Below are 56,174 nucleotides of genomic sequence, written 5' to 3'. Positions count from 1 at the left end.
GGGACACGCGCCACAGGTGTCACGGTGCGCACGTGTGGACTCGGCAGGCGCGGGCAGCCGCACGGGGAGACGGTGGAGAGGAGAGCCACCGTCTCCCGTTCGTCGCCGTTGGAGGACCGAGATGACGCAGCCGTATCCCGACCCCGTACCGCCCGCGCCGACGCCCCCGCCGGTGCCGGGGCCGCCCACACCGGTGCCGTCCCCGCCTCCCGTGCCGCCGGGGCCCGTACCTCCGGGTCCGGCGCCGGATCCGATTCCGCAGCCGCCCAGCCCCAACCCGGACCCCGTACCCGAGCCGGAGCCGTCGCCCCAGCCCACGGGGTGATCGGGGGAGTCGCGGTCCCCGTGTGAGGGGCTCGCCCGGCGGGGTGGGGCGGGACGGGCGCGATCACTCACGCATCCCCCTGGAGGGCCGTGAGCGCGTCCACGTGGGCCAGCCCGCTCTCCGCCGCGACCGAGTCCAGCGACTGTGCGTCGCGGACGGTGGCCAGACGTAGCCGGCCCGCCGGCCCGGCGAAGCCGTACACGGCGGGCCGCGGAAGGCTGTTGTAGGCCCAGGGGGTCGAGAAGTAGTACGCCCCCGTGTCGTACAGGGCCACGAAGTCGCCCTCCCGCAGTTCGGGCAGTTCGCGGGCGTGGGCGACGACGTCGCCTGCGAAGCAGCACGGCCCGGCGACGTCCTGGACCATGGGCGGCCCGGTCCGTGGGCGGCCCTCGGCGTCGAACGCCCCGATCCGCAGGGGCCAGGCGTCAGGCATCAGGACCGTGCGGGTCGCCACCTGGGCGCCCGCGTGGGTGAGTGCGATTCGGCGGCCGCCCGCTTCCTTCGTGTACTCGACGCGTGCCCCGATGAAGCCGTTCTTGGCGAGCAGCGACCTGCCGAACTCGGTGACCAGGTCGTAACGACCGTCGAATATGCCGGGCACCGCCGCCCGGAGCGCCGCCACGTACTCGGTGAAGGCCGGGCGGGCCTCGTCGTCCGCGAAGTTGACGGGCAGTCCGCCTCCGATGTCGATGCCGGTCACCCTGCGTGTGCCCAGCCGACCGTTGATCTCCTCCGCGAGCCGGTACGTCTCCGCGATACCCGCCGCGATCAGCTGCAGGGAGCAGCCCTGCGAGCCGACGTGAGCGTGCAGCCGGGTCAGCCAGGGCCGCTCGGTGAAAGCGCGGACCACCTGCTCGCGGGCACCCGGGTCACGGAGCGCCACACCGAACTTCGACGTTGCGGTCGCCGTGCTCATCGCGCCGATGGCACCGCCCCCCACCTGCGGATTCACCCGCAACCCGAGGACGGACGCCGAGCCCGGCCAGTGGAGCTCCCCGATGCGCCGGAGCTCGGCGAAGCTGTCCGCGTTCACCGCGACACCGAGTGCGAGCGCCAGCCGAAGCTCGTCACGGGTCTTCGCGGGCGAGTCCAGGACGATCCGTGCGGGGGTGAAACCGGCCTCGACCGCGAGTCGCAGCTCACCCGGGCTGGCCACCTCGCAGCCCATGCCGAGGCGGGCCAGCAGCCTCAGCACCGGAACCAGGGAGGCCGCCTTCGCCGCGAAGGTGTGCAGGACCCTGACACCCGGTTCGACGGCGAAGGCACCCCGTAGCGCGTCGACGGAGTCGCGAACGCCGTCCGCGTCCAGGAAACCGGCCAGTGGCCGCCGCTCGCCGATGAGTTCCTCCGCCACCGCGAGCCGGAGCGCCTCGGCGAACCTCGCCGAGCGCGGTGAGCTGAACGGGCCGCCGGGTGCCCCGGAGACCGGCGGCCGGGTGCGGTGGATGTCGTTGATGGGAGCCTCGCAGGTCGGAGCCTTCAGGCGATGATCGGGACCACGGCCTCGGGCGTCAGCATCCGGAAGGTGAACGCCTGGTGGAAGTAGAGCTGGATGCTCGTCGCGTCGTGGTCCAGGTATCCGATGGACAGGTCCTGGGCGAGACACAGCTCGAAGTCCCCGCCGCGTGTGGACAGCAGTACTCCGCCCGTGACAGCGGGCGCCCACAGGATGGTGTCGTCCAGTTGCCTGGCCAGATGGGTCGCCACCGGGTAGCCGTGGTCGGAGGTCTCTGTCGCCTCGGTGAAGGCGTCGGCGCCGAGCAGCAGGCGGTAGGGACCGTCGACCCCGGCAAGCCGGAGACGGGTCAGAGCCTGGCCCACCGCCGCCGGATAGTCCCGGGCGTCGGCCGGAAGCGGCAGCGCCGGGTGGGAGGAACCGTCCCGCAGTCCGGTGATCCCAGCCGCCGCGTAGCCGTCGATGACCGCCATGTCCTCCGCGAAGGCGCAGGTGCGCGCCGCGTCCTTCACCGGCTGCCAGTCGCTGTCCTCGGAGCCGCGTTCCACGTCGTCCACGGCAGCCCTCGTCACGGTGAAGGGCACCCGCCACTCGATAACCGGTGTGGAGGTGCGCGCCCGGGCGATCACGTCAGGGGCGGGCGGATCGATGTCCCGTAGGTGGCCGTCTCCGATCGCCGACAGCCCGGGACCTTGCGGATCACTGACATCGACGACCCTGCGCCCCGCCACATGGCGGGTGAAGGTGCGCCTGGCCTCCTCCTCGATCTGCTCCCAGGCCGCGTCGGTCACAGGGGCGAGTTCGCGGTGCAGATTGTTCATCGCGGGGTGCTTTCTTGCAGGCTGCCGATACGCAGCGAACCGTCGTGGCCCCTCGCGGATCCCGCAGCGTTCGGCGGAGACCCATGGGTCAGGCCCTCAGGGGCCTCCGTGGACCGGGTGGGGCCGGGGGGTGGCGGGGGATCGTCGAGGAAGTCGGCGCTGGGGGCGTGGAAGAGCGTGCCGGTGACCGCCGTGGAGAAGTCGAGGATGCGGTCGTGCCTGCCGGGCGGGTCGCCGAGGAACATGTTGCGCAGCATCTGTTCCGTGACACCCGGATCAGCCGCATAGCCGATGAAGTACGTACCGGACTCGCCCTGTTCGAAGCTGCCGAAGGGCATGTTGGCCCGCAGGATGTCGCGTTCGGTGCCGTCCTCATCGGTGACGGTGTTCAGCGCGACGTGGGAGTCGGCGGGCTTGTCCTCGTCGGAGAGTTCGATGTCGGTGAACTTGGTGCGGCCTACGATCCGTTCCTGCTGCTCGGTGCTCAGCGCGTTCCAGCCGGCCATGTCGTGCAGGTACTTCTGCACGACGACATAGCTGCCCCCCTCGAAGCCGGGATCCTCGCCGCCGACGAGAGCCGCGGTTCGTGCCTCGTCGCCGACCGGATTCTCCGTGCCGTCGACGAAGCCGAGCAGATCGCGGTGGTCGAAGTAGCGGAAGCCCTGGACCTCGTCGACGATCCTCACCGCGTCGCCGAGCTTTCCGAGTACCTGCGAGGCCCACTCGTAGCAGATGTCCATCCGCTCGGCGCGGACGTGGAAGAGGAGATCGCCCGGTGTGGCCGGAGCGTGGTGGACGGGGCCGCGCAACTCCCGGAACGGGTGGAGGCGAGCGGGTCTCGGGCCGGCGAAGAGACGGTCCCAGGCATCCGAGCCGAAGGCTGTGACACACGCCAGGCCGGCGCCGGGGACCCGGAACCCGATCGAACGGGCGAAGGCGGCCAGCTCGGGCAGCACCTTCCGTACGGCCGTCTCGCCGCCCGCTTGGATGGTCGCGACCAGGACGACCGCGGCACCGGTCAGCGGTGCGACGACGGGCTGGACCACAACGGGATCCGGTACGGCCTCGGACATGGGCGCGCTCCGTGGATGGTGGACGTGGCTCCCTGCCACTTATCCACATCGCGGGTCCGGCCGCACCCGGAGCGGGCCGGGCGGGCGACGGGCCCTGCCTTCGCCCTTCGGCCGGGGTGGCGCCGCGCTGCACCCTTCCTGCCGTCGCACCACGGGCGCCCCTGCCCCCGTCGCACCACGGGCGCCCCCCGCCGTGCATCACGGGCGCCCGCACGTCCTGCGTGACTCGGGCGCCCTACGTGGCCCGGGGCCGGACCGGCCGGTGTCAGCGGCTCGGTCCGGCCCCGGGCCACGTCAGTGGTCCGCCGCTCGGCGAGGTCCGACCTGGTCGGAGTGGGTACGTCCTAGCTGAACGGGTCCAAGGTGATGTACGCCTGCTGCGGGTTGCCGTCGTGGACCAGCGACTCGTGCGCGCCCACGTCGTCGAAGGCGAAGCCGTAGGCCTTGCCGTCGGCCATCTGGGCGTGGATCTTGGCGGAGTAGTGGTTGGTGACCGAGTCCTTGTAGAAGTTCGCGTTGTTCGCGTCAGGCTGGTTGGGGTTGCTCAGCAGCGTCGACCGGTTGTAGCCGGCGCACAGGGTACGGGAGATGGGCCCGCGGACCAGGTCGTTGGGTGCGTCGAGCAGCTTGTAGCAGCCGAAGACGCTGTCGGAGTCGGGCTTCTGGAAGCTGGTGACGACCGCGCCCGAACTGTTGGTGAAGTTCATGGTGTTGCCCTGTACGCGGCCGAAGTACTTCGTGTTCGGCTGGTCCTTGAACGGCTGGACGGTCAGGGTCTGCGAGGAGTACTTGCTCCATACCCGGTTGATGTAGTCGTTCATGACGGAGGCGGGCAGGGCACCGGCCTCGATGCCGTGTCCTGGCGCGAGGGCCCGCAGGATCGTGCCGTCGGAACGGGTTCTGATCAGCCCGCCCCAGCCGCCGGACTGGGCGCGCAGGGAGTCGAAGAACGCCTTGTAGCCGCCGGGCTTGAGATGGCCGGTGGTCAGGGTGGTGCCGTTCGGCCGCTTCACGCCGACCGCGTACGGCGCGGAGAACATGTCGACCTGCGTGCTGTTGATCCACAGCCCGGCGTCGTTGAGCGTGTATTCGGTCCAGTTGAAGAGGATGTTCGCGTTCGGGTCGCTCGGGTTCTGCACCGCGGGCTGCACCAGGCCGCCGGTGGTGAGCTTGAAGACCAGCTTCTGCCCGTAGGAGAAGTAGACCCTGCCGGAGAACTTCGGCATCCGGATGGTCTTCGACTGCCCGTTGGCCGGGCCGGCGATGGACGCGTCGGGAGCGGGCGTCGGCGGATTGCCGCCCGCGGGCCACGGATGGAAGGCGCCGCTGGCGTCGGCCCAGCCCTGCCGCCCGGACGAGAGCTCGGTGCCGATCACGTAGACGTGTACCTGCTCGCCGCGCCCGGAGTTGTTGGTCAGCGTGAGCGGGATGGTGGCGGGAACGGCCGCCGCCTCGGTGGCGGCGGTGACCTGGGTGACGACGAGGCCGCTGCCGGCCAGCGCGAGCGCCGCGAGGAGGGCGGCGGGCCTGAGGCGGGTGCGGCGGGCGCGGCGTGCGGGTGCGGCGGAAGATGCGTTGGCTGACAAGCTCTTCTCCTCATCGGGAAGGCCGTGCGGTGGGGGTGGTCGTGCGAGTGCCCCCGGATATGGCTTTGAGAGCGCTCTCAGGCGACTTTCTGGACCGTACCGATAGGTCAGGGGCACGTCAATGCTTTGGTCTGGACCTTCGTCGATGCGGCAAGCCGGCATCAGAACACCGGGAACTGTGTGGGAGCGCCGCCGTCGGTGGTGTACTGGCCCGACCGCGGCAGAGGCGGTCGGGCGGCGGATCCCGTGACACGGGTTCCGAACGCCCGGACGCTGCGTCCCACGGTGTTCGCGGTCCACCACACGAAGGCGGACGGGGCAGCGGTCCCGTCCGCCCCCGTGATCTTGTCGTACCCCTCGCTGCCTGCGGCGATCTGGTGGAAGCCCAGGGCGTACGAGACGGTCTTGGGGGCGTACGGGGCCTGTTCGACCTGGTCGGCGAAGCCCGCTGCCCAAGCCCCGACCAGCTTGTGCGGGGTCGGCCCCGTCAGGTGGCGGTGGGTCTTGCGGAGGCCGGTGTGACCTGAGACCGAGCGGGAGGGCCGCCCGGGAGGCTGTCCGGCGCTCCTCGGCTGATCCCCAGCTGGAGGCGCCCGGCGCTGATGGGGTCGACGGCCGCTGCCTCCTCTGCCGTGTGGGGTGGATTCTCGTACCGCATGTCGATCATGCTGGTGCCGATCTCGATGCGCCGGGTGTGCGCGGCGATGGCGACCGGCAGAGGAGCGGGGGAGGCGAGCTGACGTGCCCAGTGGTGCACCCGCAGGCAGGCCCCGTCGGTTCCCGGATCCTCGGCGGCCTGCGCCGGATCCAGAGTCCGCAGGTGGGAGTCGGCCGCAGTACGGGTTGCGGAGTACGGGACGTCCTGCCAGTACCCGAACGTGAGCAGCGCGATCTGTTTTCGCATGTCTGTCATCTCGAGCTCACTTGGATTCGAGCCGGCCCAGGGCGTGACCGTCCGCGAGAACCTTCTGGGCCTGTTCCCAGTCGGTGCCGTCGATGCCGGTGATGTGGCGCAGGTAGGCGAGGGTCACGTGCTGTATGAGCGCGACCCGCTCGGGATTCTCGTCGGTGGTCTCCGCCACCCGGTAGCCGGAGATGCCGCCGAGGAGGTGCTCGCCGCCGTGGACGGTGAGCAGGCTCTTGTCGCCGCGGCTGAGGGTGTAGGGGTCGGCTGTCCACTCCGGCCCGCGAGTGGAGAGCCCCATCTCGTCCTTGTCGCCGACAACGACGAGACCGGGGGCGGTGATGTGCGAGAAGTCCTGATCACGCAGCCAGGGAAGGTTCTCGTGGGCCCACGGGGTCAGTTCGTCGCCGCCCCTGCCGGCGGTGGCCAGCCGGATGCTGGCCATGACCCGGGCATCGGACAGGTCCTCGGCGACGCCGGTCTCCGGGTCCGTGACCCGCAGACCCACCAGGATCCCGGCGGTCTGGCCGCCGAAGGAGTGCCCGGCCGCGACGATGCGGCTGTGGTCGACACGGCCCTCGAGTCCTGGCACGCACGCTTCCAGCGTGGCGAGCTCGTCGAGGATGCGCCGCATGTCCTGGACGCGGTAGCGCCACAGGTGGGGCCGACGGGGGTCGTCGGCGGGCAGGCCGAGCCGATGGGCGTCCAGGTGAGTGGCCTGGACGACCATGAAACCGTGGGAGGCCCAGTGGTCGACCAGCGGTGCGTAGCCGTCCAGGTCCGATCCGAAGCCGTGGGCGAACAGCACGATCGGCAGGTTGGTTCCGGTGACCGGTGCGGTCACGTGTACGTGCAGGTCCTCGCCGCGCTGCGGTGCGCGCAGCACGATCGGCTTGACCGATACGGTCGCGGTGGCCGCAGGCCCGATGAGTCCGGTCGTCTGGCTGGTGTTCATGGAGTGAGTCCTCTTCTGGTGGGGTGTGCGACGTGTGCCCGGCACGTCCACGACTGCGGTCGGCATGCGGTGGCTGTGGAGGCCGCCGGCGGTGACGGTGATGTTCTCGTTCATGGAGTGCTCCACTTCGTTCAAGCCATCCACATTTGGGCTGTATCGGGGGGAAGTGCCCCGTCGTTGTGCATATCGAATACGCTAGGACTTGACGTTGACGTCAGGGGCAAGGCGTCATGAGGCAGATCACATGGATGGGAGTCGAGGATGCGTATCGGGGAGCTCGCCGACCGTGTCGGCGTCACCGCCCGCGCCCTGCGGTACTACGAGGAGCAGGGCCTGCTCGCCGCCGAGCGCAGCGACAGCGGCCAGCGCCACTACGCGGAAGCCGCGGTCGACAGGGTCCGCCTGATCCGGGAGCTGTATGCCGCCGGGCTGTCGAGCAAGACCATCGCCGAGCTCACGCCCTCCGTCATCGACGGCCAGGCCACACCCGAACTCCTTGCGCGCCTCGCCGCGGAACGTGATCGCCTCGACCAGCACATCGCGGACCTCGCACAGGCCCGCAACCGGCTCGACTCGGTCATCGTCGGTGCCTCCTCCAACATGCGCACCGGTGCTTCCTGCAGGCAGGGACCGGTCGCTTAGTACTCCAGCTCCGGATCGTGATCTTCATGATCTTCATGTCTGGGATGTGGCTTGTCGCCGGTACCGGGTGGCTTGTGCTCGTGCCTGGTGGCGGCGTCGCCAGGCGGACCAGCTGAGCCGGTGGACCGGGTTGTGATCGGGCCGGACGGCGACGGTGACGAACGGGCGGCTGGATCTCGCTGCAGGTCAGTGGGATCAGGCCGTCGGATGTGGAGCGGTGTGCGTGCTCGTCGGCGCGCACGACGGCGAGGAACGAGTGGGCGAGCACGGCGGGGGTGACCCAGCGAGTCCAGGAGGGGTAGCGGCGGACCTGGTGCTCATCCGGTCCGGCCGGCCCCTTCTCGCTCCGGAGTCCCTTCCACCCGCCATCTGGAACCTGCGACCCTGACCAGGGTGACCAGAAGTGCCGGTGTGGTGGAGTGACAACGGCAGTAGGCGGGTTCGCCGGTGGTGCGGTTGCGGCGGATCAGCAGCCGGTGGTGGGCGCCCTTCCATGACCCGAACCGCTCGGGCAGATCCATGCAGGGGGTCCCGGTGCGGTATCGGAACGCGATCGCGTCGGTCACCTGCCGGTGATCATGCCACCGCACACGCCGCTTCGGTGTCCGATCCGGCAGCAACGACTCGATGCGTGCCCACCGGGCATCGGGCAACGACACACCCAGACCGACGGTCTCAGAGGCCGAGCATCCTGGACGCGGAGTCGCAGAAGACGCGGACTCGCGCTGTTGCTGAGTCGGCGCGCCAGTACAGAGCCCATTCCAGCGGTGGTGCGTCACGCAGGGGGACGTAGGCGACGTCAGGGCGTGCGTAGTAGCGCCGTACTTGGGCGCCGACGACGAAGCAGCCTTCGCCGGATCCGATGCGCGTGAGCATTTCGTTGAAGGTCGCGGAGGCGTGGGTGTGTTCGACGGGGCGCCCGGCCGGGGTCGTGGAGGGCGTGCAGTCCCGCTGGAGGCTGTCCGGGACGCTGTCGGGCAGCCGCAGCAGCTTCACCCGTGCGAGGTCTTCGAGGCTCGCCGACTCGTGCCGTGTGAGTGGGTGTCCCGACGGAACGGCGAGCATACGGGCTTCACGTACGAGGGTCGGGCCGCTGGCGAGGCCCGGTTCGGCTGCGGAGTGGTGGACCAGTGCCATGTCGACCTCATGGTCGCGCAGCCACGGGAACACCTCGCCGATCTGGGCCTCGCGGAGCTGGACCTGGCAACCCGGCTCGCGGCCCCGGAACAATTCCGCGGCCCCGGCCAGGAGCTGGCCGCCGGCGGCGCCGACGAATGCGACGCGCAGCGTGCCGGTGAGCCCGCGTCCGGTCTCGATCGCCCGACCGAACGCGGCAGCGATCGACTCCCACGCCGGCCGGACCTCCTGCTCCAGTTGCCTGCCCACGGCCGTCAGCTCCACGCGCCGGCTGGTGCGGTTGAACAACGGTACGCCCACGCGGCGTTCCAGCTTGGCGATGGTCTGGCTGACACGTGTGGTGGACAGATGGAGGCGCTCAGCCGTCCGGCCGAAGTGCAGTTCCTGAGCCAGGGTCAGGAAAGCATCCAGTTCGTGTCGCTCCATCATCGCGCCCCCCTCATCGTGAACCCAGACTTCACGATCGTTGCACAGGCCGACGTTGATCGGACGGGTACCTCCCGCGAAGCTCGAAGCAGCTCGCAAGACCCGTCCGACGATGATGCTTGGAGTCACCGATGTATGTAACCGAGGAACACGCGCTTGCGCATCCTGCCGCCGACACCGCCAAGGTCGTCGCGGAGCTGCGTGACCGCGCCGAGATCCTTGATGCACTGTTCCGATTCGGCCTGGGGCAGGACCTCAAGGATCCACAGTTGCTCGCTTCCGCGTTCACTGCCGCCGCTGAGCTGGACTTCTCGCCGGCGGCGGCCAGATGGGGCGGGCGGCCGCCGGTCATGGCGGGGCGAAGCACGATCGTCACCACCATCCTCGGCCTGTCCGGCCGGGTGGACACCACCCACCAGGTCACCAATGCGCGCATCGTCGTCGACGGGGACACCGCGCGCCTGACTGCCTTGGTGGAGGCCCAGCATCTGCTCGTCGCCGACCGGGGAGTCTTCGCCCTGCTGAAGAACCCCTATGCCGTCGACCTGGTGCGCGACGGCGACCGCTGGCTGATCAACCGGATACGCATCGAAAATTCCTGGTTCACCGGTGACCCCGCCACGATCTTCGCCGGCTGACGCCGCTCCCTGTCTGATGCGAACAAGGAAGAGCCCGATGACGCGAACCTCTGCCCGGCATTCGAACGCCACCGACTCACAGCAGGAGGGAAACGCCATGACCGACAGTGCGGGCAAACCGCTGATCCGTGAGGCGACCGCAGCTGACTGGCCCGCGATGTGGGCGTTCATGCAGCCCATCATCCGGGCTGGGGAGACGTTCTCATGGGATCGCGGAACGACGCGGGACCAGGCTCGGCTGATGTGGTTCCCCGAGCCGCCCGGCCGCACTTTCGTCGCCGAAAGCAGCGACGGCAAGGTCCTCGGAACCGCCAACAGCGTCCGCAACCACCGCGGAGGCGCCGCACACATCGCCAGCGCCAGCTTCATGGTCGACCCGGCACACGCCGGACAAGGTGTGGGCAGGGCACTCGGCGCACACGTCATCACGCAGGCCCGCCAGGACGGGTTCCGCGCGCTGCAATTCAACGCCGTCGTGGAAACCAACCTGCCGGCGGTGCACCTCTGGCGCTCGCTCGGACTCAACGTGGTGGGCACTCTTCCCGAGGGCTTCCGCCACCCGGTGCACGGATACGTAGGTCTCCACATCATGCACCGTGCTCTCTGAGCGCTGCCCGTACCCGGCCGTCCCACAGATCCGTCCTGGCTCCCGCCGAACACAGCCCGAACGCCCCCTACCCGCAAGGGATTGACATGAGCAACGCCAAGGCCGAGAGGCACCCCGTACTGACTCGTCACGCGGAGGCCGAGACCTGCTCCGACCCCAGCAGCGTCATGACGCTGCTCGCCGACTCGGACAGCTTCACGAGCTACAGATCGACGTTCGCCGAGGGAGCCGTGGGGGCACCCGCGCACTTCCACACCCGGGCGAGCGAGCTGTTCTTCGTGATCAGCGGCGCCCTCCAGGTGCTGGTGGGTGAGGAGATCACTGTCCTCGAGGCAGGAGACTTCCTGGCCGTACCGCCCCACACCACCCATGCCTTCGCCGCCGCACCCGACCGCGAGGCGGACGTACTGTTCGTCTTCACACCCGGCATGGGCCGATTCGACTACCTTCGCCTGCTCGGCAGAGTGATGCGCGGCGAGGCTGACGCGAAGGAGATCAGCGCATCCGCGGAGCGGTACGACAACCACTACGTCGACAGCCCTGTGTGGCAAGCCGCCCTCAAGCTCCTGGCGTAGCAGCCGCCGCCATCCGGCCCGTGCGCACCCAGCCGGACCTACGAGTCGAGGAGGCTCTGGAGACGGGGGTTCGCAACGGCTGACGGAAGGGCCGTGACCGGGGGCATGGCGTAGAATCCGACACTTGCCCGCTATCGGACTTCCTCAACACCCGGGTGGCCAGACGTGGGTGAATCGCACCCGCTCCTGACTTTCTTCATGGACGCTGCCGACAACTGCTTCCCGCCGGTCGACGGCCGGGTGACGGTGCTGCCGCCCCTTCCTGGGGGTCTCGAATGCTCGGTCGCCTTCACCGGTCACGCCGTCGTCGCCACCGCCATGACCAACCAGGCCGTATACGCCCAGGGCCCAGATGGTTTCGGCGAGTCGTTGTCTGCGGACTTCCTGCGCCACCTCGCCGGGCCCAGGGGGTGGATCGGCGTCACCGACGCCACACTCACGGCCCGCGGCACCGGCGGCCTCCCGCGCCTGGCGAAGCTGACCGACGCAGACGACCATCCACGTGTCCGCCACGCCCGGTGGCTGCGGACAAACGTTCAGGCCTACGGTGACGAACGTGGCCTCATCACCCTGGCCGACGGCCTCGCCGGGCGGCGTGAGCTGAGTATCGAACTCCACCGCGCCCAGGACAGCGGCCGAGGGCACGGGCGGTCACTCCTCTCCGATGCCCTTTCACTGGTCCCGGAAGGCGAACCCGTCTTCGCCGCCGTCTCCCCGGGCAACGCCCGCTCCCTGCGCGCCTTCCTCACCTGTGGATTCACGCCCATCGGCAGCGAGGTACTGCTGCGTCCCGAGCGGACGTAACCGGCCGCGGCTGCGGGAACCGTACGGCAACCCCGTTACAGTGCGGAGGCTGCGCGCGACCTCCTCAAAGCCAACAGGTCCACAGGAATTGACAATTGCTCATGTGAAGACACCATCGTCCGCTACACGCCCGCTGCCTGACTGCGCGTCACCGACGAACGCCCGGCGGGGCACTCTGAATGGACGCAGGGCGTCGTTGCTGCGTCGCTTCCCTGACGGAAGCAGATGCCGGAGATTGATCCGTAACTGGCGCGCGGGCTGTCCGTTGAGCACGGGACGCACCAGCGCGATCATGAAAGGCGGGCATGCCGATGGCCACATGGCACTACTTCCTCGGACTCCTCACCGAGGCACTCGGCGCAGAGAACGTCCAAGGCGGAACCGGGAAGAACGACACCAAGGCGGTGGCGACCTTCGAGCAGACCCTCAAGCTCAAGGACGGGACCACGAAGAAGCGCCGCCAGAAGCTGCACTTCGAGTACGACGGCGAGGACGCGGGCTGGATCGCGGTCACCTCCCTGATCGGCCCGGTCGCCGAGGTGGACACCGACGCCTTCCTCGCCTACCTCGGCGAGGACTGGCGGCAGCCTGCCGCAGTCGTCGTCGACGGACAACTGGCGCTGCGCCACCACATCAGTCTGCCCGCGGCCGAGAAGGACAAGAGCTCCGAGGACATCAACCAGGAGGTGCTCGCCAGGGCGTTCGTCTCCTCCGTTGCCGTCGGCAGCGTCGCCGACTTCCTGGAGAAGCACTACGCGGACGAGGACGCGAGGTAGATCCGGGAGATCCCGGAGTAGCAGGAGCGGACCCGGCCCCTGTCTGCCGCCCCCGTCGACCCCGGCGGCGGCCCGGACACATCGGAGACCGGCGCCGGGTCGCCGCTCAATCCACACCAAGTACAAGGAGGACCACGTGGAAAAGCTGACCGAGGCCGAGGCCAAGGCACTGTTCGACGAAATCGACACGGACCGGAGCGGCGAGATCCGTCTGCGCGAGCTGCGAGACTACGGCCTGGCCCACGAGGGCACCCTCGGCGCGGCCACGCTCGCCGACTTCGTCCGGCAGGCAGACACCGACGGTGACAGGCGTATCACCTTCACCGAGTTCAAGAAGTATTTTGCCTGACCTTTCGGATGGTCGCTGGTCAGGGTTTTGACCAGCGACCATCCAGAACGGGCAGCTTGCTGAACTGTCCGGCGCCGTGGTGTCAGGTGGTGGCCCGGTCGATGTCGATGCCGAGGGCGGCGTGCTGCTCGCGCTGTTCGCAGGTCAGCTTGCCACGGCGGCTGCGGGTGTTGCTGCCCCAGGTGCCCAGCCGGACCGGCCCGTGAGGTCTCTGTTCAACAAGGGCTCGGGGGCGGTCAGGCTTCTGGTGCGGGCCCGGTACTGCTTCAGCGCGAGGCCTCGCGCTCGAACGCCCCGGCCGTGGCCGCCGGCTTCTTCGGTGCGGCGGGTAACGTCAGTGGCGGCGTCGTTGCGGGCATGGTTCAGCCGTCGACCTCGGTGCGGTCGGCGCCCCAGAGGGTGTGGAAGGTGCCGGTCCGGTCGGTGCGGTGGTAGGTGTGGGCGCCGAAGTAGTCGCGTTGGCCCTGGGTGAGGGCGGCGGGGAGGCGTTCGGCGCGCAGGGAGTCGTAGTAGGCGAGGGTGGCGGCGAAGCCGGGGGTCGGGACGCCGTGGGTGACGGCGGTGGTGATGACGGTGCGCCAGTCGTCCTGCGACGCGGCGATCTCGTCGGCGAAGCCCTTGTCGGCGAGCAGGCTGACGAGGCCGGGCTGGGCGTCGTAGGCCTGGGTGATGCGGTCGAGGAACGCGGCGCGGATGATGCATCCGCCGCGCCAGATCGCGGCGATCTTGCCGAGGTCGATGTCCCAGTCGTACTGGGTGCTGCCGGCGGCGATCTGGTGGAAGCCCTGGGTGTAGGAGACGATCTTGGAGGCGTAGAGGGCCTGCTCGACCCGGTCGGCGAACGCGGCGGCCTCGTCCTTGGACAGCCTCCGCGCGGACGGCCCGGCAAGGTGACGGGACGCCTCCCGCAGGTCCGCGTGGCCGGAGACCGCCCGCGCGAACACCGCCTCCGCGATTCCCGACACCGGCACCCCGAGGTCCAGCGCGATCTGCACGGTCCACCGCCCCGTGCCCTTCTGCTCGGCCTGGTCCAGGACCACGTCGACGAACGGCTCACCCGTCGTCGCGTCCGTGTGGGCGAGGACCTCCGCGGTGATCCCGATCAGGTAGGAGTCGAGGCGTCCGGTGTTCCATGTCCGGAAGATCTCCGCGATCTCGGCGGGGGAGTACCCCCCGACGTCCCTGAGCAGTTGGTACGCCTCGCCGATGAGCTGCATGTCGGCGTACTCGATCCCGTTATGTACCATTTTGACGTAATGGCCCGCCCCGTCCGGGCCGACGTGGGTGACGCAGGGGGCCCCGTCGCCGGCCTTCGCGGAGATCTTCTCGAGCATCGGGCCGAGCGCGTCGTAGGACTCGGGTGAGCCGCCGGGCATGATGCTGGGGCCGTTGAGGGCGCCCTCCTCGCCGCCGGAGATGCCGGTACCGACGAAGTGGATGCCCTGCTCGCGCAACTCGCGCTCCCGGCGGCGCGAGTCGGCGAAGTGTGCGTTGCCCCCGTCGATGATCATGTCGCCGGCTTCCAGGAGCGGCGCGAATTCCGCGATCACCGCGTCCGTGGGCTCGCCGGCCTTCACCATGACGACCAGGCGGCGTGGCCTTTCCAGCGCCGCCACGAAGTCCTCGGCGCTCTCGGTCGCGATGAACTCACCCTCGTCGCCGAAGTTCTCGACGAGTTCGCGGGTGCGGGCGGCCGTGCGGTTGTGCAGGGCGACGGTGTAGCCGTTGCGTGCGAAGTTACGGGCCAGGTTGCGCCCCATCACGGCGAGTCCTGTGACACCGATCTGCGCTGTGCTGCTCATCGTGACCTGCCTGCTTCCGGTCTCGTGGTGTGCGGGAGCCCGGCGTACCGCGGTATCGCCGCGCTCGAACAGGCCACCGAGCCTACGGCGTACGGCTGGGCGCGGCACCGGTGGCCGTCGAGGTGTCGCGGATAGCCCCCGGATGGTGGTCAGCGGCCGCGCCGCGGTGAGGCGGCCGGGCCGTCCACCGCGCCCGGCCGCGTCCCGGGCGCGGTGGGTCCGGGATCCGCCGGCCCGTTCGCGGGGTCACCGCGTCGGCTCTTTCGCCGCCAAGGGGGCGGCCGTCGCGTGGGCGCCGCCCACCGGCTCGCCCGGCACGGTGTCCGTGAGGAAGCCGCCCGACTGGTGGTGCCAGAGCTTGGCGTACGCGCCGCCCGTCTGCAGCAGTTCGTGGTGGGTGCCCTGCTCCGCGATGCGTCCGTGATCGAGCACGATCAGGTGGTCCATCGCCGCGACCGTACTCAGCCGGTGTGCGACGACCAGCGCGGTCCTGCCCTCCATCAGCTGCCAGAGAGCCTGCTGCACCAGGGTCTCGCTCTCGGAGTCCAGTGCGCTGGTCGCCTCGTCCAGCAGCAGGATCGGCGCGTCACGGAGGATCGCACGGGCGAGGGCGACACGTTGGCGCTGACCTCCCGAGAGCTTGACGCCGCGTTCGCCGACCATGGTGTCGAAACCGGCCGGGAGCTGATCGGCGAACTCCGACACGTGGGCCGCGTCGGCGGCCGCGCGGATCTCCTCGTCGGTGGCCTCCGGGCGGGCGAAGCGGATGTTCTCCCTCAGCGTGCGGTGGAACATGGCCGGTTCCTGAGGCACGTAGGAGATCAGGCTCCGCAGGTCGGACTGGCGCAACCGGCTGATGTCCTGACCACCGATCAGGATGCGGCCGGACCGGACGTCGGCCATCCGCAGCAGCAGTCGGGTGAGGGTGGTCTTGCCGCCCCCGGACCGGCCGACGAGACCGATGCGGGAACCACTGGGCACGGTCAGATCGAGGTCCTCGAAGATCGGTTCGCCACCGTCGTGGGCGAAGGTGACCCCGTCGAAACGGACGTCCGCGCCCTTCGGGGCGAGGGGCTCGGGAGTCACGGGGTCGAGGACGGTGGGGGAGTCGAGGAGCAGCTCGGTGAACTGCGCGGCCTCGGTCATCGAGCTTTCGAGACGGCGGTAGATCTGGTTGAACTCGAACATGATGCGGGTCGAGCCGGTGTAGTAGGTGAACGCCACCACGATCGCCTCCACTCCGCCGGCTCCGGCGCCGATCCCGACCGCGAGGAGCAGCCCGAGTCCGTTGGTCAGCACGGAGAGCGGTGCGACGAGGGTGTCGATACGGAGGTTGCCGTAGTCCCAGGAGCGAAGCGTCAGCCTCCGTGACTCCGCCACCCTGGCCCGGTGCTCGGCGGCCTCCCGCTCCTCCGCGGCGAAGGCGCGCACCGTGTCCATGTTCATCAGCGAGTCCGAGACATGGCCCGACACCCGGGCGATGGCTTCCTCCCGCTTGCTGACCAGCCTCTGCCGGCGCCGGATGAGCGGCGTGGCACACACGGCGGTCAGCGTGATCATCGTCAGCAGACCCGCCACCAGGAGCGGGTCGTAGCTCCAGAGGATCACCGTCCCGAACAGCAGCGGTGCCAGACTGCCGACGATGTTGAAGGTGAGGGTGTCGACGAACTCCTCGAAGCGTGAGGCGAAACTCAGCACCCGCTTGGTGAGCGAACCGGCGAAGTTGTCCTGGAAGAACGCGGCGTCCTTGGCGAACAGCGCGTCCATGCCGGTGATGTAGAGCTGTTCGATGCCCCGGGCGTCGACGCGGTTGAGGCAGTGGATGCCGAGCCGCCACATGGTCTCCGCGAGGAGCAGCACCCCGGCGAAGACTCCGACGTACGGGAGGGCCGTGCGGACGCCGACGCCCCCCTGCTCGGAGATCCGGCCCACGAGCTTCGCGACGACCAGTGGTGCGACGTACGTGATGCCGATGTTGCCCAGCGCGGGGAGTGCGAGAGCGAACACGGAGAGTCCACGCTGGCGCGACAACTCTCCCAGGTAGTGGCGGAGCGCGAGGCGGACCGGGCCTCTGCCCGGCCGGGTCCGTTGAGACTGCTGTGATGCCATGCCGACCTCACGTCGTTTCGCGGGCAGTTGTGCCGGGCCTCGGCATGGTGGGAGGCCAGGCGATTCCGGGCAGCGCCACACCGGGCGGACGCGCTCGTCACGCGTCCGCTGCAAGAGGTCCGGGAGACAGAAGTCTTCCGTGGCGGGCGTCCGTCGTCCAAGTGTTTTCGGGGGCACAGGCCGCCCGGGGGCGCGATTCGGCCGCTCCACAGCCCTCCTGGGACCATGCGCGCGCCAGGCGCACGGGCATGGGCCTGCCGGGATACGGAGGACGTCGGGCGCCGCCCCCATCGCGTACGTGACCATGCGTGACCGTGCGTGTACAGGCGGGGGGCGGGCAGGGGAACGGAGGGGAGCCAGGACGGCTGAGGAATCCGTCCAGGCAGTCCAGGCAGTTCAGGCAGTCCACGCGGGAACGCGCAGGAACGCGCGGGACCACGAGGGCGGTGCTGGGCGCGACGACCGCCCCGGCAGCGGGTCCGGGAAGCACACGCCGCAGGCGGATGTGCATCCTTTCTTGGGCAGTCGCGCGAATCGTGCAAGGTGGACCGGACGGCAGCGCGGAGAGGGAACGGTGATCACGTGCTTCGGAGGGAGTGAGCACCACTACAGGGAGGTGCGCGGGCGCTTCCTACCCGAAGAGATCTCTCTCCTCGGGGATCACGTGCATCGCGGACTCCTCGGCCGACGGTGCCGCGCCGTCCACGCCCACGTCCTGGGCCGTGAGCGTGGACGGGACGTGTCCGTCGCCCTCCTGGGTGAGCCTGCCGATACGGTCCGTCCACCCCTCCGTGCCGTCCACATCCGCTTCGCCCTCGCCGTCCGAATCCTCCGCCGGGCGATCGCGCAGGGGGTCGTCGTCCTCCGGGATCTCCCTGGTCAGACGGTGATCGAGGGACTCGCCCGCGTGCTGCTCGGAGGCTGTGGTGCCCTCGTCGTCGACACCCCACGGCCGGTCCGGCGGGGAGTAGCCCTCGTCCAGGACGTCATCGAGCCGGGAAGCGTCCAGGGTGTCCTCGAGATCCAGCAGGTCGGCGGGGTCGGAGGCCTCGGGCTCCTGCGGCTGATAGACGTCGTCCCCCTGTCCGCTGTCGGTCATGGCGTACCCCTTCCTGCGGGACCCCCTCCCTGCAATTCCACTCCGGTCCGGCGAGTGACGCAACGGAAGACGATTCCCGACGGAGTCGGCGCCGCCCGCAGCACGGACGAAAGCGATTGCCGGTGACTTCCCTTCGTAGCCACCCGGACACCTTGTGTGGGGGATCGGGCGGCCGGTACCTAGGCGGTGCTCAGGTCCGGGCAGGGTGCCGATGCCCCCGCCCGGACTGTGGCGCGTTCCGCGGGCGGGTTCCAGTCGCCGGCTGCGAGGGAGAGCCGGGCTCCCCCGACAGCCACCCGCGGCGCGAAGCCCGTATCCCTCCCCGGATCCTTCGGGATCTGTCACCGGTGCGTCGGACGGATGGGCTTGCCGTGCGACTGCGATCGCCATCGCCAGGTGCGTGGACCGGACGCGAACCGGTCAGGGATCTGCGGAAAAGGAGAGGTCCACCTCGCGAGGTGCTACCTATGATCGTCAAGGCGTGGGGCCATGAGGCGCCCCCGCGCCCACCCGGACCGGCTCACGCAAGCCGCTGACTCCTCATCGCGGTGTGCGACTCGGCAACCCCCTGGACAGGCGGCGGACTCGGCACGGGCGCGGACGTGACAGCCGGCCCGCCGGGGCCGGGGCGGAGGGCGTGAATGAGCGTGTTCACCACATCGGGCGGAACGGTAGCGGGGGAGCTGTCCTCCAGGGACCCCCGAGTGACCGTACTGCGAGGCATCCCCTACGCGGCACCGCCGTTCGGGACGAACAGGTTTCGGGCACCGCAGCCGGCGGAGCCCTGGGAGGGGGTCCGCAAGTGTGCGGCCTTCGGTCCGGTCGCTCCCCAGTCGGCGGAGCTGCCGGGTGCGCCCGCCTGGTCGCCGGGGGACGAGGACATCCTCAGCCTCAACATCTGGACGCCGGGGAGGAGAGGGGACGCCCTCCCCGTGCTCGTCTGGATCCACGGCGGCGCGTACGTCTTCGGTTCCTCCGCCCAGCCCGACTTCGACGGGACCGCCCTGGCGGGTCACGGCCTGGTGGTCGTCACGCTCAACTACCGCCTCGGATTCGAGGGGTTCGGCCATGTTCCGGCCATGGAGGGCGAGGAAGCATGTCCGGACAACAGGGGGCTGCTCGACCAGATCGCCGCCCTGCGATGGGTGCGGGACAACATCGCCGGCTTCGGGGGTGACCCCGATCGCGTCACGGTGTCGGGCCAGTCCTCGGGGGCGACATCGGTCGCCTGCCTGATGGTGATGGAGGGCGCGCGGGGGCTTTTCCGGCGCGCTGTCGCGCACAGCGCGGTGAACGCCTGCGCCTCCTTGGAGTCTGCGGCTCGTACCACGACTGAAGTGGCAGCCGAGGCGGACGTGCCGGCCACGCGTCGAGGACTCCTCTCGGCGTCCCCGAAGGTGCTGGTCGACGCCTCCGACCGGGTGGCCGAGACCTACCGCCGGGATCCGGGCTCCGGGCAACGCCACTACGACCCGGCGATCTACGGTCCCGTCGCCGGGGGAACCGGGCTGCCCCGGGACCCGTTGACGGCGTGCGGGACCGGTGTCGCTCGGGACATCGACCTGATGGTCTGTCATGCGGCGGACGAGTACTGGCTGCTGGACGCTGTGGGCAGCTGCGCGAGACTGACGACCGAACGGGAACTCGTCGTGTTCGCATCCGACCACCGGTTGCCGCCGTCCCTGCTTGACGACTACCGCGCGAGGATGCGCGACGCATCCGTCAACGAGATCTATCTGGCCGTGTACGGGGACATGTTGTTCGGCGAGTACAGCAGCAGACTTGCCGACGCCCACGCGGGCGCCGGCGGCCGGACGTACCTCTCCCGGTTCGTGCGGCGGCGAGGGGGCGGTGGGCAGCCCGTCAGGGCTTGGCACTGCGCGGACATCCCGTTCGCCTTCGGTGCCCTGGGCGACGAGAACGTGCACTTCCTCATCGGAGGCCCGCCGGGGGAGGCCGACCATGTCCTGGCAGGGCGAATGACGCGGGCCTGGGCCTCCTTCGCTGCCACCGGTGAGCCCGGCTGGTCGCCGGTCACGTCCCGCGGAGGCGAGACGGTGAGGATCTGGGACACCGAGGCCGGCGGTGACCGCCACCCGTGGGACGCCTTCCGCGCCCCTTGGCGGGCCGCGGGACTGCCACTTCTCACGCCCTGACCGAAGAGGGGCGCCGCAGAGGTTCGTGTCCGGCCGGACGCTTCTGCCTTCGAGGCGTCCGGCGCCGGCTCCGCGAAGAGGTGTCATTGGCATGGACCTGCCCATCGCGTTGCGCTACAGTCCGTAGCGGCTCATCTGAGAGCGCTCTCAGACGGCTCTCGGACGCTTCCTGTTCCACCCCCACGATGCTGGAACAACAGAAGGAGCACTCCCTTGAGACACAAGACCATGGTGCGGACCGGCCTGTCCGCACTGCTCGTCCTGGGCACCTGGGCTGCTTCCGGGGCGCTTCAGGCCTCCGCGGCGGACGCCCCCTCCGCCGCCGCGCCTCAGGCCTCCGCCGGAATTCTCACGGCGATGCAACGGGATCTCGGGCTGACGCCACGTCAGGCGGAGGCGCGGCTGACCGCCGAGAAGGCGGCCACGGCCCTGCAGGGCAAGGCGCGCGGTGCTGCCGGAGCCTCACTCGGCGGATCATGGTTCGACGCCGACAGCGGGCGGCTCGCGGTCGCCGTCACCGACGCCTCGAAGGCCGGTGCCGTCCGGGCGGCCGGCGCCGACGTCCATGTGGTCGACCACACCGAGCGGGAACTGGACGCCGCCAAACTGAGGCTGGACACCCTCTCCGCGCCCAGTGGGATCAGCAGTTGGCACGTCGATCCGCAGGCGAACACGGTCGTGGTGAACGTCGTGGCCTCCGAGCGGGGTGACAACGATGTCCGTACCTTCCTCGCCCAGGCTCGCAGGACCGGCGTCGTCACGGTGAAGGAGACCTCCGAAGCACCTCGGACCTTCGCCGCCGGAACGGTCGGCGGCGATCCGTACTACACCGGCAACGTCCGCTGCTCCATAGGCTTCTCGGTGCACGGCGGGTTCGTCACCGCCGGACACTGCGGGCAGGCCGGGGGAGCAGTCAGGGGCTGGGACGGTTCGGCCATCGGGTCCTTCCAGGGGTCGTCCTTCCCCGACAACGACTACGCCTGGGTAAGTGTGGGCAGCGGCTGGTGGACCGTCCCGGTCGTCCTCGGCTGGGGCACCGTCTCGGACCAGTTGGTCCGGGGCTCCAACGAGGCTCCGATCGGCGCATCGATCTGCCGCTCCGGCTCCACCACCCACTGGCACTGCGGCAACGTGCTAGCCAAGAACGAGACGGTGAACTACAGCCAGGGTGCCGTCCGTCAGATGACCAAGACCAGCGTGTGCGCCGAACCGGGCGATTCCGGTGGGTCGTTCATCAGCGGTGATCAGGCGCAGGGGGTGACCTCCGGCGGCTGGGGCAACTGCAGCAGCGGTGGTGAGACCTGGCACCAGCCCATCAACGAGATCCTCAACCGCTACGGGCTGACTCTCCACACGGCCTGATACCGGACCTGCGGGATCGCGCTGAACCCGCGGGGCGCATGCGGAGGTCCGCCGCGGCCGGGAGCGGGTGCCGGCCGCGGCGGACCTGCGAGCCGACGTCTCGCCCACGTGCCCCGAGCACCCTCCTCTGATCCGTCCGGGCGGGAAGGCTGCTCCCCGTCCGGACGGATGTGGCGGCGTCCGTCAGATCCCGTAGGGCGCCGCGTTCCGTGCGGTGCCGCGTCCCGTACGCGGCCGCTCGGCTGTGGCCGGCGGGCCGGCCGGGTCGGGCTCGGGATGATCATGGCCCCGTCCGGGCCCCCGGCCCGCAGCTCGGTGTCCTACGCGGAGGCTGGGCGGAATCGGTAGCGGCAGCGGCAGCGGCAGCACGGAGAGCGCGACGGATGCCTCGAGCGCGGCGGCGTACCGGTCGCCGAGCGCGGCGGCCGCTCACGGTGCGTATCGCGGACGGCGCTCACCTCAGTCTCCGGCGCCCCCGCCCCGTGGCCCCTGGGGTCGAACGGCGGCCCCGTCCAACGGCCCCTGGGGTCGAACGGCGCCCCGTCCAACGGTGCCCGGGGTCGAACGGCGCCCCGCCCAGCCGGGCCCCGCCCAGCGGAACCCGGGCTGAACGGTGCTTCGCCCGGACGGCGACGAGGGCCGAGTGAGGTTCTCGTTCCCTCCCGACGTGCTACGAAGATGATGCGCGCAGTCCGACCCGGCGAAGACCTGAGTGCATGGCGTCCAGGCCGTCCTTCGACAGTGAAGTCGGACCGGTTGTCATCGAATGTAGGACCGCGAGCCTGGGGCATCTGGCAGGCATGAGGCTTTGGTGGGTGTGGGTGGGAGTGCCGGTCGTCCTGGGAATGGCGGCGGGTGCCGGTACGACCCTGCTGATCGACAGGGATTGGGGCGGTGAGCTGATGGCTCGCTGCGTGATGTTCTCGGTCGTCTACGCGGCTATCAGGCCGGCGATGCTTCTGCGCCGTTCCGCGCGAGGGGAGGGACGGACACCGCCAGGGGGCGACGACGAGACCTCGCACGACCGGGGAAGGTAGCTTCCGGGTGGCGGCGGCGATCCATCTTCCGTGGCAGACGGTCCAGGTCCGCTGTCACCGGACACAGGCGGTCCGCCTGCGGCGGCGGCACATGGGCGGCGATGACGGTGTCACGCACGGTGGTGATGCCGAAGCGGCCGAGGTTGACGCGGTCGACCGAAGGGGCCGCGCCGGAGTCCTCGGTGTGGCCCGCGGATGCACTTCCCTGTCCAGGGAGGGTTGTTCACCCAGTCTTGACATGTCCAAAGCGGCGGCGCAACACTGACCCCACTCGGGAGAGCGCTCTCCCGCGTTCCGCACGACGCACCATCCAGCTCCACTCTCCCCCCACCGCGTACCCGATGTGCGCGGACGCAGAGCGGCATGGAGGTCCGCACATGGCCGAAAGAACGAGCAGAACCACCCTGGTGTCCGCCCTGGTCGTAGCCACCGCGCTTGCCCTCGTGGTCATGGGGTTCGCCGCGATCACCCGCGCCGGGGAGCCGGTCGCGGCACAGGCCCCGAGGGTCGCCGCGGGCGAGCCCGCCGCGGCTTCGCACGTCATGGACGCGCAGCAGGCGCAAGGGCACGCCATGGCCGCGGCGGCCCCCGTCCCCTCGGGTGACGATCCCGATGGTGACGGCTACATTCCGGCGAACCCGCCGGTCACCGGGGTGGTGCCTTCCGCCGAGATCCCGCCCCACCGGTACTTCCACGAGTTCCAGGCGAACTGCTCGGTCGACCACACCGGTTCGGTCGACCCGATCGTCTATCCCGGCCAGGCCGGCAAGTCCCACAACCACACGTTCATGGGCAACGACACCACGGACGAGAACAGCACCACCGCCTCCCTGGGCGCCGGCGGAACCGCGTGCAAGGCGCCCGGCGACCTTTCCGCGTACTGGATGCCGACGCTCTACAAAGGGAACCAGGAGATCCGCCCCGTCGGCCCGCAGACCATCTACTACAAGGCCGGTGTCACGGACTACCGCACCGTGCTTCCGTTCCCCAAGGGGCTGCGCTTCGTCGTGGGCAGTCCGACGCAGACGGCCGAGGAGTTCCGTGACCACCCCGGCATGGTCGAGGGATACGAGTGCGGTGAGAGCTACCACAACTACGAGTTCCCGGCGACCTGTCCCACCAGTCAGGACACGCAGCTCAACCTTCGTATGCAGGCCCCCAGTTGCTGGGACGGTCAGCATCTCGACACTCCGGACCACAAGGCCCACATGGCGTATCCGGTCGTGATGGGCGCCAACCAGGACGTCTGCCCGGCCAGTCACCCCGTCGCACTGCCGATGATCGAGTTCAAGATGGCCTGGCCGGTCAACGGCGACATGTCTCAGGTGAGGCTGGCCAGCGGCACCGGTCACTCCTTCCACTACGACTTCTTCAACGCCTGGGACGACGCCACGCTGGACGCCATGGTCGACCACTGCATCGTGGGCGGTCTCCAGTGCGACGCACGGGGCTACGACCAGAACAACCCCGGAGAGGGTGCCGCTCTGGACGAGAACTACGAACTGCCCTGACCGTCCGCGTCTCTCCCTCATGGGCGTAACGCGCCCATGAGGGAGAGCGCTCTCCCATCGGAGCGCGCTCCCCCTCGGCGCTCTCCCGTCAACGGATCCCCCCACGAGGAGCTTTCTGTCCCATGAAACCGCCACAGAGTAACCACGCGGCCCGAGGCCGCGGCCGCAACACCGCACGCCTCGCCGTCGCCGCGCTCGTCCTCAGCGGAGCCGCCGTCCTGCCCGCTCCCGCCGCGCAGGCCGCGGGGAGCGTGGTCAAGGTCGAGGGTTCACAGGGTGCCTGGAGACTGACCGTGGACGGTTCGCCGTACACGGTGAAGGGCCTGACCTGGGGGCCCGCCGTCGCCGACGCCGAGAAGTACATGCCCGACGTCCGCTCCATGGGGGTCAACACCATCCGGACCTGGGGCACCGACGCGACCACCCGGCCTCTCCTCGACAGCGCGGCCGCACACGGCATCAAGGTCGTCGCCGGATTCTGGCTCCAGCCCGGCGGTGGCCCCGGAAGCGGCGGCTGTGTCAACTACCTCACGGACACCGACTACAAGAACAACATGCTCGCCGAATTCCCCAAGTGGGTGGAGGCGTACAAGGACCACCCCGGTGTCCTCATGTGGAACGTGGGCAACGAGTCGGTGCTCGGCCTGCAGAACTGCTACAGCGGTGACGCCCTGGAGCAGCAGCGCGACGCCTACACCACGTTCGTCAACGACATCACGAAGAAGATCCACGCGATCGACCCCGACCACCCGGTCACCTCGACCGACGCCTGGACCGGTGCCTGGCCCTACTACAAGAAGAACGCACCCGACCTCGACCTGTACGCCGTGAACTCCTACGGCGCGGTCTGTGACATCCGCAGGACCTGGGAGGAGGGAGGGTTCGACAAGCCCTACATCGTCACCGAGGGCGGCCCCGCGGGTGAATGGGAGGTCCCGGACGACGCCAACGGCGTACCGGACGAGCCGACCGACGTCGCGAAGGCGGAGGGCTACCGACAGGCGTGGCAGTGCGTCACGGGCCACACGGGGGTGGCGCTCGGAGCGACCCTCTTCCACTACGGCACCGAGTACGACTTCGGCGGAGTCTGGTTCAACCTGCTCCCCGCAGGCCAGAAGCGGCTCTCTTACTGATGGTTTCAGAATGAGGCTCGAATGACGCGACCACCCCAGAGCGTCCTCGCAGATCATGCAACACTCGACACGTGACAACGCCCGAAGAACCGCCCAAAGGAAGCCTGCCCAGCGGCGGTTCGTATGCCTGTCCCTGCTGCAAGCTCTTGACGCTGGAAACCCGCGGACAATTCCAGATCTGTGACGAGTGCAGCTGGGAAGACGATGGCCAGGACGACCCGAACGCCGACGAGGTCTGGGGCGGCCCCAACGGGGCGGATAGCCTGACCGACGCACGTCGTCGCTACGCGCAGTACGTCGCCACAACGAGGGCAACAGATCCGGGATCGGCAGCCAACGGCGGCCCAGGCAGGTGGCGATCACGCCCGAAACGTCGTCGCTGCTGACTGATCGTCTCAGGATGATGTGCGGAGTCGTCGGAGGCAGATGATGCTGCAGGCGAGTTCCAGGAGGCCCTGGTGGAGGTCGGCGCGGCGTTCGTAGCGGATCCGCAGTCGTTTGAACTGATGGAGCCAGGCGAAGGTGCGCTCGACGACCCAGCGGGTCTTGCCCAAGCCGGAGCCGTGAGCGACGCCGCGCCGTGCGATGAGGGGCTTGATCCCGCGCTGCCACAGCAGCCGGCGGTACTTGTCGTAGTCGTAGCCGCGGTCAGCGAAGAGTCGCTTGGGTTTGTTGCGCGGACGTCCCCGCAGTCCCCGTATTCGGGGGATCGCGTCCAGCAGCGGGATCAGCTGCGTGACGTCATGCCGGTTCCCGCCGGTCACGGACACGGCCAACGGGGTTCCGCGGCGGTCGACGATCAGGTGGTGTTTGGAGCCGGGGCGAGCTCGATCGACCGGCGAAGGCCCGACGTGATCCCCCTTTGAGGGCCCTGACATGGGAGCCGTCGATCGCGCAGTCGTCCATCTCGAGCAAACCTGCCTTGCGTAGTTCGGCAAGGAGCTCCGCGTGCAGGCGGGGCCAGACTCCGGCTTCGGTCCAGTCCCGCAGACGGCGCCAGGCGGTCACGCCGGAGCAGCCCACCACACCGGCAGGGACGTCCCGCCAGGCCACCCCCTTGCGCAGCACGTAGACAATGCCCGCCAGCGCAATACGGTCAGGCACCCGAAGTCGGCCTGGGTTCCTATGCCTTCGCACGGGCTGAGGCGGCAGCAGCGGGGCTATGCGCTCCCACAGGTCATCAGGGACAAGATCATCAGACACCCCGCAGACCCTGCCCACGAAGATCACAGACTGCCAGCCGACACGCCGATCTCATTCTGAAACGATCAGTTACTACGCGGTGAAGAAGGCGTACGGAGCCGGCACGTCGGGCGACAACACGCCCCCGGTCATCACCGGCATGGCCGTGGACAACGCCTCCGCCGTCCAGGCGGGCAAGCCCTTCACCCTGAAGGCATCGGTCTCCGACCCGGACGGTGACCCGATCACCCACCAGGTGCTGCTCGGCAGCAAGTACGTGGACGACAGCGGGCAACTCGCCGACGTGCCCTTCACCGACAAGGGCGACGGCACCTTCGAGCTCACGGCGCCCGACCGTCTCGGCGTCTGGAAGGTCTACCTCAAGTCCTCGGACGGCAGGGGCAACGTCGGCATCGAGACGAAGTCCTTCCGGGTCGTGCCGCCCGAGGCCACCGGAACGAATGTCGCGGCGGGACGGCCCGCCACCGCGTCCACCTCCCAGCCGGGAGGTACCGGCTGCCCCTGCCCCGCCGGCAACGCCGTCGACGGGTCCTTCGACACCCGGTGGGCCAGCGACTGGGCCGACAAGCAGTGGATCCAGGTGGACCTCGGCAGCAGGACCGCGTTCGACCATGTGCAACTCGCCTGGGAGACCGCCTACGCCAAGGGATACACCCTGCAGACGTCCGACGACGGACAGAACTGGACGACCGTCCACACCGTCACGGACGGCAACGGCGGAATCGACGCCATCGACGTCCGGGCAGAGGCCCGGTACGTACGCGTCGACGCCACCGTACGCGGCACTCCCTGGGGCTACTCCCTGTACGAATTCGGCGTCTACCGGAACTGACGGCCCACCGGACCGGCCGCACCGTCCCTGTCCCCGCCGTCGGTGCGGCAGCTGAGTCCGCGGCGGGCCACCGGAATCCCGATGGCCCGCCGCGGACGCACGCTCGCCTCCAGGCAGCGCAACGGGGCCGACGTTCGGGCCCCCGGCGCTCATCGCGCTGCGGGCACCACCTCGCCGTCCCGCAGTTCGGCCCTCAGCCGGAACGGGGCGTCCCGCGGCGCGCGGACGGCCAGCACCGGCCGTTCCGCGCTCCCGCGCACTGCGCCCGTCACCTCGATCCGCCCCACGGCGCGGCTGCCCGCCGCGACCACGTACCAGGAGCCGTTCGGCGCCCTCCAGCGGGTCCCGGCGACGATGTGCTGCCCGAACCGGCTGCACAGGGCGGTGTCCCGGATCTCCGAAACCACGTGCGCCCGCCCGGGACGAGCGGTCTCGGGAGGCAGGAACTGCACCACGACCCGACCCTGCCCCTGCCAGGTGTCCGCCCGCGTGCACATCCAGTCCGCCGGGGGGCCGCCGCCCGGCAGCGGCTGCCGCGCGAACTGCCAGTTGTTGACACCCCGCACCCCGGACTGCCGTAGCCCTTCGAGTGAACAGGCGGTCCGGGCCCAGCCGGCCAGGGCTTCCGTACTCGTCGCCTCACGGGGCTGCCTGGCCGGAGCACCTGAGCCGGGCGCCGGGGTGTGGGTGAGGTGTACGGGGGACAGGTCGCCCAGATCGGTGACGAGGAACGCGTGCTTCTCGACGATCCGTTGGGACGAGCGCAGCTGCACGGCCGGCCAGGTCAGGCAACCGCCTTCCGCTGGACGGGGGACCGGTGCGGTGACGCCGTCGGGAGCCACCTCCAGGGGTCGTGCCGGTACCCCGGGAGCCAGGAGGTCACGGGTCGCCGACCCGGCGACCCACGGGGCCAGCAGGTACCGCACGGACGTGCTCGTACGCTCGACGGCGAGGGCCGCGGCCGTGGTGACGTCGGCATCGTCCACCCGTGCGAACTCCAGCGAGGGGGCGCCCTTCCCGGACAACGGCTCGGAGTACCGGACCACGCGCACCCCTCCGTCGTGGAACAGCACCACCGCCTCGTCCGCCACATCCCCCGCGTACAGCAGCCGGGGCGGCTGCGCGGGTGCAGCCCGGGACGTCCCTGGCGCGGAGCCGACCTCGGAGCCGGGCGGAGGGGCTGACCAGTCGGCGAGTGCCCGCTCCAGCAGCGAGACGTCCTCGGTGCGCCCACCGCGCGGCGGCCAGGCGGTGAAGTCCACGCGGGAGGTGTCGGCCCACTGCCCGGGCGGCGTCCTGAGCAGAGCCGTGGCATCCAGCGCGCCGCCCGCCACTGTCGCGGGTGCGGCGGCGGGCCGGGCGCCGCCCGCTTCGGTGACCGCAGGGAGGACGAGCGCACCGGCGACCGACACGAGTACCAGCGCGGCCGCACACGCCCGGACCCGGTTCCGGCGCCGGAGCAGATCGGTGGGCCGGGTCTGCACGGTGCAGGGGTCGAACTCGTCCGACCGCAGCATCCGTGCGGCCCGGGCGTGGTCGTCTCCGGCCATGCCCTCCGCCGTGCTCACGGCCCCGACGGGGTCCGGCGCGCCCGCCTCCGCGAGCAGCGCCCCGGCGCTGTCGGCGGAGAGGTCCTCCAGCAGCCTCGCGCCCAGGGCGGCCCGGACCGACGCGGGTACAGCCGCCAGGGTGCGGTCCAGGGCGAGCTCGTCCATCCCGCCCGCCCGCGGGAAGAGCCGCAGCCCCCGCACCACCGGAACGGAGGGGCGCAGTGCCGCCGGAGCGGGCAGACGGCCCGGCCACCACCGCGGCCGGTGCCCGTGGGCCAGAGCGTCGCGTACGACCCGCAGGCGCACGGCGGCATAGGCGGTCGTCCCCGGTGCGCCGTCAGCCGTTCCGCCGGGCGGCACCCCCGGACCGGCCGGCGATCCACCGGCCCGCGGGGCCGGGACCGTCTGCGCGCCGCGTGCCGCCGGGGGGCGGGAACCGGCGCGCAGAGCACGCTGCACCACCGCGTGCGCGGCGAGCACCCGGCGGTGCCGGCCGAGCTCGGGCGGCAGGATCAGATACGCCAGCCGCACGAGGCGTGGGTAGTGCTCGACGAGGGCCGCCTCGGTCTCCTTCACACCGAGGCGTGTGCCATGGCCGAGGACGCGAAGCGGCGGGGGATGGAGCGGCATGGGTGGTGCCTTCCGGGCCGTGGGGCAGAACCGTCACTCCGGCAAACGAGCCAATCGTGTGACGGTCACATCGGCCTCAGGCGTTCACCGGGCCGGCGGGTGCTGCCTCTCCGCCGGCCGGCACCACCAACCGGCCGCCCGTCCACGGCGGGACCGCCGAGAGGCCCGAGGCCGGCGAGGGGCGTCACCGCGGCACCGTCTCGGGCGGGGGCGCCTCAGGGCGATCCTTCCGGCCCCTCGTTCCCCGAGCTCAACTCCTCGGCGCGCAGGGCCAGATCCTGCAGCACATCGGCGGATGTCACGTCCTGCTGACCGGAGTCGTGGATCTGTGCGAGGGCGATGAACGCCAGGGTGAAGGCGCCGACCAGCTGCTCGACGGCGCCGCCGACCTCACGCCCCACCAGGGCCGCCATCTCCTCGACCGTGGCGTCGGCGGGGATGGCGATGTGCGGCATCGTCTCGTTGAGAAGCGTCGTCACCATGTTCCCGCCCGCGTCCGGGTCGCCACCGTCGTCCTCCTCGGCATGGCGCTGCATCTCGCCCGCCTCCGTGAGGATGCCGATCACTCGCTTGAGGACTTCGCTCTGCTCCATACGGCGAGCATAAGCGCCGGGCGTGCGCACCCGATCATGCTCGGCTGGTGCGGCCATCGAGGAGCGCCCCGGGGGCGTGCGCGGCCGGACGCTCGCCGGCCGGGACCTCGCGAGGCGCCGGGACGGGCGAACTGTCCCGCCGGGGCCGTGAGAGGCTGCTCCTCCAGGTCCGGAGCGCTGGGCGGGGCCCGATCGGCACCATCGCGTTCCACCCGGTGTTTCACGTACTGAGAAAAAGCCCGGGCGGGAGTCGGAGTGGCCGGGGGTGAGGGGAGCGACATGGCTGAGCGTGGCAGACGGACTGTGCGCGACCTGCGGCGGGGCAACCGGGCGCGGGTGCTGCAACGCTTGTACTTCGACGGCCCGCTGAGCCGCCAGGAGCTCGGGCCGGTGACAGGGCTGAGTTCGGGATCCATCAGCAACGTGGTCGGTGAACTGGCCGCGGAGGGGCTGGTGGAGGAGGCCGGTGTGGTCGAATCAGACGGGGGCCGCCCCCGCACCTTGCTGCGGATCGCTCCCGCCGGAGGCCTGTTCGTGGGCGTCGACATCGGGGAGACCCGGGTCCGTGTCGAGCTCTTCGACCTGTCGCTGGAGGAACTGGCCCGCACGGACCGTCTGCTGGCCCAGCACGGGTACGACGTCGATCGCATCGTCGGTCACGTCCGGTCCGGCGTACGAGACGTCCTGCGTGACGCCGGAGCCGATCCCCGCTCCCTTCTGGGCATCGGGATCGGCGTCCCCGGCATCATCGAGCGCGACGCCCCGGAGGCCGCGGGCGGACCCGGCGCCGTCGTGCACGGCCAGACCATCGGGTGGAGCGCCGTCCCCTTCGAGAAGCTCCTCCGTGAGGCCGTCGACGTGCCCCCGGAGGTGCCTTTCTTCGTCGACAACGGGGCCAGGACGCTGGGGCAGGCCGAGATGTGGTTCGGTGGCGGCCGGGGCGCCGGCGCGGCCGCGGTCGCACTGATCGGATCCGGCGTGGGAGCGAGCGTCAACCGCGGCGACGCCTTCGAGGAGGACCTCTCGAACACCGGTCTCGAATGGGGGCACACCACGGTGCAGATCCGCGGCCGTCGGTGCCGTTGCGGCTCCATCGGGTGCCTGGAGGCGTACGCCGGCGCCGAGGCGATGCGGGAGCGCTGGCAGGAGGCGGGCGGGCCCCTTCCGGCGGACGCCGACGACGAGACCGCGCTGGCCGCCCTGATCGAGGCGGCCCGCCCGGAGGCCGGCGGGACCCCTGACCCGGTGGCCTCCGCGATCCTGGACGAGACGGCCGAATTCCTGGGCGCGGCGCTGGCCGACCTCGTCAACCTCTTCCTGCCCGAACGCGTCGTCCTCGGGGGCTGGGCCGGGCTGCTGATCGGCCCTCACCTCCTCCCGGACATCCGACGCCACGTCCAGGAGTACGCCCTCGAGCACGCGGTCACCCGCACCACGATCGATCTGGGCCACCTCGGTCCGGACGCCGTCACGGTCGGCGCCGCCACACTGCCGCTGGCGGACTTCCTGTCGCGCGGTGGATCCCGTCCCGCACCGGCCCCCGCCCCCGAGCCCGTCAAGGCGGCGGACCGCGTGACGGCGAACCGGGGCCGGGACATGGTGCGCTGAGCACGGGTTCGTCCGCGCGGCTTCGCCGGCGCGGACGAGGGGTCCCGCCGGAACCTCAGCCGGAGCTCTCCGCGCGGGAGCCGATCGGCGGCGCGTGGATGTCGGCAGCCGGCGCGACGGCCCCTCCGGCCGCCCGGGCCCTCCGGGGCGAACTCCGGCGGGCCGGGGTGGTGAGCACGCCGAGGCAGGCGACGACGAGGGCGACGCCCGTCCATCCGGTGGCCGGCAGGTGTTCGCCGACGATCAGGACGGCGAGCACGGCCGCGACGGCCGGTTCGAGCAGCGACAGGGTCGTCGCGGTGCTCGCCGGTACGCGGGCCAGACCCCAGCCGAAGAGGACGTACCCGGCGAACATGGGGACCACGGCCATGTAGAGACCGACCGCCGCGTTGGACCACGAAGCGGTGAGCGGCGCGCCGGTGAGCGCGAGAACGGGCAGGAGCAGCAGGACCCTCGGCCGCATCCTCCTGTCCGCCCGTAGGACGCGCACCGGGACGCCCGCCAGGGCCCTGCCCTCGGCGCGGCGGACCCGGTGGCAGCCGGGACGGGCCCGGACCCGCGGCCATGGAACCGCGACGTTCGGCGCCGCGGCCTCGCCCTGTCACGCCGTCGGGCCCCGGTCGCGTGGCCGTCGGAGCTGCCGCGTCGTGACCGTGGCGGGTGCGCGCCCGGCGGGCGCTCCGGCTCCGGACCTGTTCCCGTGCCCCGGCAGCGTTTTTCGCGCCTTCGGGCAACGGCGTAGCGGAATCAGGGGCCGACGTCTCCCAGGGGGTGGCGTCACGACCGGGTGAAGGTCATGTGCGTGACGCCACCGGGGGTGGTCACCGACTCGACCCGGAAGCGCTTCTCGATTCCCTCGAGTCCGTCCCACAGGCGCTCGCCGCGGCCCAGGACGATCGGGACGACGGCGATGTGCAACTGATCGACGAGGTCCTCGGCGAGGAACTCGCGGACCGTGGTCGGGCCCCCGCCGATCCTCACGTCCAGGTCGCCCGCGGCCTCACGCGCCAGGGCGAGAGCCTCCTGAGGTGTGGCGTCGATGAAGTGGAACGTGGTGCCGCCCTCCATCTCCACCGACGGGCGGGGGTGGTGGGTGAGGACGAACACCGGAGTGTGGAAGGGCGGGTTGGGGCCCCACCAGCCGACCCAGTCGTCGCTCTCCCAGGGGCCGCGCTGAGGGCCGAACTTGTTCCGCCCCATGATCTCCGCCCCGATACCGGCATCCCAGGTGCCGGCCACCGCGTCGTCGACGCCGCGACTCCCGCCCGGCTTGCCCAGCATGTTCTGGAAGGTCCGGGTCGGGAAGAACCACTCGTGGAGCCGCTCGCCGGCGTGGCCGAACGGGGCGTCGAGACTCTGCCCGTCGCCGGTGGCGAATCCGTCGATCGAGACGGAGAAGTTGTGGACTCTCACCTGGGACATTGCACGGGCTCCTGTCGTCGATGCGAGGTGCAGGTGTTCGTGAGGTGCGATCACCGGCCGCGGACGAGCTTAGACTCGGTCGCCTCCAGGAGGACGGCGGCCCGCCGCTCCTGGCAGGACCTCACGGACGGACTCCGCGAGGCGCATCCGGGCGTGCCCCGTCCGGACTCCGACCACCCCGAGCCTCCGAATTCCTGTGGGTCGCCTACGAGACGGCGCTCGCGCAGGACCGTCCCGTCCGGCCGGGCCGGCTCACGTCGTCACGCCCGGCCCTCGTCCCGCATCCCCGGAAGACCGCCACCGCGGGCGATGCGGACCACCGACGTGCTCGGCCGCGTGACGCTCGTCGAGGCGGCCGGCGCGCCCACCGGCCGGTCCGCCGCGCGGCGGGGGACTCAGGCCGAATCCCGGACCACCAGCACCGGCTCGAAGACCACCGAGGTCACCGGCCGGTCAGGTGCGGACAGCCGGTCCAGCAGGAGGCCGGTCATCTCCGCGGCCATCTGCTCCACCGGCTGCCGGACCGTGGTGAGCGGCGGCCGGCAGGTGGTGGCCGCGCTGCTGTCGTCGAAGCCGACCACGGCCACATCGAGCGGCACCCGCCTGCCGTGCTCCCTGAGCACATGGCAGGCGCCCGTCGCCATCAGGTCGTTGCCCGCGAACACGCCGTCCAGGTCAGGGTGTTCACGCAGCAGGCGCTCCATGGCCGCCTCGCCGCTCTCCTGGGTGAACTGCCCCTCGACGACCGGGACGTCATGGTGCCCATGGCGGGCCAGCGTCGAAGTGAACCCCTCGAGCCGGTCCTGTCCGGCGGGTATACCGAGAGGGCCGCTGATCGTGACGATCCGTCGGCAGCCGCGCGCCAGAAGGTGTTCCGCCGCGAGCCCGGCCCCGTCCCGGTGCGCGAGGTCGACATAGCTGATCCGTGCAGGCCGGGTGGGCCGCGCGTACAGGACGGCGGGCAGACCGGCGCCGACCACCATCCCCGGCAGGGGGTCCCGCGCGTGGGTGGACACGATCAGCGCGCCGTCGGCGGTCCCCTGGCGCAGGTACTCCACCACGTCCTCCCGCGCCCGCGACGACTCGGCGAACATCAGGACCGGGTGCATGCCGCGCGGCCGGAGGTAGTTGACGACCCCGGTCATCACCCGGCCGAAGAAGGGGTCGGCGAGTACCTGCGCGGTGAACGCGCCGTCCTCCGCCGGGCCTTCTCCGCCCGGTTCGACACCTGTCCCCGACACCACCAGCGCCACGGAGTCCGTCCGCCGGGTGACCAGCGAACGGGCTGCCCTGTTGGGCGTGTAGCCGGTCTCCGAGACGGCACGCCGGACGACCTCCTGGATCGCGGGGTCGACGTTGCGCACTCCGTTGACGACGCGCGAGACCGTCGCGCGTGAGACGCCAGCGGCCCGGGCCACGTCCTCCAGGGTGGGCGGGCCGGTCGGGCGAAGAGCATCCGTCATGAGCGCATTTATAGCACCGGGACATTACGGTGGAGCGCTCTCCATCAGCTGCCGCAGCACACCCGCGCCGGAGTGAGCGGGGGAGGTGCGCCGGTGCACGGAGGGGGCGCACACAGTCTGTTCACTTGTCACCACCCTTGGTGCACACATAAGTTGGCCGCTTGCGACGTGTCCTACAGTCAGTGGGGGAGCCTGATCATGGCCGCGAACGGACGGCACCGCAGATACCAGCCCAGCAGGATCAACCGTGCTTCGCTCACGGTCACGGCGGGAGGCGCGGGACTCGCACTCCCTCTCCTCACGGCGGCCTCGGCCGGAGCCGCCTCGACCGATGTCTGGGAGAAGGTGGCCGCCTGCGAGTCGACCGGCGACTGGCACATCAACACCGGCAACGGCTACTACGGGGGACTGCAGTTCACCCGCTCCACCTGGGCGGCCTACGGCGGCACCGCCTACGCGGCGCGCGCCGATCTGGCGACGAAGGACCAGCAGATCGCCGTCGCGGAGAAGGTGCTCGAAGGGCAGGGCCCCGGCGCCTGGCCGACCTGTTCCGTGAGGGCTGGACTGAAGAAGGGCGGCGACGCGCCCGGGTCGGCGACCGGGGGCGCGGAGGCGTCCGGCACCACGAAGAGGAGCGCCGACGCGCCCGGCCTCACCCCGCAGGCGCAGCGCACCACGCCCGTCGCGAAGGGCGGGACGCCGCAGTCCCGTCCGGTCAGGACGGCCGCCCGTGACGCCGGACCGAAGGCGTCGCCGACGACCGTGCCCGGCAAGCGCGAGGCGTACACCGTCGCACGCGGCGACTCGCTCTCCGGTATCGCCTCCGCGGAGCGGGTCCGCGGCGGCTGGCAGAAGCTCTACGCCGCGAACCGGGCCGTCGTGGGCGCCGACCCCGACCTGATCCTCCCGGGACAGCGGCTGACCCTCGACGTGGCCGGTGCCCCGGTCGCCACCCCGAAGCCCGCGGCCCCCCGCCCCAGGGCCGAGCCGAAGCCGAAGGCCCCGCGGAAGTCCGTCCCGCCGAAGGCGGCGGAGAAGCAGGCCCCGCGCGCCACCACGTCCGACCACAGCGCGAAGCCCGCCGGGAAGGCGTCGAAGCCCCGCAGCGGGCTCACCGCACCCGTGACGGCACGCACCGGCACGCCCTACCACCAGTCGGGCTCCTGGGCGAGCGGATACCACACGGGAGTCGATTTCCCCGTCCCCACCGGCACCTCGGTGAAGGCCGTGAACTCCGGCAAGGTCGTCTCGGCGGGCTGGGCCGGCGCGTACGGCTACGAGATCGTCATCCGGCACGCCGACGGAAGGTACAGCCAGTACGCGCACCTGTCCTCGCTCCACGTGCGCGCGGGCCAGCAGGTCACCGGCGGCCAGCGGATCGCCCGCTCCGGGTCGACCGGTAACAGCACCGGCCCTCACCTGCACTTCGAGATCCGCACCGGCCCCGGCTACGGATCGGACGTCGATCCCCTGGCCTACCTCAGAGCAGGGGGCGTCAGCGTGTGAGAATCTGCCCGGCCCTCTAAGTCGCTGTTGCGTGCCGGCCCGGCGGCAGTCCTCCTGCCGCCGAACTCCACCCTCCCACCGCCGTGGTCGGAGGGCAGCGTCAGCGGCAGGGAAAGCGCCGTCGGCGCCGGAAAGGGGTCCGGGAGCACCGCCGCGCCCTCTCTGGCCGGATCCTTCGCGGGCTTCCTGAGCACCGCGCTGCCGGACCGGTCCTCCTCGGCGGGCCCGCCGGACGCGGCCTCCTGCCCCGTACGCTCCTGAGCGCCCACCCGCTCCGTGGTGAGCAGCACCAGCCCCGCCGCCGCCAGCACGCCGGACGCGAGCGCGAGCGCGGTACCGGTCCATCCGAGGCGGAACTGCTCCCCGAACATGGTGAGCCCGACGGCAGCCGCCACGACCGGGTTGACCACCGTCACCGTCGCCAGCGGTGCCGCCAGCCCCGCCCCCCGGTACGCCGCCTGCGACAGCAGAAGGCCCGCCGCCGCGAGCCCGGCGATCACGAGAAGGACCGGCACCCCGGAGGTCATGACACCCGACGTCAACTCCACCGCCACGGCCTTCGTGAAGACCGAGGCCATCCCGAAGGCGATCCCCGCGCCGGTGGCCAGCACCACGCTGCGCGGCATGGGACGGTGCAGGCTCCTGGCGAGGGCCAGGAGCGCCACCAGGGCCGCGGCTGTCCCCGCCGCGAGAACGAACTGCTCGGGCCCCGCCAGCGAGTGGGACCCGGAACTCCCCGTGAGCGCCAGCAGTCCCGCCAGACCGACCGTCGCCATCACCGCGCCCCGCCACGCGGTCCGCCCGGCGCCCCGGCCCACGAAGAGCGCGGCCATCGGCAGCGCGAAGACGATCGTCAGAGCCCCGAGCGGCTGGACCAGGCTGAGCGGCCCGTAGGCCAGCGCCACCACGTGCAGCACCGCCCCCACACCGTTGAGCCCCACGGCCACCCACCAGACGCCGTTGCGCAGCGGCGCGTACGGCCTGGTGTCACCGGCCGAGGCCACGCGCTCCTGGACGATCGCACCGGCCGCGTAGGCGAGCGCGGAGACCAGTGACAGGAGCACGGAAAGGGCAAGGGAACTCATGCACACCACGATGTCCCGTCGGGGCCGTCTCGTCGTCGTCCCTGAGGCGGCGATTCGGCGTACTGCCCCAGGAGTACGAACATCACTCCTGGGTCCTCCTACCGACGGTAGTCCTTCCCGCCGAGGAGCTCAGAACTTCTTCGCCGGGGGTGCGCGCGCAGGCGCCTCGCCGTGCGCGGGGACCCTGGACGGAGCGCGCTCAGGTACTGAGCGTGAATTCGGCCCGGATACGCTTGCCGACCGGAACCCGCTCGGCCGTCAACCGGTCGCAGAGGGCCACCACGATCTCCATTCCGTGACCACCGAGACGGGCAGGATCGGGGGAGTAGAGCACGGGGAGAGCCGTGCTGCTGTCGTAGACCGTGACACTGATGCGCCGGGCGTCCCCCTCGAGCTCCAGCAGGTAGGGGCCGTGGCTGTAGCGGTCGGCGTTGGTGACGAGCTCGCTGACCGCGAGCATCAGGTCACTGCGGGTGTGCTCTCCGAGGACCGCGAACCACTCCGCCACGAGCCGGGCGAGGAAGTGGTCGGCCAGGGCGCGGGCCTGCGCGATGCATCCGGGCTCACCGTCGAACACCTCGGCGGAGAGCAGAACCTCCGATGACGGCGCGGTTCCCCGGAACGGGTCGTCCGTCCGTGAGGGGGCCTGTTCGTTCATGTGCTCCAGCCAGGGCGCCGCAGGGGAGGTCTTCGACCTCGTTTCTCGCCGTTCGCCTACCCGCGTCGAGAGATCCCACTCCGGGGGATCTCTCCAGATCTTACGCACGCGGGGGCAGCCGGACCACGCTTACGAAGAAGTCGTCGATCTGCCGGACCGCGCCGATGAACTGCTCAAGATCGACGGGCTTGGTGACATAGGCGTTGGCGTGCAGCTTGTAGCTGCGCAGGATGTCCTCCTCGGCCGACGACGTGGTGAGGACCACGACCGGGATCAGCGCCAGTTCCGGATCCGTCTTGATCTTCTCCAGCACCTGACGGCCGTCGTACTTGGGCAGATTGAGGTCCAGGAGCACCAGGTCCGGACGCGGCGCGTCGGGGTACTGCCCCTGGCGGTAGAGGAAGTCGATGGCCTCCTGGCCGTCCCGCACCACGTGCAGGGTGTTGCGGATCTTGTTGTCCTCGAAGGCCTCACGGGTCATCAGTTCGTCGCCGGGGTCGTCCTCGACCAGCAGGACCTCGATGGGTTTGACGATGTCGTTCATGGTGTTACTCCCGGACGGGGGGTGAGCGGGGCGGGTTCGAGCAGTTGCGCCGTGGTGTGTGTGGGGGCCTCGGGCAGGACGGGCAGGGTGAAGTGGATCAGTGTGCCCTCGTCCGGGTCCGGGTCCAGCCAGATCCGGCCACCGTGGAACTCGACGATCTTCCGGCAGAGCGAGAGCCCGATCCCGGTGCCCTCGTACTCGTCACGGGCGTGCAGGCGCTGGAAGATGATGAAGACCTTGTCGGCGAACTCCGGCGCGATCCCGATGCCGTTGTCGGCGACGCTCAGGTGCCAGAACTCACCCTCCTGGACACAGCCGACGGTGATCCGGCACGGCACGTCGTCGCGGCGGAACTTGATCGCGTTCCCGATGAGGTTCTGCCAGACCATCGTCAGGGACGTGGCCTCCCCGAGCAGCTCGGGCAGCGGGTGCTCGCGCACGATTTCGGCGCCGGAGTCCTCGACGGCCAGCGTGAGGTTGGACAGGGCACGGTCCAGCGAGGCGTCCAGATCCACGGTCTTCCAGGCCTGCTGGACCCGGCCCACCCGGGAGAAGGTCAGCAGGTCGTTGATCAGGACCTGCATGCGCTTGGCGCCGTCGACCGCGAAGGCGATGTACTGCAGCCCGCGCTCGTCCAGCTGACCCCCGTACCGCTTCTCCAGCAACTGGCAGAAGGAGGCCACCTTCCGCAGCGGTTCCTGGAGGTCGTGCGAGGCCACGTAGGCGAACTGCTCCAGTTCCGAGTTCGACCGGCGGAGTTCCGTCGTCTGCTCGGCCAGCAGGGTCTCCCGTTCCTGGGAGGCGTCCAGCTCCGCGACGAGGCGGCGGCGCATGTCCTCCGCCGCCGCGGCCACCGCGCTGACGTCAGAGGGGCCGCGGACCTCGATCCGGTTGTCGAAGGAGCCCGCGCGGACCCGGTGGGAGGCCTCCGTGAGCGCGGCCAGCGGCCGGCCGACCACGCGCTGCAGCAGGACGCTGAGCGACACGACAGCCAGTACGAAGCCGACCACCAGGGCGAAGAGCACCTGGTCGCGAGTGGTGCGGGCGTCGTCGAGCTGCTTCCGTACCTGGTCGCGTGCGTCGTCCAGATGGCTCTGCTGGGCGCCGTACAGCGAGCGCAGCGCGTCGAACTCCGCCTTGCTCCTCAGGATGGGTGCCGACGAGGCGCCGGTGGGGCCGCTCGCGCGGACCGCCGCGATCAGCGGTTTCGCCCGCGCGGTCCGCCACTGCGCGGCGGCGGCCGCGATGCGGTCGAGGTCCTGGGCGTAGGGCTGTGTGTCCCCGGTCAGCGAGCGCAGCCGCCTGAGCCGGTCCCGTTCGGACCGCACGCCCTGCTCGTAGGGCTCCAGGAAGGTGGTGTCGCCGGTGAGGGCGAAGCCGCGGACCCCGGTCTCCTGGTCGAGCAGCGAGTTCTGCAGCTGGAAGGAGATCGAGCGCGCGGGCTGGATACGGTCCACGAGTTCGGTGGTCCGGTCGGAGATCCGGGACAGGACGAGCCCGCCGACGACCAGGCATCCGCAGACCACCAGCACGAAGCCCGCCAGGATCAGATGAACCCAGTTCTGCACGGACAGGCGCGCTATCCGGCCGGGCCGTCCGGCGCCGGTCGTTTCCGTACTCAAATGTCCTCCGTACTCACAGATCCGTCTTCCAGCCGACGTGGAGGACGGCGACGTCGTCGGCCAGCCCCCCGAAGGGGGAGGCGCTCTCGGTGGCCTCGGCGACCAGCGCGTCGACGAACGCCCGGGGTTCCAGGGAGCCGTACCGGCCGGCCATGGAGAGCAGACCCTCCTCGCCCAGCCGGGACTTCGGTCCCGTGCGTCCCTCGAACAGGCCGTCCGTGAACAGGACGAGCTCGCTGCCGGGGGACAGCTCCACCTCCGTGACCTTCCACTGGCCGTGACCTGGGAGCAGCCCCAGGGCCATACCGGCGTCCGGCTCCACCCAGTCGACGTCGCCGCCTCGCCGCAAGAGCATTCCGGGATGCCCGGCGCGTACGACCAGGACCCTCTCCCGGTCCGGGGGGAAGACAAGTGTGGTGACCGTCGCGAACACATGGGGATCGGAGCGCTCGGCGACGAGTATCTCCTCCAGCAGGGCGGTCTTCTCGACCTGCGTCACACCGGTCAGTACGGCCGTGCGCCACGCGACCCGCAGACACACGCCGAGGGCCGCCTCCGCGGCGCCGTGCCCGGACACGTCACCGATCACCACGTGCACGGCGCCGTCGGCGGTCTGCACCACGTCGTAGAAGTCGCCGCTGAGCAGTCCGTGCGCGCGGCCTGCCTCGTAGCGGGCGGCCACCCGGAAGGTGTCGTCCCGCAGCAGCGGGATGGGCAGCAGGGCGCGCTCCAGCCGGGCGTTCTCCTGGGCGATCAGCCGGCTCGTCCGGATCGCGGCCGCCGACCGCTCCGCGTGCTTGCGCTGGAGGGCGTAGCGGACCGCGCGGCCCAGTACCTCCGGGTCGATCCGGCCCTTCACCAGGTAGTCCTGGGCACCCTGGGCCACCGCGGACAGACCGGTCTCCGACTCGTCCAGGCCGGTCAGGACGATGACGGCGGCGTCGGGTGCCGACGCGACGAGGCGGCGCACCGCGTCGACGCCGCTCGCGTCGGGCAGGTGCAGATCCAGCAGGACGCACACGGTGGCACGGGAGGAGAGCAGGAACCGCTGGGCCTCGGCCAGCGTCTTGCACCACGTGAGCGGGGCGTCGAGCTCGCTGTCGGTGAGCATCTCCTCGACGAGCATGGCGTCCCCGGCGTCGTCCTCCACGAGGAGGAGAGCGGCGTCGACGTCCCAGACGGAGGTCTCGCCTGCGGCGAGGGCCCGCTGCTGCCCCGGAATCCCACTGAGCCGCTGCATGCGCGCAGAGGTGTCGGACGACGACTCGGCCAACACTCCACCCCCTCCGACGGACGGCTCACCCATGGCCGTTTCGGCAGGAAGCATATGCGACGGAGGCCCGGCGCTCGGCCGGGCCTCCGTGCTTGAACGGGGTGCTGCGGGAGTCAGACCTCCACGCTCATTCCCGCGCGCAGGCGCTGCACGATCCGGCTCAGCAGGCGTGACACGTGCATCTGGGAAACGCCCAGCTCGGCACCGATCTGCGCCTGTGTCATCTCCTGGCCGAAGCGCATCTGGACGATCTTCCGCTCCCGCTCGTCCAGCTGCTTCAGCAGCGGCGCCAGCGTGTGCAGGTTCTCGACGCTCTCCATGCCCGGGTCGTCCTCGCCGAGCAGCTCCGCGTAGGCGCGCTGGTCACTGCCCGACTCGCTGTCCGCGTTCGGTGTGTCCAGGGAGCCCGCCGAGTAGCCGTTGGCGGCGACCAGCCCTTCGATGATCTCCTCCTCGGGGAGATCGAGGTGTGCCGCGAGCTCGGCGACCGTGGGGTCGCGGTCGAGCTTCGACGACAGCAGCTCCTTGGCCTTGGCCAGCTCGACCCGCAGCTCCTGCAGCCGTCGGGGCACGTGCACCGACCAGGTCGTGTCGCGGAAGAACCGCTTGATCTCCCCCACGATGTACGGGACCGCGAAGGTCGCGAACTCGACCTCGCGCGAGAGGTCGAAGCGGTCGATCGCCTTGATCAGGCCGATCGTGCCCACCTGGATGATGTCCTCGGTGTCGTCGCCGCCCCGGTTGCGGAAGCGGGAGGCCGCGAAGCGCACCAGGGAGAGATTCATCTCGATCAGGGTGTTGCGGGCGTACTGGTATTCGTGCGTGCCCTCTTCGAGGGTCTGGAGCCGGTCGAAGAAGAGCTTGGACATGGCCCGCGCGTCCTGCGGGGCGACCTTGCCGGCGTCCTCGATCCAGGGCAGGGCGGCCGTGTCCGAAACCGCGCCCGCATCGTCGCACCGCGTGGGCGCCGTGCCGATCGAATCGGTGGTCCGCACTGACATGGCCGTCATGGTGTCACCCTCCCTGGAGTCAGCTGTAGTGACGGGCGCATGCCCCGACTTCCGGAAGTCATGCCACCCGATCGAGAAATATTCTGCCGGAGTGCCGAACCGGGCCGGGGGAGGCCGTTCGGTGCAACGGAGAGTGGTCGTCCGGGTGGTTCCCGTCACGCTCCCCGGCCCACGCGTGAGTCACGGCTCGTTCCGGGCACCTGTTGTGTTCCGGAGGAACGAGGAGGGCCCATGAGCGACACCGGTACGGCGGCCGGACCGACCGTCACGACCAGGATCCCCGCCCGCCTGGACCGGCTGCCCTGGTCGCGGTGGCACTGGATGATCGTGATCGGCCTGGGCACGGTCTGGATCCTCGACGGACTCGAGGTCACGGTCGTCGGCAACATCGCCAGCCGGCTGTCGGAGGACGGCAGCGGCCTGGCCGTCACCGACGCCCAGGTGACGGGGATCGCCGCCGCCCTGTACGTGGCCGGCGCCTGCTCGGGAGCCCTGTTCTTCGGATGGCTCACCGACCGCTTCGGGCGCAAGAAGCTCTTCCTGATCACGCTCGCCGTCTATCTCGCCGCGACCGCGCTCACCGCGATCTCCTTCTCCGCCTGGTGGTTCTTCCTCTTCCGCTTCCTGACCGGTTTCGGGATCGGAGGCGAGTACGCGGCGATCAACTCGGCCATCGACGAACTGATCCCCAGCAAGTACCGGGGCCGCGTCGACCTGATCATCAACGGCAGCTTCTGGCTGGGGGCCATGGCGGGCTCCCTGCTCTCCGTCCTCGCCCTGGACACGGACATCTTCCCCAAGGACATCGGGTGGAGGCTGACCTTCGCGCTGGGCGTCGTCCTCGGCCTCGTCATCCTGCTGGTACGCCGCCATGTCCCGGAGAGTCCGCGCTGGATGTTCATCCACGGCAAGGACGAGGCCGCGGAGAAACTCGTCGGCGAGGTGGAGCGGGAGGTCGAGCAGGAGACCGGACGCGCCCTGCCGCCCGCCGAGCCGGCGATCACGGTCCGCCAGCGCAGCAGCATCGGGTTCGGCCTGATCGCCCGTACCGTCTTCCGCTCCTATCCCAAGCGCGCCGTGCTCGGCCTGGCCCTCTTCATCGGCCAGGCCTTCCTCTACAACGCCATCACCTTCGGCTTCGGCTCCATCCTGGTGAAGTTCTTCGACGTGTCCAGCGGCGCCACCGGCTACTACTTCGCCGTCATCGCGTTCTGCAACTTCCTGGGGCCGCTCCTCCTCGGCCGGCTCTTCGACACCGTCGGCCGCAAGCCGATGATCGCCGGCACGTACATCGCCTCCGGTGTGCTCCTCTTCGTGACCGCCTGGCTCTTCCAGAACGGCTCCCTGACCGCCGCGACCATGACCGGATGCTGGTGCGTCGTCCTCTTCTTCGCCTCGGCGGGAGCGAGCTCCGCCTATCTCACGGTCAGCGAGATCTTCCCCATGGAGACGAGGGCCATGGCCATCGCCTTCTTCTACGCGGTCGGTACGGCCGCCGGAGGTATCACCGGACCACTGGTCTTCGCGGACCTCACGGAGAGCGGTGTCCCCGGTGACACGGCCCTGGCGTTCTGCATCGGGGCTTCCCTGATGGTGGCCGCGGGGCTGGTCGCGCTCTTCTTCGCGGTATCCGCCGAGCAGAAGTCCCTGGAGGACATCGCGACCCCGCTCTCCGCCCAGGACCGTGAGGACGCCGCCGCGAACTGAGCGACGTCCGAGTCGTGGCAGACTTGACCGGGGCATTCCGCCCGTGCGCGCCTGCCCTCGCCGGCTCCCGGCCGGATCACTCCCCACCCCGAAGCCCGCCAGCGGCATGAGTGACGAGTGACAGAGGAACGGCGATGACGGTGACAGAGGACAGCCAGGAGTTCGCTCCCGGTGCCGACACGTTCGGTCCCGGAATCGACCCGGAACGGCTCGCCGTCTGCCTGAGCGTGCTCGACGAGCTCGACTCGATCGAGGTCGACCACCCGGACGCCATCGCCGTGCGCCGGGCCACCGCCGGCATCTACCGCACGGTCAAGCAGCGCCGCCGCCAGGAGCGCCGCGCCGCCAAGACAGCGCACGACAAGGCCGTGACCGAGGCCACCGCGACCGGCTCCGCCGAGCGCATCGACGACGAGACCCAGGGGGTCCTGCCGTCCTCCTCGGCCACCGCCGAGATCGCCGGCATACTCCAGCGCCCCAGGTCCTGCTACATCTGCAAGACCCGGTACGTCGAGGTGGACGCCTTCTACCACCAGCTCTGCCAGTCCTGCGCCGCGGAGAACCGCGCCCGCCGCGACGCGCGGACCGACCTCACCGGCCGCCGCGCCCTGCTCACCGGCGGCCGCGCCAAGATCGGCATGTACATCGCGCTCAGGCTGCTGAGGGACGGAGCGCACACCACGATCACCACCCGGTTCCCCAACGACGCCATCCGCCGCTTCAAGGCGATGCCGGACAGCGACGAGTGGATCCACCGGCTCAAGATCGTCGGCATCGACCTGCGCGACCCCGCCCAGGTCGTCGCGCTGGCCGACTCCGTCGCGGCCGAGGGGCCGCTCGACATCCTGATCAACAACGCGGCGCAGACCGTCCGCCGGTCCCCGCAGGCCTACAGCGAGCTCGTGACGGCCGAGTCGGCCCCCCTGCCGCCGGGCGAACTGCCCGCCGCCGAGGTGATCGGCACCTTCGGCAGCGGATCCGTCGACCGCGTCGCCGCCCTGCCGGCCGCCCGCAAGGAGGGTGAAGGGCTGAGCGCGCAGGACGTCACGGACCTCGCCCTGGTGACCGGCTCCGCGTCGCCCGCCCGTATCGCCGCGGGCACCGCGATCGACGCCGGGGGGCTGGTTCCCGACCTGCACCACACCAACAGCTGGATCCAGACCGTCGAGGAGGTCGAGCCGATCGAGCTCCTCGAGGTCCAGCTCTGCAACTCCACGGCGCCCTTCATCCTGATCAGCCGGCTGCGTCCGGCGATGGCCGCGACCGAGGCGAAGCACGCCTACGTGGTCAACGTCTCCGCGATGGAGGGCGTGTTCAGCCGCGGCTACAAGGGCGCGGGGCACCCGCACACCAACATGGCCAAGGCCGCGCTGAACATGCTGACCCGCACCAGCGCCCAGGAGATGTTCGAGAAGGACCGCATCCTCATGACCGCCGTCGACACCGGGTGGATCACCGACGAGCGGCCGCACCCCGACAAGATCCGCCTCGCGGAGGAGGGGTTCCACGCACCGCTCGATCTCGTGGACGGGGCGGCGCGGGTCTACGACCCGATCGTGCGCGGAGAAGCGGGCGAGGAGCTCTACGGTTGCTTCCTCAAGGACTACGCGCCGGCAGGGTGGTGACCTCGGGCGTGTGACGCCGCGCCCGGCCACTCGCACCTCACGCGCCACGCCTCTCCACCGGCGCACCGGTGACGGCCCCCTGATCAGGGGGCCGTCACCGTTTTGTTGGCTGAAAGTGACCCAGGCCACACGTTCTGTCGAGCGGGAAGGCGCTCATTTGGTTAGGCTGAGGTGAACGGACGCCACCAAGGGATCCACGAAGCTTCCTCGGCCGTCCCGGGACAGGTCTGTAAGCAGTCCGCCGTCCCGCCCCGTACCGGCGCCACCGCGACCGAACTGTTTCTGCCCCTGCCCCGCAGAGGGTGGCCGACACGGTTCTCACCGCCGCAGCGTCGTCACCACCCGGGGATACGCGACACGAAGGAGTCCGCGGTGACACCTGAAATGACGAAGACCGAGACGCGCCCCGCCGAGCTGTCCGGAGAGCGGGCCCGCAGGCCCGAGAAGCTCCGCAACATCGAGGTCTGGGCCCGGTCGGCACCCATCAGGCTGGCCGGCTACGAGGACGATCTGGCCGAGCCTCATATCCTGCCCGGAATCGACTGACCTTCCGTACCTCCCGGAACGGCGCCACCGGCACCTGCCCCCGCCCTTCGAGGCGGGGGCAGGTGTATTTCCGGCCACCGGCCGGACTCGTCCTCAGGTGAGGTCATCGGTGTTCCGGTCCGGATTCGGGGGCGCCGGCCCGGCCACCGGCCGCATGAAGTCCCGCACGTAGGTCCGGTCCCACCAGTGGCCCGTGGCGCGCAGTTCGCCCGGGTCCGTGAACCGGTAGTGGAAGACCCGGGCCCGGATGTGCGCGGGCGGCCCGTCGGGGAACGGATTGCGGCCCAGGAGCCGCAGGGTGTCCCGGTCGCCCCGCAGCAGCCGCTCGACGAACGGTGCGAACCACGGCCGGGCATACGCGGGCGAGAGCGCCGCGAACCACATCATCCAGTCCAACCGAAGATGGTACGGGGCGAACTGGCGTGGCAGTCTCCCGGGATCGCCGGGCTTTCCCCGGAATCCGTACTCGAGCCAGCGCGTCCCGTCGCTGACCACCACGTCCGCCGTGCCCTCGACGACCACCTCCAGCCGCATGCGGCTGATGCTCCCGAAGGCCCCGTAGGTGTTGACGAGGTGCAGCGGGTCGAAGGAGCGGTTCATCGCCTGCCGGCGGGAGACGAGATTGCGCACGGGGTTACGGCTGAGCAGCAGCACGAGGGCGGTGACGGCCAGGACGACCACTTCGTACCAGAGAGGTGATCCCGGCTGGTCCGGTGGCGGTCCGGTGAGCGGAGACCAGTCGATCACGGACAGGGCGATGACCACCGTGAGCCAGTTCAGCCAGGCGAAGTTTCCCGACAGCACCAGCCAGAGCTGGGTCACGACCATCAGGGCGGCCGCCGCGCTCGCCACCGGCTGAGGGGTGAACAGCAGGAAGGGCAGCACGAGTTGGGTGACATGGTTGGCGGCGGTCTCGACCCGGTGCGCGGGCCGGGGCAGATGGTGGAAGAACCAGCTCAGCGGCCCCGGCATGGGCTGGGTCTCGTGGTGGAAGTCCAGACAGGTCAGCTTCCGCCAGCACTCGTCGCCGCGGATCTTGATCAGTCCGGCGCCGAACTCCACGCGGAACAGCAGCCACCGCAGCAGCCACAGCACCAGCACGGGGGCCGCCGTGTCCTCGTTGCCGAGGAAGACGGCGAGGAACCCCGTCTCCAGGAGGAGGGATTCCCAGCCGAACCCCCACCAGACCTGGCCGACCTGGACGATCGACAGGTAGAGGACCCAGGGAACGGCCCACAGGGCCATGGCCGCTCCCAGCGGCAGGTATGAGTCCGCGCCGGCCAGGAGGGCGAGGGCGACGGCCGCCCCGGTCCAGGCCACGAGGGCGAAGAAGCGGTCGGAGTAGTGGAGCCTGAACAGGCCGGGTGCGGCGCGCCACGAGGAGTGCCGCAGGAGATCGGGCACCGGGAGCATGCCGCGAGTACCGATCAGCGCCCGGAACTGGAGTGCCGCGGCGATGAACGCGACGAGGTAGACGGCGGCGAGACCTCGCTGGAAGACCAGTCTGCTCAGCCAGTAACCGTCCGCTGTGAACCACTGCATCGCCTCCAGTATCCGGCCCGGCCGGGCATCAGGCAGCGCTCACCGTCCGGCGCAGTGCCGCGGTGAGCCGGCGCGCGTACCAGCGCTGGGCGACCGGGACGAGGGGGCCGGCCAGCCGGGTGTACCAGGCGGCGGGGCGCGAGAACGCCGTGACCGTGAACCACACGGTGCCGTCCTCGGAGAGCTCCACCACGAAGCTCTCCTCGCCGCGCTCGGGATGTCCCCGCAGCGTCCCGTAGGCGAAGCCGGTGCGCTCCGCCCCGTAGCAGGCCCACACGATCGCGCAGGGGGCGCTGATCCGGAGACGCCCGATGCCCGCCGAGACCGTGACGGTGACCCCGGCCTCGGCGCGCGCGGCGGAGGCGTCCAGCCCGGCTCCGGCGGCGCGGTGCACGCGCCATTCGGTGACGGCCGAGCCGGCGCGCTCGAACGCGGCGCGGCCCCTGCCGACCGCCGCCCTGTGGTGGAGATGGCTGTATCCGGCGGGGAGGGGGTGAGCCCTGGTGGCCCCTGCTTCGGGGTAGGTCAGTGCGTCCACGCTGTGCTGCCTTCCGGGTCGGAGTCGTTCTGGAGCCTGCGCCGCGCCAGCAGCCCGCAGAGCGCGAAGCCCAGGGCGTTGCCCAGTCCGTGGGTCGCCGCCATCCAGGTCAGGGTCGGGTGGGGGAGTCCGGTGGCCTCGCCGAGCGCCCAGCTGAGCGCGAGCGCCATGGTCACCGCGAGCACACCCGCGGATACGCCGAGCAGGACGCCGGCGGCGTCGGTGCGGCCGGCCGTGCGCATGTCGTCCCAGGTCAGCAGGGCGACCGTCCACATGCCCGCGGTGAGGACCAGGGCGCCTGCCAGCTCGACCCACTCGCCCGTGAACCAGCCGACGAGGACGATCAGGGTCCCGGCAGGCACGCTCAGCGCGGCGAAGCGGCCGGACGGGCGGTCCCCGGCCCGGCACACGAGGCCGGCGACGAGCGCCGCGGCGAAGCCGGCGAAGTGGAAGTGCGCCACGGTCAGGGCGAGGACGCCGAGCCCGAACCCGAAGAGTTCGTGACCCGAGCGCTCGGCCACGAGGGCGAGCGCCGCCACGGCCGGCGCGACGAGTGCGGTGAGCAGGGCGGCCTCCGCCGGATCCGGGCGGCCTCCCCGGGCGAGCCGCCGGGGAGCGTGGCCGGCGAGCACCAGCGTCCCCAGCGCGTAGCAGAGGGCCGACGCGGTGGCGGCGTCACCGCGGGGCAGCCACAGCGACAGGGCACCGGGTGCCGCGAACCACGGCCACATCCGGCGTGTCCGGTCGAGCGCCGGGTCCTCGACGAGTCCGAGCCCGAGAGGGACGACGAGGAGCATCCCCAGTGTCACGATCAGCCCGACCAGCACGGACAAGGCCCCCACCCCCATGTCGCGGCCGCCGATGACGGACCCGACACCGAATTGAACATGTTCAAACCCGACGGAGCGACTCTAGCGAACCTTCTGAACGCGTTCAAGGGTGCCGGTTCGGTCGAGGAATCGGACAAATAATGGCAGAGTGGCGCACATGGACGATCGGGTAGCGGGTGCCCTTTCACTCCCGGACGACTGGCCCGCCCACCCGGACCTCAGCCTCGCCCTGAACCGAATGGGCAGCTTCGACTGGGACCTCGACAGCGGTCTCATGCACATGGACGAGGCCGCCCTCGAGGTATTCGACCTGAGCCCCGACGAGTACGACGGACGCCCGGAGGGGCTCGCCGGGCGGGTCCCCGCCGACGAGGCGGTCCGGCTCGACGGCATGGTCTCGCAGGCGCTCAAGAGCGGGCGGAGCAACTACGGCGCCTACTTCCGCAGGACGGTGCGGGACGGCTCGCTGTGCTGGACCCACACCCAGGGCTTCATCCGCCGGGACGGCAGCGGCAAGCCGCGCCGCATCATCGGGATCATCCGCGACGCCACCCAGGAGCTCGCCGAGTCCACCGCGCGCAGGACCGTGGACGAGGAGCGCCGGCGCCGCACCGGTCTCGTCCAGGGCACCACGGCCGCGCTCGCCCACGCGAGGACGGTCAAGGACGTCACCGAGTTCCTCAAGAGCCCCCGCGGGCTGGCCAACCTGGGCGCCGCCAGCCTCGTCATGGGGCTGCTCGAGTCCGGCCGCATCCACATGGTCGCGGACGGTCCCGAGGGCGCATTCGTCCCGGGCACCCGGTACACACGCGTTGACGACGCCTACCCGATGAGTGAGGTGATCCGCACCCTCACGCCCCGCTTCATCGAGACGCCCGAGGACTTCGAGGCCTCCTACCCCATCCTGTGGCCGCACATCCGGCACCTAGGGATCACCGCGGCCGCCTACCTGCCCCTCATCGCGCAGGCCCGTCCCATCGGCGCACTCGGACTGCTCTACGGGGGCAAGGCGGGTTTCACCCAGGACGAGCGGAACCTGCTGGTGGCCCTCGGCAGTTCCGTCGCGCAGAGCCTCCAGCGGGCCATGCTCTACGAGCAGGAGCACGATCTCGCCGAAGGGCTCCAGCAGGCGATGCTGCCCCGCAGGATCCCCGAGGTGCCCGGCGCCCAGGTCGCCGTGCGCTACCGCTCGGCCCGGCTCGGCCGGGACATCGGAGGGGACTGGTACGACGTCATCCCGCTGCCCGGCGGCAGGACCGGCGCCGTCATCGGCGACGTGCAGGGGCACGACACCCATGCCGCGGCCGTGATGGGCCAGCTGAGGATCGTGCTCCGCGCCTACGCGGCCGAAGGGCACAGTCCGGCCACGGTCATGGCGAGGGCGTCCGTCTTCCTCCACGAGCTCGACACCGACCGCTTCGCGACCTGTACCTACGCCGAGGCCGACCTGACCACCGGCGTGGTCCAGCTCGTCCGGGCGGGACACACCGACCCGGCCCTGCGGGAGGCCGACGGGACCTGCCGCAAACTTCCCGTGGAGGGCGGGCTCCCCCTGGGGCTCTCCGCGGAGTTCGGCCGGCTCGAGTACCCGGTCAGCACGGTCGACCTGGACCCGGGCCAGACGATGATCCTCTACACCGACGGGATGGTGGAGCTGCCCGGCACCGACCTCGACGAAGGGCTGCTGCTCCTCGCCGAGACCGTCCGCGACGGGCCCCAGGACCTCCAGCGCCTGGCCGACCGCCTCTGCGAGGTCGTCGACCAGCGGGGCGGCGAGGACGACATGGCGCTCCTGCTCCTGCGGCGCGACGCGGCCCACGCCCCCCATCCGGGCGGACGGCTGCAGCAGCACGTCGGGCAGAACGACCCCGAGGCCCTGACCTCCGCCCGCCACATGATCCGTGCGGCCGTGCGTGCCTGGGGCGCGAAGGGCAGGGCCGACGAGGTGGAACTCGCCGCGGACGAGCTGATCACCAACGCGCTGATGCACACCGACGGCGGCGCCATCGTCACGATCCGGGTGCTCACGGGGCCGGAACGCCGACTCAGGGTCGATGTCGAGGACCGCTCCAGCGCACTGCCGCGGCGCAGGGACGCCGGCGACTCGGGGGTCTCGGGCCGCGGGCTCATGCTCGTCGACCGGCTGGCCGACATCTGGGGTGTGGAGTCCCGGGGCAACGGCAAATGCGTGTGGTGCGAATTCCTCATCGAGGACCACGGGTAGCGCCGACGCCAGGACGCCGCCAGACTGTAACAGTACGTAACACGTCCATACTTGACCGTAACCGATCAGCGGGATTGACTTCGATTCCGCCGTTCCGCAGTCGAAGACGCGAGGCCCCGTTGAGTACCGAGCTTCTGGCACCTCTTGATCTGGCTTTCTGGCACCTCGAATCCGAAGCCCATCCGATGCACCTCGGCGCCCTCGCCGTCTTCGAGCCGGAGTCCGGCAGGGACCCGCGGGACCTGCTCGACCTGCTGGGTGCCCGCGCCGCGGCCATTCCCCGGCTGCGGATGAAGGTCCGTGACGTCCTGCTGCCCGTCGGCGGCGCCGCCTGGGTCACCGACAAGGACTTCGACGTGCACCGGCATGTCAGGCGAGTGGTGCTCCCCGGCGCCGACTTCATGGCGGAGGCCACCCGGCTCGCCGGTGAGCTCATGGAGCAGCCGCTCGGACGAGGGCTGCCGCCGTGGCAGATGTACCTCCTCGACAGCCCGGGCGAGGGCCCCTTCGCCGTGCTCGTCAAGCTGCACCACGCGCTCGCCGACGGGATGCGGGCCGTGGCCATCGGAGCCGGGATCTTCGACCAGATCGCCTCCGCGGCCGGGGGCCGGAAGGCGCGCCGGCGCGCACCCGTACCGCCCCGCTCCTGGCTTCCCGGCCCGTACGAGGCCGCCGGGATGGCGATGGACCGGCTCGGCGACGTCGGACGGGCCCTGGGGGTCGGTGCGTCGGTGGTGCGCGCCAGCCGCCTCGACCTGCGCGCCGCCTCCCCGCTGTCCGCGCGCTCCAGCGGCACACGCAGGCTGGCCACGGCCGAACTCGACGCGGATACGGTGCAGCTCATCCGGCGCGCCGAGGGCGGGACCGCCAACGACGTCCTGCTCGCCGTGGTCGCCGGTGCGCTGCGGCGCTGGATCCTCGAACGCGGAGAGTCGCTGCCGGGCGCCGATCCCCGCGCCCTGGTCCCCGTCTCCAGGCGACGCCCCGGCGTCCCGGCCGACGGCAACAGGCTGTCCGGATACCTTCTCGGACTGCCGGTGGGTGAGCAGGACCCCAGGGAGCGGCTGCGCCTGGTACGCACGGGAATGGACCGCAACAAGGCCGCCGGACCACTGCGCGGCGCGGGCGCCGTCGCCGTGCTCGCCGATCAACTGCCCGCACTGGCGCACCGGTTCGGCGCGCCCTTGGCGGGCAGTGCGGCCCGGATGCTCTTCGACGTCCTCGTCACGAGCGTTCCGCTGCCGCGCTCCGCCCTCTCGCTCGGCGGCTGCCCGCTGCGTGCCGTCTACCCCATGGCGCCGCTGGCCCGCGGACAGTCGCTCGCCGTCGCCCTGTCCACCTACGGGGGACGCGTACAGGTCGGACTGGTGGCCGACGGAAAGGCGCTGCCCGATCTCGACCGTCTCGCAGCCGCGGTCCACGACGAGCTCCGTGATCTGTGCGCACTCCTGCCCCGGGTGCCCGCGCCCGCCTGAGAGCGGAATCCGGTGCGCACGGTTGACGCACCCCAGAGATCCGATGAATAGTCCCTCACGGACCATCAGGATCACGGGCGGGGGCGGCCAGGACATGCGGCGCAGCAGACTCGGACGGAGCACGGTCGAGATCACCGAGCTCTCCTTCGGGGCGGCGGCCCTCGGCAACCTCTTCACCGAGGTCGACCCGGACCAGGCCGCCGCCACCGTGGCCGCGGCCTACGACGAGGGCATCCGCCACTTCGACACCGCGCCCCACTACGGTCTCGGGCTCTCCGAGCGCCGGCTCGGCGAAGCCCTCAGGGACCGGCCCCGCCACGCGTACACCGTGTCGACGAAGGCGGGACGGCTGCTCGAACCGCTGACCCCGGCTGAGGCCGCCGCCCGCACGGGGCTCTCCGAGGGGTTCGCCGTACCGCACACCCACCGTCGCCGCTGGGACTTCAGCGCGGACGGCATCCGTCGCAGCGTCGAGGGCAGCCTCGAGCGCCTCGGCCTCGACCGCGTCGACGTCGTCCACCTCCACGACCCCGACGACCACGGCGAAGCAGCCTTCCGCGAGGGCTACCCGGCCCTGGAGAAGCTGCGCGCCGAAGGCATGGTCGGTGCCATCGGGGCCGGCATGAACCAGACCGCGATGCTGACCCGCTTCCTCCGCGAGACCGACGTGGACGCCGTCCTCTGCGCCGGCCGCCACACCCTCCTCGACCACGAGGCGCTGGACGAACTGCTGCCGGAGGCCCTCGCCCGGGGACGCGCGGTGGTCGTCGGAGGCGTCTTCAACTCAGGACTGCTCGCCGACCCGCGGCCCGGCGCCAGGTACGACTACCAGGCTGCTCCCGCGCCGCTCCTGGAACGAGCCCTGCGCCTGCGGACCGTCACCGAGCGGCGCGGGGTCCCGCTGAGGGCCGCCGCCCTCCACCACCCCCTCCGTCACCCCGCGGTCGCGGCGGTCCTGGTCGGCGCCCGTTCACCGGAGGAGATACGGGACGCGGCGGCGCAACTGCGCACCCCGGTCCCGGACGCGCTGTGGGACGACCTCCGGGACGAGGGACTGCTGCCGGCCTGACCGCCTCGTCCGGCCCGGCCCCGCCCGTGAAGGATGCCCGGAGCCCGGCGGGAGGTCCGGCCGCACCGGCCGTCCGGCGGAGACTCCGGGGCCGGCGGAGCCCGCTGTCCCGCAGCGGCGCCGCGCGTGTGCGGGTCCCGTGCGGCAGGCTGGGTGCATGCCCGAACTGCCGGAAGTCGAAGCACTGCGTGACTTCCTCGACGGCCATCTGGTCGGCAAGGAGATCGCCCACGTCCTGCCGCTCGCGATCAGCGTCATGAAGACCTACGACCCCCCGCCCGCCGCCCTGGAGGGCGCCACCGTCACCGCCGTGGCACGGCACGGCAAGTTCCTCGACATCGCGGCGGGGGAACTGCACCTGCTCATCCATCTCGCGCGGGCCGGCTGGCTGCGGTGGAAGGACGGCTTCCCCGCGACCCCACCGCGCCCCGGCAAGGGGCCGCTCGCACTGCGTACCGTCCTCACCGGTGGGGACGGATTCGAACTGACCGAGATGGGGACCACCAAGCGGCTCGCCGTGCACCTCGTGCACGACCCGGCGGACGTCGCCGCTGTGGCCCGCCTCGGGCCGGACCCGCTCGCAGCCTCCTTCGACCGGGACGCCTTCGCGATGGTGCTCGGAGCGGAACGGCGACAGATCAAGGGCGCCCTGCGCGACCAGTCGATGATCGCCGGAATCGGGAACGCCTACAGCGACGAGATCCTGCACGTGGCGAAGATGTCACCGTTCAGACTCACCACGAGTCTCGCCGAGAACGACATCACCCATCTGTACGACGCGATGCGCCGCACGCTCCAGGAGGCCGTCGAACGCTCCCGAGGGGTCGCCGCGGGACACCTGAAGGCGGAGAAGAGGAGCGGCATGCGCGTCCACGGCCGCACCGGTGAGTCCTGCCCGGTCTGCGGCGACACCGTGCTCGAGGTGTCCTTCAGCGACTCCTCGCTCCAGTACTGCCCCACCTGCCAGACCGGGGGCAGGCCGCTCGCCGACCGGCGCACGTCCAGATTCCTCAAGTAGCCCGCGGAACCCGGCCCGTCCCTCACGTCTACACTCCGGCCTCATGCTGCGCGTACTCGCCGTCGACGACGAAGAACCCGCCCTGGAGGAGCTGCTCTACCTCCTGCGCGCCGATCCGCGCGTCCGCAGCGCCGAGGGCGCGACCGGCGCCACCGAGGCGCTGCGCCGCATCGGGAGCGCCGTCGACGCGGGCCCCGAGGACCCTGCGGCCATCGACGTCGTCTTCCTGGACATCCACATGGCCGGCCTGACCGGACTCGACGTCGCCCAGCTCCTGGCCGGTTTCGCGGCGCCCCCGCTCATCGTCTTCGTCACCGCCCACGAGGGTTTCGCCGTGCACGCCTTCGACCTCAAGGCCGTCGACTACGTACTCAAACCCGTACGCCGTGAGCGCCTGGCCGAGGCGGTCCGCCGGGTCGCAGAGCTGGTCGGCGAGCGCTCGGCCCCCGTCCACGACGCTGCCGCCGACCAGATCGCCGTGGAACTGGGCGGCGTCATCCGCCTCGTCCCCGTCGAGGAGATCGCGTACGCCGAGGCGCAGGGCGACTACGCCAGGCTCCACACCTCCACCGGCAGCCACCTGGTGCGGATACCGCTCACCGCCCTGGAGGAGCGCTGGCGCTCCAGGGGATTCGTACGCATCCACCGCCGCCACCTCGTCGCCCTCAACCGGATCGACGAACTACGTCTCGACGCCGGCAGCATGAGCGTCCGCATCGGGGATGCGGAGCTCGCGGTGAGCCGCCGCCACACCCGCGCCCTGCGTGATCTGCTGATGCGGCAGACCGGCCGCTGACCAGGCCCTACCGGGGGACGCCCCTTCCCAGCCGGCCTTCCGGCCGCCTACACTCCGGGCCCATGTCCGCAGAGAGCACGCCCCGCCGTGAGGTGGTCACGGGCGAGCCCCGGCGGGTGCGCCCGCTGCCCCGCTACCGAGCCCAGTCGGAGATCGACGAGCAGACCGCCCTGGGCGGCGCCTACGTACGCTCGCTGATGCGCAGTCAGCTGCGTGCGGGACTCACCGTCTTCGCCGCGCTCACCCTCGTGGCGGGCGCCCTGCCCCTGGTCTTCGCGGCGCTGAACAGCGACGCCGTCGTCTGGGCCGTGCTCGGCTTCACCACCTGTCCGCCGCTCACGCTGGCCGCCTGGTGGTACGTACGCCGGGCGGAGCGCAACGAGCGGGACTTCGCCAGGCTCGTGGAAGACCTCCCCGCCCCGTGAGCGTCACCGGCCACCCGGCAGCGGTGGCGGCGGTCGCCCTGGTGGTCCTGGCCACCGTCCTCGTCGGCGGTTTCGGCCTGCGTATATCCCGCACCAC

49 protein-coding genes and 4 pseudogenes (1 of these 53 cut by a window edge) are annotated in these 56,174 nt (G+C 70.9%); 26 read left to right on the top strand and 27 right to left on the bottom strand.

The annotated features are described in order from the left end of the window. Positions 1-392: 392 nt before the first annotated feature. The 6 genes from ACFXOA_RS15495 to ACFXOA_RS15470 all read right to left on the bottom strand — a co-directional run bounded on the left by ACFXOA_RS15495 (position 393) and on the right by ACFXOA_RS15470 (position 7,120). Positions 393-1,679 carry a diaminopimelate decarboxylase gene (locus ACFXOA_RS15495; RefSeq protein ID WP_385027437.1) on the bottom strand — a complete coding sequence of 429 codons (1,287 nt, stop codon included), beginning with the start codon at positions 1,677-1,679 and terminating at the stop codon, positions 393-395. A gap of 125 nt (positions 1,680-1,804) precedes the next feature. Further along, a complete protein-coding gene (locus tag ACFXOA_RS15490) occupies positions 1,805-2,602 on the bottom strand; it encodes a family 1 encapsulin nanocompartment shell protein (RefSeq protein ID WP_385027434.1) in 798 nt (265 codons plus the stop codon). Further along, complete coding sequence (locus ACFXOA_RS15485; RefSeq protein WP_385027431.1) at positions 2,599-3,675, bottom strand: Dyp-type peroxidase; 1,077 nt, start codon at positions 3,673-3,675, stop codon at positions 2,599-2,601. Before ACFXOA_RS15485 ends, ACFXOA_RS15490 begins: the two co-directional genes overlap by 4 nt. Positions 3,676-4,019: 344 nt before the next feature. Then, positions 4,020-5,261 carry a glycoside hydrolase family 64 protein gene (locus ACFXOA_RS15480; RefSeq protein WP_385027428.1) on the bottom strand — a complete coding sequence of 414 codons (1,242 nt, stop codon included), beginning with the start codon at positions 5,259-5,261 and terminating at the stop codon, positions 4,020-4,022. 487 nt (positions 5,262-5,748) lie between these two features. Beyond that, positions 5,749-6,174 carry an LLM class flavin-dependent oxidoreductase gene (locus ACFXOA_RS15475; RefSeq protein ID WP_385027425.1) on the bottom strand — a complete coding sequence of 142 codons (426 nt, stop codon included), beginning with the start codon at positions 6,172-6,174 and terminating at the stop codon, positions 5,749-5,751. A 7-nt stretch (positions 6,175-6,181) separates the two neighbouring features. Next, entirely contained in the window at positions 6,182-7,120 is a 939-nt protein-coding gene (locus ACFXOA_RS15470) for an alpha/beta hydrolase family protein (protein WP_385027516.1), read from the bottom strand. Between the two features lie 261 nt (positions 7,121-7,381). On the opposite strand from ACFXOA_RS15470, the gene ACFXOA_RS15465 reads away from it, so the two are divergent. Continuing rightward, a complete protein-coding gene (locus tag ACFXOA_RS15465) occupies positions 7,382-7,762 on the top strand; it encodes a MerR family transcriptional regulator (RefSeq protein ID WP_385027423.1) in 381 nt (126 codons plus the stop codon). Between the two features lie 33 nt (positions 7,763-7,795). Here ACFXOA_RS15465 and ACFXOA_RS15460 read toward each other — a convergent pair. The 3 genes and pseudogenes from ACFXOA_RS15460 to ACFXOA_RS15450 all read right to left on the bottom strand — a co-directional run. Then, positions 7,796-8,238: pseudogene (locus ACFXOA_RS15460) on the bottom strand (IS701 family transposase); the annotation flags it as partial. A gap of 54 nt (positions 8,239-8,292) precedes the next feature. After that, positions 8,293-8,421: pseudogene (locus ACFXOA_RS15455) on the bottom strand (transposase); the annotation flags it as partial. 16 nt (positions 8,422-8,437) lie between these two features. Beyond that, positions 8,438-9,328 carry a LysR family transcriptional regulator gene (locus tag ACFXOA_RS15450; protein WP_385027420.1) on the bottom strand — a complete coding sequence of 297 codons (891 nt, stop codon included), beginning with the start codon at positions 9,326-9,328 and terminating at the stop codon, positions 8,438-8,440. A gap of 128 nt (positions 9,329-9,456) precedes the next feature. Between ACFXOA_RS15450 and ACFXOA_RS15445 the strand changes: the two genes are divergently transcribed. The 6 genes from ACFXOA_RS15445 (at position 9,457) to ACFXOA_RS15420 (ending at position 13,074) form a co-directional block, all read left to right on the top strand. Further along, a complete protein-coding gene (locus ACFXOA_RS15445) occupies positions 9,457-9,963 on the top strand; it encodes a nuclear transport factor 2 family protein (RefSeq protein ID WP_385027417.1) in 507 nt (168 codons plus the stop codon). A 97-nt stretch (positions 9,964-10,060) separates the two neighbouring features. Beyond that, the gene (locus ACFXOA_RS15440) at positions 10,061-10,570 is read left to right on the top strand and encodes a GNAT family N-acetyltransferase (RefSeq protein ID WP_385027414.1); all 510 of its coding nucleotides are present in this window, start codon (positions 10,061-10,063) and stop codon (positions 10,568-10,570) included. Positions 10,571-10,656: 86 nt separating this feature from the next. Further along, complete coding sequence (locus tag ACFXOA_RS15435; protein WP_385027411.1) at positions 10,657-11,145, top strand: cupin domain-containing protein; 489 nt, start codon at positions 10,657-10,659, stop codon at positions 11,143-11,145. A gap of 198 nt (positions 11,146-11,343) precedes the next feature. After that, positions 11,344-11,949 carry a hypothetical protein gene (locus ACFXOA_RS15430; protein ID WP_385027408.1) on the top strand — a complete coding sequence of 202 codons (606 nt, stop codon included), beginning with the start codon at positions 11,344-11,346 and terminating at the stop codon, positions 11,947-11,949. Positions 11,950-12,254: 305 nt separating this feature from the next. Next, the gene (locus ACFXOA_RS15425; protein WP_385027405.1) at positions 12,255-12,725 is read left to right on the top strand and encodes a hypothetical protein; all 471 of its coding nucleotides are present in this window, start codon (positions 12,255-12,257) and stop codon (positions 12,723-12,725) included. A 136-nt stretch (positions 12,726-12,861) separates the two neighbouring features. After that, positions 12,862-13,074 (top strand): EF-hand domain-containing protein, encoded by a 213-nt coding sequence (locus tag ACFXOA_RS15420; protein ID WP_385027402.1) that lies wholly within the window; start codon positions 12,862-12,864, stop codon positions 13,072-13,074. A gap of 362 nt (positions 13,075-13,436) precedes the next feature. On the opposite strand, the gene gndA is transcribed toward ACFXOA_RS15420, so the two are convergent. The 3 genes from gndA to ACFXOA_RS15405 form a co-directional block, all read right to left on the bottom strand. Further along, the gene (gndA, locus tag ACFXOA_RS15415; protein WP_385027399.1) at positions 13,437-14,876 is read right to left on the bottom strand and encodes an NADP-dependent phosphogluconate dehydrogenase; all 1,440 of its coding nucleotides are present in this window, start codon (positions 14,874-14,876) and stop codon (positions 13,437-13,439) included. 246 nt (positions 14,877-15,122) lie between these two features. Further along, positions 15,123-16,985 (bottom strand): ABC transporter ATP-binding protein, encoded by a 1,863-nt coding sequence (locus tag ACFXOA_RS15410; RefSeq protein ID WP_385027396.1) that lies wholly within the window; start codon positions 16,983-16,985, stop codon positions 15,123-15,125. A 631-nt stretch (positions 16,986-17,616) separates the two neighbouring features. Further along, the gene (locus ACFXOA_RS15405) at positions 17,617-18,084 is read right to left on the bottom strand and encodes a DUF5709 domain-containing protein (RefSeq protein WP_385027393.1); all 468 of its coding nucleotides are present in this window, start codon (positions 18,082-18,084) and stop codon (positions 17,617-17,619) included. Positions 18,085-18,725: 641 nt separating this feature from the next. Between ACFXOA_RS15405 and ACFXOA_RS15400 the strand changes: the two genes are divergently transcribed. The 6 genes and pseudogenes from ACFXOA_RS15400 to ACFXOA_RS15375 all read left to right on the top strand — a co-directional run bounded on the left by ACFXOA_RS15400 (position 18,726) and on the right by ACFXOA_RS15375 (position 25,669). After that, complete coding sequence (locus ACFXOA_RS15400; protein WP_385027390.1) at positions 18,726-20,240, top strand: carboxylesterase/lipase family protein; 1,515 nt, start codon at positions 18,726-18,728, stop codon at positions 20,238-20,240. 228 nt (positions 20,241-20,468) lie between these two features. Then, positions 20,469-21,602, top strand: coding sequence for an alpha-lytic protease prodomain-containing protein (locus tag ACFXOA_RS15395; RefSeq protein WP_385027513.1), 1,134 nt, complete (start codon positions 20,469-20,471; stop codon positions 21,600-21,602). Between the two features lie 800 nt (positions 21,603-22,402). After that, positions 22,403-22,639 (top strand): hypothetical protein, encoded by a 237-nt coding sequence (locus ACFXOA_RS15390; RefSeq protein WP_385027387.1) that lies wholly within the window; start codon positions 22,403-22,405, stop codon positions 22,637-22,639. Positions 22,640-23,016: 377 nt separating this feature from the next. Next, positions 23,017-24,150, top strand: coding sequence for a DUF1996 domain-containing protein (locus ACFXOA_RS15385; protein ID WP_385027384.1), 1,134 nt, complete (start codon positions 23,017-23,019; stop codon positions 24,148-24,150). A gap of 122 nt (positions 24,151-24,272) precedes the next feature. Continuing rightward, positions 24,273-25,280 (top strand): annotated as a pseudogene (locus ACFXOA_RS15380) (glycoside hydrolase family 2 TIM barrel-domain containing protein); the annotation flags it as partial. Between the two features lie 74 nt (positions 25,281-25,354). Continuing rightward, complete coding sequence (locus ACFXOA_RS15375) at positions 25,355-25,669, top strand: CPCC family cysteine-rich protein (protein WP_385027381.1); 315 nt, start codon at positions 25,355-25,357, stop codon at positions 25,667-25,669. A gap of 9 nt (positions 25,670-25,678) precedes the next feature. Here ACFXOA_RS15375 and ACFXOA_RS15370 read toward each other — a convergent pair. Next, a protein-coding gene (locus tag ACFXOA_RS15370; RefSeq protein ID WP_385027378.1) for an IS5 family transposase occupies positions 25,679-26,486 on the bottom strand; the annotation gives its coding sequence in 2 pieces (ribosomal slippage) (positions 25,679-26,144 and positions 26,143-26,486; 810 coding nt in all). Between the two features lie 64 nt (positions 26,487-26,550). Here ACFXOA_RS15370 and ACFXOA_RS15365 point away from each other — a divergent pair. Further along, positions 26,551-27,318 (top strand): annotated as a pseudogene (locus ACFXOA_RS15365) (discoidin domain-containing protein); the annotation flags it as partial. A 149-nt stretch (positions 27,319-27,467) separates the two neighbouring features. Here ACFXOA_RS15365 and ACFXOA_RS15360 read toward each other — a convergent pair. Together ACFXOA_RS15360 and ACFXOA_RS15355 are read right to left on the bottom strand one after the other, a co-directional pair. Further along, positions 27,468-29,498: a hypothetical protein gene (locus ACFXOA_RS15360; RefSeq protein WP_385027375.1), complete on the bottom strand. Its 2,031-nt coding sequence runs from the start codon at positions 29,496-29,498 to the stop codon at positions 27,468-27,470. 215 nt (positions 29,499-29,713) lie between these two features. Next, on the bottom strand, positions 29,714-30,091 hold the full coding sequence (locus tag ACFXOA_RS15355; protein ID WP_385027373.1) for a hypothetical protein: 378 nt from the start codon (positions 30,089-30,091) through the stop codon (positions 29,714-29,716). A 279-nt stretch (positions 30,092-30,370) separates the two neighbouring features. Between ACFXOA_RS15355 and ACFXOA_RS15350 the strand changes: the two genes are divergently transcribed. Then, complete coding sequence (locus ACFXOA_RS15350) at positions 30,371-31,699, top strand: ROK family protein (RefSeq protein WP_385027370.1); 1,329 nt, start codon at positions 30,371-30,373, stop codon at positions 31,697-31,699. A gap of 55 nt (positions 31,700-31,754) precedes the next feature. On the opposite strand, the gene ACFXOA_RS15345 is transcribed toward ACFXOA_RS15350, so the two are convergent. From ACFXOA_RS15345 to ACFXOA_RS15335, 3 genes are all read right to left on the bottom strand, one after another. Beyond that, positions 31,755-32,162 carry a DMT family transporter gene (locus ACFXOA_RS15345; protein WP_385027367.1) on the bottom strand — a complete coding sequence of 136 codons (408 nt, stop codon included), beginning with the start codon at positions 32,160-32,162 and terminating at the stop codon, positions 31,755-31,757. 314 nt (positions 32,163-32,476) lie between these two features. Further along, the gene (locus ACFXOA_RS15340) at positions 32,477-33,121 is read right to left on the bottom strand and encodes a dihydrofolate reductase family protein (protein WP_385027364.1); all 645 of its coding nucleotides are present in this window, start codon (positions 33,119-33,121) and stop codon (positions 32,477-32,479) included. Between the two features lie 395 nt (positions 33,122-33,516). Beyond that, positions 33,517-34,584 carry a LacI family DNA-binding transcriptional regulator gene (locus ACFXOA_RS15335; RefSeq protein ID WP_385027361.1) on the bottom strand — a complete coding sequence of 356 codons (1,068 nt, stop codon included), beginning with the start codon at positions 34,582-34,584 and terminating at the stop codon, positions 33,517-33,519. A 198-nt stretch (positions 34,585-34,782) separates the two neighbouring features. Between ACFXOA_RS15335 and ACFXOA_RS15330 the strand changes: the two genes are divergently transcribed. Beyond that, positions 34,783-36,090, top strand: coding sequence for a transglycosylase family protein (locus ACFXOA_RS15330; RefSeq protein ID WP_385027357.1), 1,308 nt, complete (start codon positions 34,783-34,785; stop codon positions 36,088-36,090). Here ACFXOA_RS15330 and ACFXOA_RS15325 read toward each other — a convergent pair. The 6 genes from ACFXOA_RS15325 to ACFXOA_RS15300 form a co-directional block, all read right to left on the bottom strand. Continuing rightward, complete coding sequence (locus tag ACFXOA_RS15325; RefSeq protein ID WP_385027354.1) at positions 36,060-37,175, bottom strand: DMT family transporter; 1,116 nt, start codon at positions 37,173-37,175, stop codon at positions 36,060-36,062. The two genes, ACFXOA_RS15330 and ACFXOA_RS15325, sit on opposite strands and share 31 nt — an antisense overlap. A 199-nt stretch (positions 37,176-37,374) precedes the next feature. Further along, positions 37,375-37,833 carry an ATP-binding protein gene (locus ACFXOA_RS15320; protein WP_385027351.1) on the bottom strand — a complete coding sequence of 153 codons (459 nt, stop codon included), beginning with the start codon at positions 37,831-37,833 and terminating at the stop codon, positions 37,375-37,377. A gap of 100 nt (positions 37,834-37,933) precedes the next feature. Continuing rightward, positions 37,934-38,377 carry a response regulator gene (locus ACFXOA_RS15315; protein ID WP_385027348.1) on the bottom strand — a complete coding sequence of 148 codons (444 nt, stop codon included), beginning with the start codon at positions 38,375-38,377 and terminating at the stop codon, positions 37,934-37,936. After that, positions 38,374-39,999, bottom strand: coding sequence for a CHASE3 domain-containing protein (locus tag ACFXOA_RS15310; protein ID WP_385027345.1), 1,626 nt, complete (start codon positions 39,997-39,999; stop codon positions 38,374-38,376). Before ACFXOA_RS15310 ends, ACFXOA_RS15315 begins: the two co-directional genes overlap by 4 nt. 13 nt (positions 40,000-40,012) lie before the next feature. Then, positions 40,013-41,239, bottom strand: coding sequence for a PP2C family protein-serine/threonine phosphatase (locus tag ACFXOA_RS15305; protein ID WP_385027342.1), 1,227 nt, complete (start codon positions 41,237-41,239; stop codon positions 40,013-40,015). 146 nt (positions 41,240-41,385) lie between these two features. After that, positions 41,386-42,282 carry an RNA polymerase sigma factor SigF gene (locus ACFXOA_RS15300; protein WP_385027339.1) on the bottom strand — a complete coding sequence of 299 codons (897 nt, stop codon included), beginning with the start codon at positions 42,280-42,282 and terminating at the stop codon, positions 41,386-41,388. 231 nt (positions 42,283-42,513) lie between these two features. Here ACFXOA_RS15300 and ACFXOA_RS15295 point away from each other — a divergent pair, with 231 nt between their 5' ends. The 3 genes from ACFXOA_RS15295 (at position 42,514) to ACFXOA_RS15285 (ending at position 46,160) form a co-directional block, all read left to right on the top strand. Then, positions 42,514-43,989, top strand: a complete 1,476-nt coding sequence (locus tag ACFXOA_RS15295; RefSeq protein ID WP_385027336.1) for an MFS transporter — start codon at positions 42,514-42,516, stop codon at positions 43,987-43,989. 134 nt (positions 43,990-44,123) lie between these two features. After that, positions 44,124-45,614 carry an SDR family NAD(P)-dependent oxidoreductase gene (locus ACFXOA_RS15290; RefSeq protein ID WP_385027333.1) on the top strand — a complete coding sequence of 497 codons (1,491 nt, stop codon included), beginning with the start codon at positions 44,124-44,126 and terminating at the stop codon, positions 45,612-45,614. Between the two features lie 372 nt (positions 45,615-45,986). After that, complete coding sequence (locus tag ACFXOA_RS15285; protein ID WP_167359509.1) at positions 45,987-46,160, top strand: hypothetical protein; 174 nt, start codon at positions 45,987-45,989, stop codon at positions 46,158-46,160. Between the two features lie 93 nt (positions 46,161-46,253). Here ACFXOA_RS15285 and ACFXOA_RS15280 read toward each other — a convergent pair whose 3' ends face one another. The 3 genes from ACFXOA_RS15280 to ACFXOA_RS15270 are packed head-to-tail and all read right to left on the bottom strand — an operon-like array spanning position 46,254 to position 49,073. Beyond that, positions 46,254-47,702, bottom strand: a complete 1,449-nt coding sequence (locus tag ACFXOA_RS15280) for a lipase maturation factor family protein (RefSeq protein ID WP_385027330.1) — start codon at positions 47,700-47,702, stop codon at positions 46,254-46,256. Positions 47,703-47,730: 28 nt separating this feature from the next. Further along, the gene (locus ACFXOA_RS15275; RefSeq protein ID WP_385027327.1) at positions 47,731-48,240 is read right to left on the bottom strand and encodes a DUF1990 family protein; all 510 of its coding nucleotides are present in this window, start codon (positions 48,238-48,240) and stop codon (positions 47,731-47,733) included. After that, positions 48,228-49,073 carry a YndJ family protein gene (locus ACFXOA_RS15270; RefSeq protein WP_385027324.1) on the bottom strand — a complete coding sequence of 282 codons (846 nt, stop codon included), beginning with the start codon at positions 49,071-49,073 and terminating at the stop codon, positions 48,228-48,230. The genes ACFXOA_RS15275 and ACFXOA_RS15270 overlap by 13 nt, the downstream gene beginning before the upstream one ends. Before the next feature lie 154 nt (positions 49,074-49,227). On the opposite strand from ACFXOA_RS15270, the gene ACFXOA_RS15265 reads away from it, so the two are divergent. The 7 genes from ACFXOA_RS15265 to ACFXOA_RS15235 all read left to right on the top strand — a co-directional run. Then, entirely contained in the window at positions 49,228-51,294 is a 2,067-nt protein-coding gene (locus tag ACFXOA_RS15265; protein ID WP_385027321.1) for a SpoIIE family protein phosphatase, read from the top strand. Between the two features lie 119 nt (positions 51,295-51,413). Next, complete coding sequence (locus tag ACFXOA_RS15260; RefSeq protein ID WP_385027318.1) at positions 51,414-52,769, top strand: wax ester/triacylglycerol synthase family O-acyltransferase; 1,356 nt, start codon at positions 51,414-51,416, stop codon at positions 52,767-52,769. A gap of 94 nt (positions 52,770-52,863) precedes the next feature. Next, positions 52,864-53,838, top strand: a complete 975-nt coding sequence (locus tag ACFXOA_RS15255; RefSeq protein ID WP_385027511.1) for an aldo/keto reductase — start codon at positions 52,864-52,866, stop codon at positions 53,836-53,838. A 157-nt stretch (positions 53,839-53,995) separates the two neighbouring features. Further along, on the top strand, positions 53,996-54,856 hold the full coding sequence (locus tag ACFXOA_RS15250; protein ID WP_385027315.1) for an Fpg/Nei family DNA glycosylase: 861 nt from the start codon (positions 53,996-53,998) through the stop codon (positions 54,854-54,856). A 43-nt stretch (positions 54,857-54,899) separates the two neighbouring features. Then, complete coding sequence (locus ACFXOA_RS15245; RefSeq protein WP_385027312.1) at positions 54,900-55,652, top strand: LytR/AlgR family response regulator transcription factor; 753 nt, start codon at positions 54,900-54,902, stop codon at positions 55,650-55,652. 62 nt (positions 55,653-55,714) lie between these two features. Next, the gene (locus ACFXOA_RS15240) at positions 55,715-56,077 is read left to right on the top strand and encodes a hypothetical protein (RefSeq protein ID WP_385027309.1); all 363 of its coding nucleotides are present in this window, start codon (positions 55,715-55,717) and stop codon (positions 56,075-56,077) included. Then, positions 56,074-56,174, top strand: the beginning of a protein-coding gene (locus ACFXOA_RS15235) for a cation acetate symporter (protein ID WP_385027306.1). Its footprint extends 1,390 nt past the window's final position; 101 of the gene's 1,491 nt are visible here — the first part of the coding sequence; it begins with the start codon at positions 56,074-56,076; its stop codon lies beyond the right edge, outside the window. Before ACFXOA_RS15240 ends, ACFXOA_RS15235 begins: the two co-directional genes overlap by 4 nt.

Source organism: Streptomyces sp. NPDC059166, from assembly GCF_042755185.1.
Taxonomy (GTDB): domain Bacteria; phylum Actinomycetota; class Actinomycetes; order Streptomycetales; family Streptomycetaceae; genus Streptomyces.
Note: the sequence above shows the minus strand (reverse complement) of the source record. Positions and strands in the feature narration are given on the sequence as shown.

What these genes read in the sequence shown, in the direction of transcription:
- ACFXOA_RS15490 (WP_385027434.1), bottom strand. Translation starts at nt 2,602, where the DNA reads ATGAACAATCTGCACCGCGAACTCGCCCCTGTGACCGACGCGGCCTGG.
- ACFXOA_RS15485 (WP_385027431.1), bottom strand. Translation starts at nt 3,675, where the DNA reads ATGTCCGAGGCCGTACCGGATCCCGTTGTGGTCCAGCCCGTCGTCGCA.
- ACFXOA_RS15475 (WP_385027425.1), bottom strand. Translation starts at nt 6,174, where the DNA reads ATGACAGACATGCGAAAACAGATCGCGCTGCTCACGTTCGGGTACTGG.
- ACFXOA_RS15470 (WP_385027516.1), bottom strand. Translation starts at nt 7,120, where the DNA reads ATGAACACCAGCCAGACGACCGGACTCATCGGGCCTGCGGCCACCGCG.
- ACFXOA_RS15465 (WP_385027423.1), top strand. Translation starts at nt 7,382, where the DNA reads ATGCGTATCGGGGAGCTCGCCGACCGTGTCGGCGTCACCGCCCGCGCC.
- ACFXOA_RS15450 (WP_385027420.1), bottom strand. Translation starts at nt 9,328, where the DNA reads ATGATGGAGCGACACGAACTGGATGCTTTCCTGACCCTGGCTCAGGAA.
- ACFXOA_RS15445 (WP_385027417.1), top strand. Translation starts at nt 9,457, where the DNA reads ATGTATGTAACCGAGGAACACGCGCTTGCGCATCCTGCCGCCGACACC.
- ACFXOA_RS15440 (WP_385027414.1), top strand. Translation starts at nt 10,061, where the DNA reads ATGACCGACAGTGCGGGCAAACCGCTGATCCGTGAGGCGACCGCAGCT.
- ACFXOA_RS15435 (WP_385027411.1), top strand. Translation starts at nt 10,657, where the DNA reads ATGAGCAACGCCAAGGCCGAGAGGCACCCCGTACTGACTCGTCACGCG.
- ACFXOA_RS15430 (WP_385027408.1), top strand. Translation starts at nt 11,344, where the DNA reads ATGGACGCTGCCGACAACTGCTTCCCGCCGGTCGACGGCCGGGTGACG.
- ACFXOA_RS15425 (WP_385027405.1), top strand. Translation starts at nt 12,255, where the DNA reads ATGCCGATGGCCACATGGCACTACTTCCTCGGACTCCTCACCGAGGCA.
- gndA (WP_385027399.1), bottom strand. Translation starts at nt 14,876, where the DNA reads ATGAGCAGCACAGCGCAGATCGGTGTCACAGGACTCGCCGTGATGGGG.
- ACFXOA_RS15410 (WP_385027396.1), bottom strand. Translation starts at nt 16,985, where the DNA reads ATGGCATCACAGCAGTCTCAACGGACCCGGCCGGGCAGAGGCCCGGTC.
- ACFXOA_RS15405 (WP_385027393.1), bottom strand. Translation starts at nt 18,084, where the DNA reads ATGACCGACAGCGGACAGGGGGACGACGTCTATCAGCCGCAGGAGCCC.
- ACFXOA_RS15400 (WP_385027390.1), top strand. Translation starts at nt 18,726, where the DNA reads ATGAGCGTGTTCACCACATCGGGCGGAACGGTAGCGGGGGAGCTGTCC.
- ACFXOA_RS15395 (WP_385027513.1), top strand. Translation starts at nt 20,469, where the DNA reads ATGGTGCGGACCGGCCTGTCCGCACTGCTCGTCCTGGGCACCTGGGCT.
- ACFXOA_RS15390 (WP_385027387.1), top strand. Translation starts at nt 22,403, where the DNA reads ATGAGGCTTTGGTGGGTGTGGGTGGGAGTGCCGGTCGTCCTGGGAATG.
- ACFXOA_RS15385 (WP_385027384.1), top strand. Translation starts at nt 23,017, where the DNA reads ATGGCCGAAAGAACGAGCAGAACCACCCTGGTGTCCGCCCTGGTCGTA.
- ACFXOA_RS15360 (WP_385027375.1), bottom strand. Translation starts at nt 29,498, where the DNA reads ATGCCGCTCCATCCCCCGCCGCTTCGCGTCCTCGGCCATGGCACACGC.
- ACFXOA_RS15355 (WP_385027373.1), bottom strand. Translation starts at nt 30,091, where the DNA reads ATGGAGCAGAGCGAAGTCCTCAAGCGAGTGATCGGCATCCTCACGGAG.
- ACFXOA_RS15350 (WP_385027370.1), top strand. Translation starts at nt 30,371, where the DNA reads ATGGCTGAGCGTGGCAGACGGACTGTGCGCGACCTGCGGCGGGGCAAC.
- ACFXOA_RS15345 (WP_385027367.1), bottom strand. Translation starts at nt 32,162, where the DNA reads ATGCGGCCGAGGGTCCTGCTGCTCCTGCCCGTTCTCGCGCTCACCGGC.
- ACFXOA_RS15340 (WP_385027364.1), bottom strand. Translation starts at nt 33,121, where the DNA reads ATGTCCCAGGTGAGAGTCCACAACTTCTCCGTCTCGATCGACGGATTC.
- ACFXOA_RS15335 (WP_385027361.1), bottom strand. Translation starts at nt 34,584, where the DNA reads ATGACGGATGCTCTTCGCCCGACCGGCCCGCCCACCCTGGAGGACGTG.
- ACFXOA_RS15330 (WP_385027357.1), top strand. Translation starts at nt 34,783, where the DNA reads ATGGCCGCGAACGGACGGCACCGCAGATACCAGCCCAGCAGGATCAAC.
- ACFXOA_RS15325 (WP_385027354.1), bottom strand. Translation starts at nt 37,175, where the DNA reads ATGAGTTCCCTTGCCCTTTCCGTGCTCCTGTCACTGGTCTCCGCGCTC.
- ACFXOA_RS15320 (WP_385027351.1), bottom strand. Translation starts at nt 37,833, where the DNA reads ATGAACGAACAGGCCCCCTCACGGACGGACGACCCGTTCCGGGGAACC.
- ACFXOA_RS15315 (WP_385027348.1), bottom strand. Translation starts at nt 38,377, where the DNA reads ATGAACGACATCGTCAAACCCATCGAGGTCCTGCTGGTCGAGGACGAC.
- ACFXOA_RS15305 (WP_385027342.1), bottom strand. Translation starts at nt 41,239, where the DNA reads ATGCAGCGGCTCAGTGGGATTCCGGGGCAGCAGCGGGCCCTCGCCGCA.
- ACFXOA_RS15300 (WP_385027339.1), bottom strand. Translation starts at nt 42,282, where the DNA reads ATGACGGCCATGTCAGTGCGGACCACCGATTCGATCGGCACGGCGCCC.
- ACFXOA_RS15295 (WP_385027336.1), top strand. Translation starts at nt 42,514, where the DNA reads ATGAGCGACACCGGTACGGCGGCCGGACCGACCGTCACGACCAGGATC.
- ACFXOA_RS15290 (WP_385027333.1), top strand. Translation starts at nt 44,124, where the DNA reads ATGACGGTGACAGAGGACAGCCAGGAGTTCGCTCCCGGTGCCGACACG.
- ACFXOA_RS15280 (WP_385027330.1), bottom strand. Translation starts at nt 47,702, where the DNA reads ATGCAGTGGTTCACAGCGGACGGTTACTGGCTGAGCAGACTGGTCTTC.
- ACFXOA_RS15265 (WP_385027321.1), top strand. Translation starts at nt 49,228, where the DNA reads ATGGACGATCGGGTAGCGGGTGCCCTTTCACTCCCGGACGACTGGCCC.
- ACFXOA_RS15255 (WP_385027511.1), top strand. Translation starts at nt 52,864, where the DNA reads ATGCGGCGCAGCAGACTCGGACGGAGCACGGTCGAGATCACCGAGCTC.
- ACFXOA_RS15250 (WP_385027315.1), top strand. Translation starts at nt 53,996, where the DNA reads ATGCCCGAACTGCCGGAAGTCGAAGCACTGCGTGACTTCCTCGACGGC.
- ACFXOA_RS15245 (WP_385027312.1), top strand. Translation starts at nt 54,900, where the DNA reads ATGCTGCGCGTACTCGCCGTCGACGACGAAGAACCCGCCCTGGAGGAG.
- ACFXOA_RS15240 (WP_385027309.1), top strand. Translation starts at nt 55,715, where the DNA reads ATGTCCGCAGAGAGCACGCCCCGCCGTGAGGTGGTCACGGGCGAGCCC.